Here is a 57,138-nt window from a genome sequence, read left to right as displayed (position 1 = left end):
CAGCGAGGGTCAGGGCTACGGCATGCTGATTGCCGTGATCGCCGACGACCGCAAGAGCTTCGAGCGCATTTGGGACTGGACGAAAGCCAATCTCTACGTGCGTGGCGACAGCCTTGCGGCCTGGCGATGGGATCCGGCGGCGACGCCACACGTCGCCGACACCAACAACGCGACCGACGGCGATCTGCTCATCGGCTGGGCGTTGGCCAAGGCGGCCCATGTCTGGAAAGACAGCGATTATGCCCGCGATGCCAAGCGGATTGCCGAGGAGATCGCCGACAAGACCGTCGTCGACACGGCATTCGGCAAAGCGCTACTGCCGGGCGAGCGAGGGTTTGGCGCCACGGATCAACCGGACGGACCCGTCGTCAACCTCTCGTACTGGGTCTATCCCGCCATCGCCGAACTGGGCGTCGCGTCATCGCGTTTTCCAGCCGACGAGCTGATCAGGACGGGGCTGTCGCTCACGCAGACCGCGCGCTTCGGACCGGCAGCGCTGCCGGCGGACTGGATATCGCTGAAGGGCAGAACGCCGGTGCCGGCAAGCGCCTATCCGGCGCAGTTCGGCCATGACGCGATCCGTATTCCGCTCTATCTCGCCTGGTATTCCCGCGATCATTCAGACCTGCTGACGCCGTTTGCCGACGCCTGGCGCGACATCAACAACGGCGCACCCTCTGTCATCGAACTGGCAAACGCGGCGACCCTGTCGCAGATGCCGGAAGCCGGGTATCGCGCCGTGACGGAACTGGTCGATTGCAGTCTCGGTCGCGAGGCCGCCGCTCCGACGGCCGCGGCCTTCGAAACCACCGATTACTACCCCTCCACACTTCATCTCCTCAGTCTTGTTGCAGTTGCAGAAAGGTATCCAAGATGTCTGCCAGATACACAGTGACAGCACTCCTGCTTTGCAGTTGCGCTATTCTGTTGACCCCATCGCTGAGAACAGTTCCGGTTTCCGCCGCTGATCTCAAAAACAATGCGAACCTGAACGCGATCGTGCCGGCAGGTGGCATGAGCGCTCTCGCCGTCGTGCCGACGCAGAACACGGCAATCACGCCGGCGGTTGACCAGAACGTTGCCGCGGTGCTGCCAAAGGCGGTCAATGCCGCTCCGGTTACCGGGACCGCGCAGCTTCCGGAAGCGAGTTATCGCGACGTCGCACCCGGCGAAAACCCGTTCACCCCTGTGGCGCAGAAAGCCCCCGTCGTCACGACGCCGCCGCCGGCCGCTACCCCCGCAGCCAATCCATTTGCTTCGGCCACGGCCGACACCAAGCAGGCGGCAACGGGCCAGGCTAAGGCGGCCGCCCCTGAGAAGGTGGATGAAACCGCATTGCGCTATTATGCCAAGACGCGTGACCTGAAGCGCCTCGGCGCGGAACTGCGCCGCCTCAAGGCGCTCTATCCGAACTGGGAAGCCTCCGAAGACCTGTTCAACCAGACGACGGCGATCGACGAGCAGCCGCTTTGGGACATCTACGCGACGGGCGACCTTACCCGGCTGCGCGTGGAGATCGCCCGCATCGCCAGCGGCAATCCGGAATGGAAGCCCTCGACGGACCTGATGGAAAAGCTGCAGATGGCAGAATCGCGCAAGCTGATCGACCGCGCCTATGCCCGCGCCAACTGGGCGCAAGTGATTTCCGCCGCTCAACAGCAGCCGCAACTGCTCGTATGCGGCGAGATGAACGCGCTGTGGCAGGTAGGCGAGGCCCTTGCCAAGACCAGAGACATGGCAAAGGCATTCGATCTCTACAAGTACGTGCTCACCAATTGCGACCAGCCGAACGAGCGACTGGCAACCATGCAAAAGGCCAGCGCGCTTCTACCGGCCGCCGGCATCACCTCGCTGCTTGCGCTCGGCCGCACCCTGCCGGATGGCACTGCGGAATTCGCCAGCTTCAGCTATGATGCGATACGCAAGCAGATGGGCGCGATCAGCGAAGGCGATCCTATGGCCCGCCCGCCTTCCGGCGCGGATCTAGAATCCTTCGCCAACTATGTCGAAAGCGCGCAGTCGGCCGCCGACGCAAGCCTGTTCGGGTGGTACTATTACAGCCAGAAGCAATGGCAGCCGGCGTTGGCCTGGTTCACCTCGGGCACGCAGTATGGCAACGACCTGAAAAGCGTGGAAGGCGTTATCCTGTCGCTGCGCAATCTCGGCAAGATGGACGAGGCCTTTGCGCTTGCCGGCCGCTTTGCCGACAAGTCCGACGATATTCGCAATGAATATATCGAAATCGTCGCCGGCGCGCTGACCGACGAACAGGCGACGCTGAAGATCAGCGATACCGACCTGACCACGCTCAAGACCTACGTCTACGCTGCAAAGTCGGCGTTGGGCGCACAGGCCCTGGGCTGGAAGCTGTTCCGAGACAAGGGCCCGGCGGAAGCGCGCCCGCTGTTTGCCCAATCCGTTGAATGGGAAGCGACGGAAGGCGGCGTGATCGGCATGGCGGTCGTCGCCAGCCGAAGCAAGAACAAGGTCGAGCTCGCGGCGCTGAAGCAGCAGTATGCCGGGCAATTCGCCGGCCTGAAGGACTTTGCAATCACTCCAGCACTCAAGAAAGGCAAGCGTGTCGTTCAGCCTATAACGGTCGCGGCAAAGCCCGTGACAACACGGTTCAACCGAATCCCTTCAACGAAATGGATATATTCGCGAGAATATGCCCGTTAATGAACCGTGCTATAGGGTAGAATATATGGGAGGCGGCATAGTTCGAACTAAGTCGTCGAGCTCGGGTGCGAGGATCATCTCGCATCCGAGCTTAAAAACCTCCGTCTTCAATTTGATGGGAGCTGGACGCACGACCGGTAAAGCAGTTGACACCAAGGCATTGAAAATACGTGATAACGTCCTGTATCCCATATAGGACCAGCCAAATGAACGACGTAACTGAAGTCCAAAAGATGCCGCCCTTTCCGTCAAGAGGTTTGCTGATCGCTTCTGCGAACATATTGAAATTCGTCGGACACTCCGGCTTTGAAGCATTGCGATTAGAATGGGATCTGCAAGATTCCGACGCCGGAGCGGGAAATAGTTTGATGGCTAGGGCCACGTCGCTCGCAAGCTATGCCCTTAAAAATCCGGAGCTCCGAACGCCCAATGGCAATTACATTCAGTCCGAAATTGTCGCGAAAGCAGGCGAGATCTACCGCAACGGTTGGATGACGAATATCAGCGAAAAAGAGCGATCCGCTTTTAAGATGGCCTCCTCAAATGCGGGTTCGATGAACGACGTGTCAGAGTCTGGCGTCATTGCTGTGCCGGCAGGGGATTTGTTGTCAACTACCCCGGCAATTTCCCCCGCGGTATCGCCTCAAAGCAGCCCCTTGAAACGCAAAATCTTCATTGTGCACGGGCACGATGAGGGGGCTCGGGAAACTGTCGCGCGCTTTCTAGAAAAGCTGGAATTCGAAGTGATTAAGCGATTAAACCAGCTGGCAGGATGCGCAAAGCGGAGTGAATTCCCTGGTCGTAGTAACCGCCGGAGAGTCTACATCACCCCCCACGCCCGAAACCTCCCCCTGCCGGTCATCTCGCGCAGCCCGAGCTCCATCACGATCCGCCGCGCCGCCTGCTGCGTGACGCCTAGCGTCTCGGCCACCATACCAGCCGAGACCAATGGCTTCGCCATCACCAACTCGACCAGCTCCGGCAGTTTCGAAGACGTTCGTCTCCCCGACACCTTCCGCTCCATCATCTTGCACGCCAGCGCCAGCCGGTCGTGCTCCTTCAGCCCGATCTCGGCGCCCGCCAAAAATCCCTGGGCGATCGCCAGCAGCCGTGTGTCGCGATTGCGATGCCGCCGCCGATCGACCGGTACGATTTTCAGGCCGACATTGACCGCCACCAGGTGGCCGCCGGTTGAGATACCAGCCTGGCGCAGCAGCGCCGCGGCCAACAGCCGGCCGAGCCACGGCGCGTGCTGCGACACGGATAGCTCGTTCCAGGCATCAAGGGCGACGATCGCCGCCAGCACCGGCGGCAGGTCGCGCGCCTGCCGCACGACGTCGCGCCATTCGTCAAGCCGCGCATCCTCGTCCCAGTCGAGATCGTAGACCAGCGCCTTGCTGTCCGCGCCGCGGTGGCTTGCCACGTGGCTCGGGCGCTTTGCCTCCTCAATCGCCGCACTTGAGCGAGCGAGGATCGCGTCAATGTCGGCGAAGACGCTGGCGTCCGCGTCGGACGCGCTCGCATCAACGTCGTCACGCTCCCCCTCCCCTCCCCCGGGCAGTTCGCCGTCAATCTCATCACTCCCACGCCGGCCATCGTCTCCCAATGATGGTCCGGGCCACGCCCGGCGGAGGGTGCGCAGGCCGTCGGGGCTGAGAGCCCAGGCCGGCGGCTGGCTGGCGATGCGGCGGCGGCTGCGCAAGACGTCGCGGGCGATGGTGAGTTCGTGGGTCGGGGCGCGGACGTCGACGCCGGCGTCGTGGAGGACGAGGTCCTCGAGATGCACGAGTTCGCCGTCGAGCCACAGCGAGGCGCAGGCGTCGGCAAAATTCTGTCGCTCGAGGAGGCCGCCGCCGATGGTGGAGCAGGCGATACGCTCGTCGAGCCGGCACAACGCGGCTGTCGCCTCGGTGACGGGCTTCAGCAGGCTCTGGATGGGCAGATTGGCGAGATGGTAACGCATTGAATTCATGGTAAATCATTCGTTAAACGAATGCTAGATCATAATTCCTGTTCGTCACTGCGTATAATTGGGAGTTGGGTTTTTAACTAACGATAATGATCGGTTATCGATGTCCGTTCCACCGCTTAATCAATCAAGGCCGCGCAGCAAGGCCCTACAACGCACCGATTCTCGACTTCCAGAATCGCTCTTCATGCACCTATGGTCAACCCTTTGGGTATTTTCACGACCCCTCAACCCTAACGTTCCCCGCGCCGCACCATCGACTTCGCGATCTCGACAATATCGTCTCGCGACGCCGTCGGATCCTCCTTCGACCAGGCAATGCCAAGCCCGATCTTGAAGTCGATCCCCCTCACCTTCTTGAGCACGAAGCTGCGGTTCGGGATGTCGGTCGTCCACTCCGGTGCAAAGCCGATGCCAAGACCGGCGGAGACGAGAGAGACCAGCGAATAGGTGTCGTCGCAGCTGTAGGCGACGTTCTTCGTCAGATCGTATTCCTCGAACTTCCCGTTGAAATACCGTTCGGTGTAGGAGAGGTTCTGCCGATTGAAGGCAATGATCTTCTGATCGCGGAGGTCCTCGATCGAGATCTCGTTCAGTGAAGCCAGAGGATTGCTCTCGGCGACCGCCAGAAGATAGCGTTCATGGGCAACGGAGAAGAAGCGCAGCGATCCGATGTTCTCGACCGGCCTGATGAAGCCGAGGTTCAATTGTCCGGTCTCCAGCCCGCGTATAATGTCTCCGGTGTTGCCTGAAGCAATGTGAATGCGGACATCCGGAAACTTTCGGGCGATCTTGCCAAGAAACAGGGGCAACATGCCCATGGTGGCTGGATAGACGGTACCGATCTTGATCTGGCGGATGCGACTGCCGCCTGCGGCCCGTGTCAGCTCGGTCGTCAGTTCCATCTCGCTAAGGATGCGGACAGCACGATCGTAGAAGGTCTCCCCTGCCCTCGTCAGCTCGACCCGCCGTGTGGAGCGGATGAACAGAGGACAGCCGAGCTCCCTCTCCAACGCCATGACATGATTGCTGAGCGCTGGCTGGGCGATGTTCATCTTGATCGCGGCACGACCGAAGTGGAGCTCCTCGGCAACGGCTCGGAAAAGGGATAGTTGGCGGAGTTCCATCCAAACACCACATATCGTGCTTACTATAAAGCACGAATTGTACATGGACCCGTGCCGCCTGTCATGAACAAATTGTGGTATGGCTGACTTTGCAACGAATCTTCGTAAACGAGCTGAACAACTTGGTTTCTCAAACGCTGAAGTCGCCAGGCGTGCTGGGCTCAGCGAACGGCGATACGGCAATTATGTGAGCGGTGCGCGGGAACCCGACCTGAACACGCTAGTGCGCATTGCGCAAACGCTGGGTACTTCAATTGATAGTCTGCTTGGTCTAGACGACGTTAGCCTTAACAAGACATCAGAAGAGGTTTTCCAAGAGCGCATACAAGCGGCACTTCGAGCACTCAGGGAAGAGCAGCTCGCGTCGCTGGTCGTGATGATTGAAGCTTTGGCCACAGACCGGACACGTCAATCATCTTAGGTTTTCGTCTAACGCAGCGATCGTCGATCGAAGTCGGTAGATACCTCTGTCCCGCCGAATTCGGTCGATCTCCCGTGCCTAGATGTTTCCGCACCAATGATTGGTGCTCTCAGCGCGGTTGGCGTTTAGGTCCAAGTCATATGCGCGAAGCTGGCTTCCAGCGATCAATTTTTTCCGCCATAAAGCGCCGCCAGAAGGAAACGCCGGCCCAAGACGGTGAACCATCCGCCCACGCATAAGAATCGCGCTGTGTGAACCGCAGTTGCGACTATAATACACGCTTGTAAAGGTAGTGTTTCTAATACAATTTAAATCTGTACAATCTACTGCAAGCTCGAAGATCGGGACCATCATCGATGGCGCAAGAAACAGCAGACAATCGCAAGACCCCTACCCGTCTCGTAGGTTACGCACGTCTCTCGTCCGCCGGTGATCAAGCTAAAGATCGGCAGGCCGAGGACCTCCGGGCGGCCGGTTGTGACCGCATCTATCAGGAGCACGGATCCGACGCGTCCCAAGCGAGACCGGTTTTGGTCCGCCTACTTGCAGATCTGAACGCTGGAGATGTTTTGGTGGTCACTCGCTTGGATCGAGTCGCGCGCTCTGCTAATGACCTCCTGGCGCTACTTGAAAAACTCAGAGATCGAAATATCGGCTTCCGCTCTCTCGGTGACCCCGTTGACACGACTGGGCCGTTGTGGGCCTTCTCCATCGAGTTTCTTCGCGCGATCGTAGACCTTGAAAAGGCGCAAAGCGCCGAGCGCGCGAGAGAAAGTATCAAGGCAGCAAAAGCTCAAGGACGACTTCCTGGCAACCCCGGCCTTCGGGAAAGGCACCCGGAAGCGATTGAAGCTGCGTCCAAGGCACGCGAGAAGCTTTACATCGATGGTCTCAAAGCTTCGTCGGAAACCTGGCTTCCAGTCGTTAGGCAACTGCGCCCAAAGCACAGCTGGGATAACGTCGTCGACGTTCTCAACCGACGCGGCCAAGATTGGACGGTAGAGCGCCTTCGTCGAGCGGTAAACCGTCTGGTGCGCGAGCAGCTTGCAGGAAAAGAACTCCTTGACCGCTCCCCTCGCCGCGCTCCCGAAGACCATCTCATGAAGAAGGTAGCGGCGATCACGATCGCTGATCCGAGCTTGTCGCTTCGCGACATTGCGAGTGAGCTTGAGAAGATGGGAGAGCGACCTGCTCGTGGCGGGAAGAAATTCCAGCCCTCATCTGTCCGAGATCTGCTAGACCAAGCCCATAGATTTGGTCTCATCCGCCGTTAGGATAAGGGTTTCCGCAACCTGTGCCTACCTCATTCGTCCGACAGCACGGTTAAACGAGGGTCTCTACTCTCGATCCTCGCTCGTGTTTTTGAGCGCTGGATCGTCCACAAGCGAAGCGAAGAACTAACCGCCTTTTAGACCTGGTTGAGATAATCCATCTTCGAGCTCCCTCGGCCGACATCTTGTGAAGTTCGTCACCCCAGGGCGCCTACGCAGGGCCGACAGCTTTTTGGAAATGGTCATTACCGGCAGTTGGCGACCCCACCCGAGTACTGTCACCCAATGCTGACAGAGAACTCTTCTACGCGCTGCCCCTGACAAGCGACCGTACCGATCGGACTCCAGCGCTACCGACCGAGCCGAGACGTCAGGCCGAAATGCGCACAGCTTGGGTTGGGACAAACCCAGGTCGCCAGGTCCTGCCGGGTGAGAAGCGAAAGCCTCGCAACGCTGTCGAGCCGTTCTTCGAATGATCCCCGCCGGAACTCCTACGAGTGTGGATACCAATCGCCACACGCAGCAAACGCCGACCAATGAGCGCCACTGGCGAGCCTCGCCCTCCAAGGGTCATAGCATGGCTTAGGGCACACTGCTCCCGATCAAGCACTGATCGGCACCAAGGCATCGCGACTCGGCACTCGTGTCCAGCACCAAGCTTTCAAACCATGCTCACAATCAAACGCTGCAGATTGCAAGACGTGGATACCGTCCAGTTTTACTGCGGGGACACGGCACCGATCGCCCTCTTCTATGCTGTCGCGTTCACAACGAAAGCGGGCGGTTTCGCGTGTAGCTTCATTCGTTGCATTGTCGAAGGACATAAGTTTCGGTTGGCGTAGTCCATCATCAGAACTACTCGCACGTTCAGCGGATATCATCGCCGCCCAAGGCGAAGCCCATACGCCACCTAAGGGGCTTCCTACAAACACCCCGCTTTGCCCAAGGAAAGTGCCGCACGCACCATCGCCAACGTCAGCAGTGAGGCGCACCTCATCACCCTTCGGCACCGCTATTTATCGACCTAGGATCTCTCGCCGGTCACTTCGCACCAAGCCAAATACTCAGCGAGCGCTTTATCATCTGGCCGCATTCCCTCGGCCAAGCGCACCGGATGTCGTTCAGCCAGACTCCGAAGTCATCGTTCATGGGATGGTCCCACTTCACGCGAACTCACCTTTCGCATCCTTGATCGCTTGCCTTGCGATGATGTTTACGGCCTCCCTGCATCGCCTCGAAGCCAGTCTGATGCTACACCAGAACGGCAGAGACTTGGGAGGGGCAACCCCAGAGACCAGCGGCTTGGTGCGCAATGATCATCTGTGCAGGAGTAGAAAGCAGCGTCAGGGGCCATGCAAAACTGGGGCCGGCGGCGTCAAACAGAACGGGGCCCGAGAGATAGCAGCGGGCGACAGGTTCTCCACGGTCTTTGCGGAGAAGTGAGCAACACCTGACACCCGCTAAGTTTCCCCGTACCGGTCCAGCCGTTTGCAGCTGTCCCATGCACTTGCAGTAACGATCGAGTAGCCGAAAGCGTCTGCCGGATAACGGCAAGCAAACGAGGGAGCGATCGTGCAGGAGGTGTTTGTTGATCGGCGGGCGCCGCTCAATACAGCGACACTTCCCTGCATTATGTAGAGTTAAACTGGCCAAAATCGGTGTGGGCCGCGGCCCACGGTCCTAACCAATTGAATTTTCGATGAATTCTCAAATGGCGAAATGACGGAAAATCACAAAATATCTCCATGGGCCGCGGCCCACGATCTCAACTTATTGAAATGACGTCATTTTCTGAAATCGCTCGAAAATTGACGACGCCGCGTCCTGTGCTACAGCCGCGCCGCCGCCATTGAAGTCCGTGGAAAGCACCCAACCGAACAAGTATCTCCCGTTCTCCCACCGAACACCTAGGGCGTCAGCGTTCGCGTCACATGCGTGCCCCAACAAGCGAGCGGTGAGGGGAGGGGACGCCGAGCTGGGCACAGAGCAAACAGCGACAAGCGTCTTTTATATGAAATCGCTGACGTCGCTAAGTCCAGCAACGATCGGACAAATTACTATCGCCAGCCACCACCGAAAACATTCGTCGCTGCGGCACGTCGCGCGCGACCTGCGCGCTTAAGCATCGCGCGGAAGGCCGTATCTTGCCAGAAGAACGATCCGTGACCGGGAATGCGATAACAGGGTGTTTGGCTGAGGTCAGTCGATCTCACAGCCTTCCACTCATACTGAAAGTGTCGCATGAACGTCGACGTCGTCATCAAAAACCCGGGAATGATCTTTTTATTGAATCCCACGGCGGAGGCTAACGGGAGATGATCATGGAAGCAGGGCGGACGAGAAGCACAATCATCTGGGCTGCGGCCGGACTTATTGGACTGGGGCACGCCCCGCTCTTGGCGAACTGCTTGTCGATTGTTCAAAACGACAACTGGCCAGCTATTGCACGCGCGATCTCCAATGTCCGTCTCTGCGAACAGCTGCCGGTTGGACCTAACAAGACAAGGGGCTTCGATGTAGCCTCTGCTGAGGTCTGTCCGCAGTCGGGCGGGCTGACAACCGTGCGGGCGGAGGCCTATCTGACATGCGAGGCTGACGACAATTCGCTGTTCCAGGTCGATGCCGTGGAGGGGAGAGTAAGCGTTGACGTTACCTTTGAGCCGTCAACTTGCAGGATCACCGACGCTCACCTCAATATCGATGATGGTCTCGGAGGCCTCCTATCTGGTCTAACCGATACCGACGCCCTCGCGCGTAGCTGGGCGCAGTCACAGGCCACGCGGTTATGCCGATTGCAGTGAGTGGAGGGGACGAGAGGCGAGGGGCGCTCTCGGAACCCCAACATGCTCGAATGCCATTTCTGCTAGACTGTGAAAGTGTCTAAGCTCGCTCTTGTCCAAGATACCGGGGAAACGCCTCAGTTCGCCCCTCGATGACGAACGGCATTTGGAATTAGCGGGACGAAGTGTAGACTGACCATGTTGCGACACACAACGCCGGGCCTCGTATCGCGGCCCCGCCACCCAGCACCTGATAGGACGTTTTCAAGAGTTTGGAACGAGCATTGATGTTCCATGAGCGCAAGCCACTCATTCCATTCGGCACTTCCCAACTGGCTAAGCTGCCTCTTGCTCAACCAAACCGTCCTATTGCGATTGAAAATCCTGCCCGAGGTAAACTCGATGTGTCTATCCCAAGCGCGCCGCAGATGAATCATAAGAAACACCGCGCGGCATCTTCCCACCGAAGTCGCAGCTACTGCCTGGGCCGCTTGATTGAGGATCGCTGGTTATCTTCATTCCTTTAAGCTACCAACGTCACTGCCATTTGAAGTTTTCGCAACGATCATCCAGCAATGGCGGCTCCTCTTTACGATTCTCGCCTCAATATCGGCAAAGTATTGCAATTGCTCGCACGGCAAGCGAGCCAGGAAAAGAGCGTTAAAAGTCCTGGAAGCTTTGAGAAGCAGACCGGTCTTACGACTCCGATCCTGAACAGCCGTATCATCACAGGGACTATGTCGCCTTCATGCGAAGGTCACTTTATGCGATCCCTTCTCACTGGTCGGGGGCCCCAAGTCGAGTGAAAGGACTAGCGAAACGTCGGCCTCACCACGGGAATCCGTTTCTCGCTTCACCTGAAGTACCTCAATCGTCATCGGGCTTATCGATGAATGCCTCGGCCCGAAATATGGCCCTCCCGCCGCGAAAACGACCGATCTCACCAATATCTGCTCGAGGTTGAATCCGATTGAGCGCAAAACGCAGCTCTCCCTGGAACTGGGTCCCAAAGCAAAGCCTCGTACCCGATGCGAGACAGGCGTGTTTCGGCCAACGTTTGCCACCCAGCATATACAAGGGCCACACGCGCCATCCCGAGAACTTCTTCGAGATCGTTATGTCGTTTTGCGGTGATGCCAGGCAAAGCTGCCTCGGAGGCCGTCCCGCCGAAGGCAATAATCAAAACCATTGCGACGGTTGTGCCAACACAATTCGCGGGATCAGTCATGCAAATGGTCGCGAGGAAAGCGATGGCAGCCAGAGCACCCACGACATTGGCTCCGCAAACACAATTCCTTTTCTCCGGACTTTTCTCATTTTTTCAAAGGCTTAGCGACACTAGCTTAGTACGACGGAACTCTGACTTTGAAGAACTCGGCCTGGCAGTTGGCCGCAGGTTTTGCCGCTCATGTGACATGATGATCCCGCGTGGACGACCTGGGGCGCGACCAATGAAACTCCGACGCTCGTATCCCCGCTCGACAGCGACCGCCAAAAAGTCTGATGAGTGTCACCAGGCTCTTCCAAGGGCGCATTTCGAACCATATGCGGCACGCGGAGCTCCTCCCTTGCGAAAGAATACCCTAGCCTGCGCCGCCTTGATCTCTTTCATCCTCGGTAATGTTTGCCGCCAATGACCGCTTCCCATTCCTGCTTACCGCAATGACAACAGCTATCAGAGGCTTCAACCGCCTTGGTCTTTCCGAAGGGATTCTTCCTACAAGACCGCGCAGCGCCTCCACACGTACCGTGGAGTAAAGCACTATGCGTCCCACTCGAACGTGAACCAGATAAATCCCAGGGCCTGCCGGGCTATCAATCTCCGCGACCATGTGTCTTGCTGTCGTAAAGCCTCTTCGCTCGAACTCAAACCCTCCGCTCGGGATCGGCATTCGCCTTCAAGAGAGCCATGAGCATTGGACCAAGAGAAAACGCACCTCTCTGTGCTCGGCCGGTCAAATCTCTCAGGTATCCACCAGGCGAATTGATCATGTTGGCTCGCTCGAACATGCAAGCGACTGACACCGCTGCGTTTTCTTGCCCCATGACATCACAAGCTTGTTGATATGCCGAAGGCGTGATCCCCAACATCGATCGGACGACCACGCCGGCGGACATGAAGTCACGCCACGACGTGATGCTCCCGCCAGGCCCGTAGTCGACAATCTGCGGGCATGCTCTCAACACCGTACCCAGCGCGAAAACCTTGAGAGGTTCACGTGATTGTTTCTTCGCCCGAGTATCTTCCGCCGATTTCGCTTCCAGCTCCTTTTCATAGCTTTGTTCAAATTCATTAGGAGATTCGGGATTCGAATTATGTATGTGCCGCTCAATATGAGCATCATTGGTGCCCGAAAAAACCGATTTATCAAGCTTTTCCAATCGATTGAGGACCTCTGTCCGCAAGGCGAGCATTTCATCCAGGGCGCTGGTAACGTCTTTGAGCGATGCAACGCGCGGCAGACGTCCAACGATGGCTGCATAGGCTGCTTCCATGGCACGCCAATCACCGCCCTCGACATCTTCCTCGATGGCGGCGGTAATCAGCTTTCGAACATCGCGTCTGCAGATCGTGAGGTCTTCTTTCGCTTTACGCAATGTGGTGCGTGCCGCGATCACCTCCTGGGCCATGGCGGCAAGTTCTTCCGCTCGTGCAAGAAGGGGTGCGAGATCAAAGCCAAAGGCGCGTTCAACGTCGCCGGCACCGTCCTTGCGTGCATACCGCTTGCCGTTGGCACTGTCCTTGCGCACGATCAAACCCGCCTCGACCAAGAGGGCAAGGTGACGTCGCAACGTCGAACCGGGCATGCCATTGGCTCTAAGGGAGAGCTGGAGGTTGGAAGGATAGACAACCAACTGGCCATCCTGGCGCAGTTCATTTTCAGGATAAAAGCTCAACAGAGCGTCGAGCACCGCGAGGCTGTTCGATTGAAGGCCCAGCTGCTCCATGGCGGCAGAGGCGTCCCGCTTAACTTTCCACTTGTCACAGGTCTTACCCGCCTTCAGCTCGGCAACCGATTGTTGCCGCCTGATCAAGGCAAGCGTCATCGGCCGCCGCCCAAACGGCGTCGCCACACTTTCCGTATGCATCGTCCTTCACCTTTCTTCAGGCAAAAGCAATTCGCTCATCAAAACGATGCCAAAGACTCTTGACGATGAATCCCGGAAATGCGATTCTACTGGTGCTTAGACAGATAGGGGCTTCCAGGACGGCGACGTTTTGGGGGCTCTTTTCTTTTGCGGGTTACGCTTCCTTTTTTGGCTGCTGTTTTGTGCGGTATTCGGCGTAGATCGAGGGCAACTGCTCCAATACGAAGGCGGCAAAGTCAGGCATTGCCTTCCTGTCAATTGTCAGTTCCACCTTGGTCTTGTTCTGTTTGACTTGAGCAAGCCGTTGCCCGTCAGGCCCTGAAAGCACGTCTGGAGCACCGCGTGTGATTCGACGCGGCTTCAGATGGGCAATCACGCTTTTGAAGCGATCCGGCGACGACAGGCTCGTGAGCGTTTGTGCATAGCGTGTTGCATCTTCCGGTGAAGACGCTTTCTCAAGGAGCTCGGTCAATTCGATCCAGCTGCGGCGCCCGACGCCGGGTGCCCGACCAATAGCGTCGATCAGATCCGCTGGCAGCGCATCGACGATGTTGAACATCCGCGTCAGATCGCTCTTATCGACAGACATCGCCGCCGTGATCACGTCACGGGCGAATCGTTCCTTGAGACGCGCCGCGAAGCGGGCTTTCTCGATGAACGTCAGGTCCTCACGCTCGTTGTTTTCCTGGCCCTGAGCAATGACCAGCTGTTCGTCGCTCAGTTCTCGAACGATCGCCTTGACCTGAAGGCCGAGCTCAGTGAGTGCCCGCAAACGTCGGTGGCCGAAAGCGACCTGATAGCGACCCGATTGTTCAGGATGAGGGCGAACGAGGATTGGAACCTGTTGGCCTTGCTCTCGTATGGATGCGACGAGACCATCAAGGTCCCCCTCCATTCGATCCTGCACGAAGGAAGGTTCGATGGTGGAAGCGTCGAGCTCGATGACAACCTGGCCTTCAGCCAGCTTCCGCTCGATTTCGTTCGCACGGCGACTGCGATCGTTGAGGTCGCCGAGCGACTTGCTGATCGCGGCCAGTGGCTTTGATCTCTGCGCGTCGAGGTGTGGTCGCGACGGCGGCGGCGGAGCAGCTTGCTGCCCGTCCTTGGCTTCATTGTGAAGCATCGGGAGGAGGTTTTTCCGGCTCATGATCTACCCCATGTCGCTCTGATCAATGATTCGATCTCGGCGTTGACGTTGTTCATCGATTCCAGTGCCCGGTCGTACGTGGATCGGGTGAACTGGGCGCGTTCCACCTCGAATAGTGTCTGGTTGGTGATGCCTGCATCGGATACGGCCGTGCTCTTCAGCATCGGATTGACCAACACGTTTTCGCCGAACATCGAGCGAAGGAAGGCAACCATCTGGTTCTGCGGGCCGTCGGTCGGCTCGAACCGGGTAATCAGATAACGCATCCAGTTGTTGCGATCCTCGGCGCCAGCTTCGGCGATTTCATCCAAGAGCGCGCTTGTCATGGCGAGGAATTGATTCATGGACATGACGTCGAGCATCTGCGGATGGATGGTGATCAGTACCGACGTCGCGGCCGTGAGTGCCGACAGCGTAAGAAAGCCCAACTGCGGAGGGCAGTCGATCACAACGACGTCATAGGCGTCCTCGACGTCCTTGATTGCAGCCTGTAGACGGGCAAAAAACAGGATATCGTCGGGTTTGCGTTGCAGCAAGGCCTTCGGAGTATCGTGTTCGAACTCCATCAGTTCCAGATTGCCTGGGATGACATGAAGATCAGGAATATAGGTTCCGCGAATGATTTCCTGGATAGGGCGGCGTTCCTCGTCGTAGCGGATCGCGCCATAGACGGTTTCGTTTTCACCGACGTCGAGCTCCGGCTGATTGCCGAACAGGGCTGACAAACTGGCCTGCGGGTCGAGATCTATCGCAAGAACGCGGTAACCGCGTAGTGCCAGATACTGAGCGAGATGGGCCGCGGTCGTTGTCTTTCCCGAGCCTCCCTTGAAATTCATTACCGAGATGACCTGCAGGTCCTCACCTTCGCGGCGATGCGGCAGGTAACGGCCGTTCGAACGGGCCGGCTTGTCGAGATGGGCGCGCATGGCGGCGATGTCCTGTACCGAGTACATGCGCCTGCCACCGGCGAGCGCCGGACTGAAGTCGCGCTCCGAGCCGCCGGACGCTTTCTTTTCCAATTCGACCGCACTTGTGCGAAGGTAACCTTCGGCCACTCCGAGCAGCTTTGCTGCTTCGGACGGAGAAAACGACCGGATGGTCTTGCGCGCATGCGGCGTGAAGATATTCGACTGGTGCTCTTGAAGCTTGGCCGAAAGAGACGCCGAATGACTCGCGATCTTCGATCGGAGTGGTGAAGAGCGGCTGTCGCCATTGTTTGGGGTCTTGGTCATCATTTCGTCCATCAGGGCACGTATGCGGAAAACGCCCGAAAAACGTGAAAAATACGCATCTGAGGAGTGCATCGATTCTCTGACCCTTGCAAGCCTTTTAAAGTTAACGAAATCTTGCTCCACCCATGGATTGCACAGCTTTCCATAGCGAGTAGCAACATTTCCTCGAGAATTCAGTCCTTTATCGCGATCTCGGCGCTTTCCGTGCACACACTGCGAAGTCACCGTCGAGAGACCGAAGCAGCTCCATTCTGCAAAGCGGCTACAAAATAATGGGCCAGCCAAACTCCTGCTTCGTGCGAATCGTCTGCTCGCCGCATTGGCAAACAAGCTCGGCGGCGTGATTTATGTCTATGGCCGATGTCTCGACGCGCTCAATCCCCCGCGAGCCGCGGGATCGGCGACTTGCCCGCTCAACTGATGCCCATCAATCTCCGCACGATGTGTTCCTCGCCTTGCGGATCGGGCTTTTTCTGTCTGCTTCAGATCGAACAGGCCACCCTGAATATTCTCCGGCCGGATGGCGGAGACCACATACATTCACATGACATCCCAGGCTCGCCGCCGCCTACCCACAGATCTGCGAGTAGACGCTCGCGGCGTTGGCGAGCTACCAACCAGTCACCGCCAATCCAGAACGACCTCATTGCGGTGGATGGTGGACAGCCCGCAACTAGAAACCTGCGACGGGATTACCTCCATGACCGACAGCAGCCGTCATTCAATGTTACGCCTGATCAGCAAGCTCGAACATGCCCTCGGCCCGGACCTTTGTCGTGTGATCGACGAGCCCGACGTCATCGAGGTCATGCTGAACCCCGACGGCAAGCTATTCATCGAGCGTCAGGACGGGTCGATCAATACACTCGGCGACATGGTGGTTTCGGCGGCCGAAACGGTGATTGGCTGCGTGGCGCATGTCCTCGGCGTGGAGATCGGTACGAGTAGGCCAATCATCTCCGGCGAATTGCCAATCGGAGGCCATCGTTTCGAGGGATTGCTGCCTCCCGTCGTTACGGCACCGATTTTCTCGATCCGAAGACGAGCATCGCGTCTGGTTACCCTCGATGAGTACGTAAGATCGCGCAACATCACCCCGTGGCAAGCGGATATTATCCGCGAGGCGGTCGCGCGGAGAGCGAACATCGTCGTCGCGGGCGGTACCGGATCGGGAAAGACAACGCTTGCAAACGCCATACTCGCCGAGACGGTCGCCTGCTCACCCAAAGATCGCCTGATCATTCTCGAAGACACCGCCGAGATCCGCTGCGCGGGCGACAACGTCGTTAGCCTGCATACCAGTGAGACCGTGGACATGTCGCGGCTCCTGAAGAGCACGATGCGGCTTCGTCCCGACCGCATCATCGTTGGCGAAGTGCGCGATGGCGCGGCGCTGACCCTTCTGAAAGCCTGGAACACCGGCCATCCAGGCGGCATCGCCACCGTGCACGCAAACTCGGCCCGCATGGCGCTGCGGCGCCTTGAGCAACTGGCCGCGGAAGCAAGCCCGCAACCGATGCAGGCGGTCATCGGTGACGCGGTTGATCTCATCATCGCCATCCAGCGAACACCGACAGGGCGACGGGTCAGCGAAATTCTGAGCGTCGCCGGTTTCAGCGATGGGCACTATCACATCGAGGCTCGCGAAAATGAGACCCGTCATGCTGCTTAGATCAAGGCTTTGTATCCTCGCGGCAGTTTTGTTTGTGGCATCGCCCGCTTTCGCAAGCTCAGGCGGGTCGCTTCCTTGGGAAGGGCCGCTGGAGCAAATCCAACAGTCCATCACCGGACCAGTCGCCGGCTATATCGCGCTCGCCGCGGTCGCGATCGCCGGCGGTATGCTGATCTTCGGCGGAGAGCTCAACGATTTCGCGCGGCGATTGGTGTATGTGGTGCTGGTCGCGGGGATCCTGCTTGGCGCGACGACGATCGTCGGTCTCTTCGGCTCGACCGGTGCTTCGATCGGCGGCTCTTTCGTCGCCGACCAGACCGCGGTCCCAAGCACAAATCGCGTCGGGGGAGGGGAGGGGCGTCATGGCTGACACTGGCGCCGGGCTTCATCGTAACCGGATCCATCGCGCCTTGTCCCGGCCGAACCTCTTGATGGGAGCGGACCGAGAGCTTGTGCTTCTGACCGGGCTCGCGGCGGTCATCCTCATCTTCGTTGTTCTGACCCTCTATTCGGCCATGTTCGGCGTCGCGATCTGGATCGTGGTGGTTGGCGCGCTCCGCATAATGGCGAAATCCGATCCCATGATGCGCAAAGTTTACGCCCGCCACATGCGCTATCGGGCGCATTACCTTCCGACCTCGGCGCCCTGGCGCCGTTACTGAGGACCTCGCGATGGTCGCTTTACGTACATTTCGATCGACAGGTCCATCATTCGCGGATCTCGTTCCCTATGCCGGCCTTGTCGACAACGGCGTCCTTCTGCTGAAGGACGGAAGCCTGATGGCAGGCTGGTATTTTGCCGGTCCGGATTCTGAAAGCGCCAGTGCTTTCGAGCGCAACGAGCTTTCCCGTCAGATCAACGCGATCCTCTCGCGCCTCGGTACAGGCTGGATGATCCAGGTCGAGGCCGTGCGTGTGCCAACGACGGAATACCCGTCCGCGGAGCGCAGCTATTTCCCCGATACTGTCACGTCGCTGATCGATGACGAACGTCGGCGGCATTTTGGACAAGAACGCGGGCATTTCGAAAGCAGGCACGCACTCATCCTGACGTATCGGCCGCCAGAACGACGCCGGTCGGGCCTGACTCGCTATATCTACTCAGATACCGAAAGCCGCTCCGCGAAATATGCCGATACCGCTCTCGATGCGTTTCGGCGCTCAATCCGTGAGATTGAGCAATATCTCGGCAATGTTCTCTCGGTGCAGCGCATGCAGACGCGAGAGGTTCCCGAACGCGAAGGTAGTCGCGTCGCGCGCTACGACGAGCTCTTCCAGTTCATTCGATTTGCCATCACCGGCGAGAACCATCCCGTGCGCCTGCCAGAAATTCCCATGTACCTGGACTGGCTGGCGACGGCAGAGCTCGAACACGGACTGACGCCACGGGTCGAAGGTCGATTTCTCGGCGTGATCGCGATCGACGGGCTTCCCGCCGAGAGTTGGCCGGGGATCTTGAACAGCCTCAACCTCATGCCGCTGACGTATCGTTGGTCGTCGCGTTTCATCTTCCTCGACGCGGAGGAAGCCAAGCAGCGGCTCGAGCGGACCCGCAAGAAGTGGCAGCAGAAGGTGCGGCCATTTTTCGACCAGCTGTTCCAGACGCAATCCCGATCGATCGATCAGGATGCGATGGCGATGGTTGCCGAGACGGAGGATGCGATTGCCGAAGCCTCATCGCAATTGGTGGCTTACGGCTACTACACTCCTGTCATCATCCTCTTCGACGAAAGCCGGTCGGCGCTGCAAGAGAAGGCGGAGGCGGTCCGTCGCCTCATCCAAGCGGAAGGTTTCGGAGCCCGCATCGAGACGTTGAACGCGACCGATGCGTTTCTCGGCAGCCTGCCGGGCAACTGGTACTGCAACATCCGCGAACCGCTGATCAACACGCGCAATCTGGCGGATCTCGTTCCGCTGAACTCCGTTTGGTCCGGACAGCCGTCCGCGCCATGCCCGTTCTATCCACCCGATGCACCGCCGCTCATGCAGGTGGCATCCGGCTCGACGCCCTTTCGACTGAACCTGCACGTCGACGATGTTGGTCACACCTTGATTTTCGGTCCAACCGGGTCCGGCAAATCGACGCTTCTCGCGCTGATCGCCGCGCAATTCTGCCGATACGAGAAGGCGCAAGTCTTTGCCTTCGACAAGGGCAATTCAATGCTGCCGCTGACGCTCGGCGTTGGCGGTGACCACTATGAGATCGGTGGCGAAAGCGGGGAGGGGGCCAGTCTTTCCTTCTGCCCGTTGTCAGAGCTTTCGACCGACGCGGATCAGGCCTGGGCCTCCGAGTGGATCGAGACCCTCGTTTTGCTTCAAGGCGTGACGATCGCGCCAGACCACCGTAATGCGATCTCGAGGCAGATTGGATTGATGGCCTCGGCGCCTGGCCGCTCGCTGTCGGATTTCGTCAGTGGCGTCCAGATGCGCGAGATCAAGGATGCCCTCCATCATTACACGGTCGATGGCCCGATGGGCCAACTCCTCGATGCGGAAGAGGATGGCCTGACGCTCGGGCGCTTCCAGTGCTTCGAAATCGAGCAGCTGATGAGTATGGGCGAGCGCAATCTCGTTCCCGTCCTGACCTACCTTTTTCGACGGATCGAGAGGCGGCTCGACGGCTCGCCGAGCCTCATCGTTCTGGACGAGGCATGGCTGATGCTTGGCCATCCCGTGTTTCGCGACAAGATCAGGGAATGGCTCAAGGTGCTACGCAAGGCGAACTGCGCCGTCATCCTCGCGACGCAGTCCATCTCCGACGCTGAGCGCTCGGGCATCATCGACGTACTGAAGGAATCTTGCCCAACCAAGATCTGCCTTCCGAATGGCGCCGCCCGGGAAACCGGCACCCGCGAATTCTACGAGCGGATCGGCTTCAACGAGCGGCAGATTGAGATCGTCGCGAACGCCATCCCGAAACGCGAATACTACGTGACGTCGCCCGACGGCCGCAGGCTCTTCGACATGTCGCTGGGTCCGGTCACGCTTTCCTTTGTCGGCGCTTCTGGCAAGGCCGATCTGGCCCGCATCAGGGCGCTCTCATCGACCCACGGCCACGAATGGTCGGGTCAGTGGCTCATCGAAAGGGGGATCAACCGCAATGAGTGAAGCAATCCAGCTTTTGAAACTCGGTAAGTCGTTGATGACCGGGTTGGTCGCCGCCGGGCTGACCGCGACCCCCACTCTCTCCTACGCAGGAGGCGCGGTCACCGGCGCGACCGAGATGACGCAGATGCTCAACAATGGTGAGCTCATCCATCTTGTCGGTCAGTCGACCGAGCAGATCAACAATCAGATCAAGCAAATCACGCAGCTTGCCGAGCAGATCCAGAACCAGCTCAATATCTACCAGAACATGCTGCAGAATACGGCCCAGCTTCCGAACCACATTTGGGGCCAGGTCGAAGGCGATCTGAACCAGCTGCGCGATGTCGTCAATGAGGGCCAGGGCATCGCGTTCTCCATGGGTAATGCAGACGATCTTCTGAAGCAACGGTTCAAAAGCTACTCGGATTTGAAGACGAACCTGCCGAACGCCGAGAGCTTTTCGTCTACCTATCAGACGTGGTCGAATACGAACCGCGACACGATTTCCAGCACGCTCAAGGCTGCAAGCCTCACCGCCGATCAGTTCGACAGTGAGGAGGATACGATGGGTCAGCTGCGATCAATGTCGCAATCGGCGGACGGCCAGATGAAGGCACTCCAGGTCGGCCACCAGATTGCCGCTCAGCAGGTTGCCCAAATGCAGAAACTCCGCGGCATTGTCTCTCAGCAGACTACGATGATGGGGACCTGGCTGCAGAGCGAACAGACGGACAAGGACCTCGCACAGGCGCGTCGGGAGAAGTTCTTCAATGCCGACGTCCAATCCGTTCCCTCCGGACAGAAAATGGAGCCTCGCTGGTGACCCGCCCCGTATTGATCCCCTTCGTATTCAACGCGATCGCGGTAATTGCCGCGATCACCACAGTCGTTTTGATGCGGGGAGAGTGCGCCGCAAGTCCGCCGGTGAGTGACGAACGGCAAGCGCCCCATGAGACGTCATTCGCCTTGGGAGGAGACGCCGTCACCAATCGAAAAGGGTCGGGAAATTTGACCGAGATGGTGAAGCGCGGTGGCGGAAGCACAATCCTGGCTACCGGTATCGCCTTCATCGCTCTGGCGGCGCCGGCCTTCGCTCAACACGGTCAAGTCCTGACGGAGTTGGAAAACCAGGTCTCGACGGCCGCCAAGGGGTGGGAAACCACCGTCATGGATGCGGCGAAATCGCTGTTCTGGATCCTCGCGGGCATCGAGGTCGGGATTGCAGCCGTGTGGCTTGCGATCCAGGCAGCATCGCTGGAAGGTTGGTTTGCGGAGCTCGTCCGTCGCATCATGTTCATCGGCTTCTTCGCCTTTGCACTCACACAGGGTCCCACCTTCGCCAAGGCGGTCGTCGATAGCCTTTTCCAGATCGGCGCCGGTGGCGGTTCTGCATCTCCGGCCGAAGTCTTCGACGCAGGCATTCGGGTTGCCTCTCAGATATCCGAACAGGCGAAGTTCGGCGTCTTTGAGGACAATGCCCTGGCAATCGCCGCCGTGCTTGCCATGGGCATCGTCGTCATCTGCTTCTCACTGGTGGCGGCAATCTTCGTCTCTGTCATGGTCGAGATGTATGTTGGCTTGCTGGCAGGCATGATCATGCTCGGGCTTGGCGGCTCGTCCTTCACGAAAGACTTTGCGATCCGCTATCTCGTCTACGCTTTTGGAGTGGGGATGAAGCTGATGGCCTTGGTCATGATCGCCAAGATCGGATCCAACGTCTTGCTTGGCCTCGCCCAGGCGCCTACTGCCGAAAGCGACCAATTCATCACCACGCTCGCAATCGCCGGCATCTCCGTCGTCGTCTTCATCATCGCGATGTATGTCCCGAACATCATCAAGGGCGTCGTGCAGGGGGCTTCGATCTCCGGCGGCATGGAGACAATCCGCCACGGCGGACAGACAGCCTCCTTCGCAGCGGGTGGCGCGTTTCTCGGCGCCGGTGCGGTTGGCGCAGGCTTTGCGGCCGCGCAGGCAGCGCGCGCCGGCGGATCCTCGGCCGCTGGCTCGGTGCTCAAAGGCATGGGCGCGAGTTTTAGCTCTGGCGCCATGGCTGCCGGATCCGCTGCCAAGGAAAAGGCGATCGGATCGCCGGGTGCCTATGCTGGCTCGCTTCTTGGCTTGGCCAACGCGAAACTCGATCAGGCAAGGGGCAATCCCACCGCTCCGCCACCTCCGCCGGAAAGACCAGACAAACCATAGTTCACGGACAGGATTACACACATGGCAGGGCATCCCGCACCTGAGAACCCGTATCTTGCCGCAAGGCAAGAATGGTCAGAACGTTACGGCTCCTACGTCAAGGCGGCTTCAGCCTGGCGGGCCGTTGGCATCTTGAGCTTGGGAATGGCCGTTATCGGCTTTGGCTACGCGCTTTATCTCAGCACCCAGGTCAAGCTTGTTCCTTATATCGTCGAGGTCGACAAGCTCGGGAACACGGTTTCCGGCGGCTTCCCGCAGCAGATCGAATATGCCGATACGCGGGTCGTTCGCGCGACCCTTGGGAACTTCGTGACCAGCTTCCGTTCGATCACGCCGGATGCGGTGGTCCAGAAGCAATATATCGACCGCACCTATGCCCTGCTTAGAACCAGTGACGCTTCGACGCAAAAGGTCAACGCCTGGTTTCGCGGCAACTCGCCGTTTGAAAAGGCGGTCAACGCGACGGTGGCGATCGAGGTGAACAACATCGTCGCGCTATCGAACCAGACCTATCAGATCGACTGGACCGAGTACGAGCGCGATCGGAAAGGCAAGGAGGTCGCAACCCGGCGCTTCCGAGGGATCGCCACCGTCTCTATCACCTCACCACAAGACGAAGCAACAATCCGGCTCAATCCGATCGGCGTCTATGTGACCGATTTCGACTGGACCGCGCAACTTTGAAGGCAGGATCTGCAATGAGGATCAAACATAAACGCGTCGCGCTTGCCTGCATGCTGGTGCTTGCCGTATCGCCCGAGGTCTCATCCACCGCGATCGCGCAAAGCTTGACGGGCAACGAGGCAAAGGGGACGAACCTCTCCGGCAAATGGCGAGGCCAGTCCGGATTGGTGACACGAGGGCCTGATGGTAAGGTGATTTTCCTCTTCGGTGAGACGCAGCCGTCTGTCGTCTGCTCACCCCTTCAGGTCTGCGATATTGAGCTGCAGGGCGGCGAAATCGTCCGCGACGTGCTGGTCGGCGATACCGTTCGGTGGAAAGTCGAACCGGCAACGTCTGGCGCCGCCGGTGGTCAGGCCATCCACCTGATTGTCAAGCCTGCAGAGCCGGGGCTTGTCACGTCCATGGTGGTGACCACTTCGCGCCGAACCTACCATATCCAGCTGAAGTCACATCCCATGCAATACATGGCCCGTGTCGGGTTCGAATATCCCGAGGATGCCGCCACGAAACTATCCGACATCAACGCCCGCCTCCAGGCCATGACTGGACCGGAGGGCGGTGTCGCCCCCGAACAGCTGGCCTTCTCCTATGCCCTGAGCGGAAGCGCTCCATGGCGCCCCAAGCGGGTCTATTCCGATGGGCAGAAGACCTACATTCAGTTTCCCCGCGCAATCTCAGGTCAGGACGCGCCGGTGCTGTTCGTCGTCTCGGGTGGCCAGAACCGTATCGTCAATTACCGGATGAAGAACGACATGATGATCGTCGACTACAATATCGACAAGGCGATCCTGATATCAGGGGTCGGCTGGAAACAGCAGAAGATCACGATCCGGCGGAGAGGGTGAACCATGTGGCTCCATCGCCTCATTCCGATTGTAATCGCGCTCGGCCTAACTGGATGCCAGACGGCTAGCGACGGGCTCTCCACAACTGTTGCACCCGCTGAAATCACCGGGCCTGCCGCTGGCGCTATCGCCGGCGACATGGCGGGTCGGTTCGCCGAGCAAGCCGGATCGACGACCACTCCCATCAAACTGCACAAGGACACGTCTGAATACTCCGTCGCGCTCGAGGCTGCTTTGGAGGGTTGGGGCTTTGCCATCGTCACCGATGACAAAAATTCAAGCGCGAAAGATGCAACCAAGCCGGTAGAGCTTGCCTACTCGATTGCTTCGGTAGACGGGCAGGTGCTCGCGCGTCTGTCGACGGACACCATGTCGCTCGGCCGGGCCTATTCAGTCAGTAATGGTGTTGCGACGCCGGCAAGCCCCCTTTCCCTCATGAAGCGAAACTGACAGGCGGAGACGATCATGGTCCAATCGCTGCAACTGGGAACGTCAAATCAATCGGCTGGCGACAAAGGGATGAAGCGCCTCAACCGCGTGCCCGTGTTCATTGGCATCGCGATCCTGGTTCTGTTCCTAGCCGTTCTCGTTTACGGCCTTTCCTCGCGTGGGCTGAGGTTTGGTCAGCGCGATCCAAACGATGGCGGATCCGGCACGCCGGCTTCGACCTTCGCCGATCAGCTTAAGCGGGGTGTCAAAGATGGCATTATCGGTGACCGGGAGGAACAGCAGCCAGTGTTTCAGCCAACCCCTGTTCCGCAGCAGCAGGAAGCCGCTCATCCAGTAGAGGTCGAACCGAAGGCCGAGCCGCGGCAGCCCGGTAGGTCCCGCATGGAATCGGACGAGGAGTGGAATGCAAGGATGCTTCGCGAACAGCGGGAACAGATCTTCCGCGAACAGCAGCGTCAGCGCATGGCAAGCCTGCAGGCGAGGGGGGCGGCCCTCGACTCGCCGCTGAAGGTCGACATCTCAGATGTCTCGGCACAATCGCCGGTCGCTCAATCTGCTGGAGCACGTCAATCGAACACCGCGTCGAGCGGCGCGCAAGATCTCTATGCCGCAGCGTTGAGAGCGGGCGCGGCGGGTCAGGTCGATCAGAACGGACAAACGTCCAAGGAAGATTTCTTCAACGCTGATATCAAGGATCTCGGCTATTTGCCCAATCAGGTCGTACCACAGCAATCACCCTACGAGCTCAAACGTGGATCGGTGATACCTGCCACGCTAATCACGGGCATCAATTCCGACTTGCCAGGCCGCATTACAGCCCAGATCAGCCAGAACGTTTATGACAGCGCGACTGGCCACTACACACTCGTGCCTCAAGGCACGAAGCTTCTTGGCCGATACGACAGCAAGGTGTCATTCGGGCAGAACCGCGTTCTCGTCGTCTGGACCGACATCATCTTCCCGAATGGTTCGACGCTTCAGATCGGCGGCATGGCCGGGACCGACGCTGAAGGCTATGGCGGTTTCAACGACAAGGTCGATAACCACTATGTCAGGACCTTCGGTTCGGCCGCGCTGGTCGCGCTGATCGGGACGGGGATCGACATGTCGATCCCCGAGAGCTCGACCCTTTCCACGCGGGACACGGCCTCGGACGCGGCGCGTCGGAACTTTGCCGAAACGTTTGGACTTGTCGCCGAGCAGACAACCTCGAAAAATCTGAACGTCCAGCCGACCATCAAGATCAGGCCCGGTTACCGGTTCAATGTGCTCGTCGATCAGGACATTATTTTCCCAGGCAATTATCGGGGTTAGGGGCGACACCGGTGGAGCGCATGGCACCAACGGCTGATGGTCGAAAGCCCGAGCGAAAGACTTTTGACGTTCGCGAAAGTGAGTCAAAACTCGTTGGTTGGCATTCCCATCCACCCTGCGGCAATCTCCATTCCGTCACTGCGTCGGCAGTGAGCGCGGTCGCGGAAGGCCTTCGCTGACGTCCGCAGCGCGGTGCGCCGTCAATCAAGCTTGGCGCGATCGCAAGCGACTCAAGCATCGCCGCAGGGCAATAAGCACAGGAGACGACGTTCGGCACTCCACGACATGGCGATCGCACGGGTGATGTCGTCAATACCAACGAAATCGTCCTGCGTCCGACCGCTGAGGAATTCTGATCGATCAGATCGGCGCTCTCGCGCCTCTCAAAGTGCGCTGGTGACCGCGTGCCGCGTACCTACGACGACACCCCCGGACCTAAGTCCGACATGCGGAACAAATACCGCGCGATCGCCTTTTCCATGCACCAAATGAGAGAAGGAGAATGGAAATGAAACGCATTATTCTTGCGGCAGCAATGAGCTGCGTCGCTGCTTCGGCCTACGCCGATGGCGCGGTCACCGGAGCCGTTGGCGGCGCCGCCACGGGTGCCATCGTTGGTGGTCCCGTTGGGGCCGGTGTCGGCGCGATCGTCGGTGGCGTTGCTGGAGCCGCGATTGATCCTCCGCCGGCCGAAGTCGTTACCTACGTACAGCAGGCGCCGGTGCCGGAACAGCCGGTGGTGGTTCAGGAGCGGGTCAAGGTCGGCGTGGCGCTGCCCTCTGATGTTGTCGTGACGCCGGTTCCCGAAAATCCGAAGTATGGTTACGTCATCATGGGTCAGGAGCGCGTCATCGTCGAACCGCGGACCCGCAAAGTAGTCCAGGTCATTCAGTAGTGGCATTCGGCGCGGAGGCATTGCCTCTAGCCGAATGATCGCGGGCGCCGGCTCACCCCGGCGCCTGTTGCCTTTTGAAGGACCACCGTCCAATGCCTCTGCATTCCGGTGTGCTTGTTGTTGATTGCTCTCATTGGGGAGAGATTGGCCGCCAGGCGTAGGAGCACCCCTCACGGTCGCCGGCAGCGCTTGGGCGACGACTATCTTTTCCTTGACCCGAGCGGGCGGTCGATGCTCGGGCTCAACATAAGTGATGACCTTGCTCGGCGCCGGATCATCGCCGGTCCAGCGACCGACACCACCAACGGCCCCATGATGGCCGCCGCTCACCGTGGGACCTGAGCCTGGGTAACGTCCGATTTTAGAGCCGATTGCCTGGCCGTTAACCGTATCTCCGTCGGAAAGCGGTCGGACCAAGGTCCGGGATCGGGAACAGCGGGCCTTTCGTGTCCGTTTCATCCATAGCCAACGACAAGGAGTTTCGCCATGAGCAAGAGCCCAGGGACGTCCACCATTCCCTTCACGGTGAATGTATCGGTCATTGCCCTCGTCGTATTCCTCTGCGGTGTTCTCTATTTTTTCGGCCAAGCGATGTCGGGCGGCACTCCAGAGATCAGTAAAAGCGTCGCGGGCGCCCAGGTCATCGACTCCAGGGACGTTGCAAACTGATGGTGGGCGATTGACGTGTCAGTTGTCGCGGGTTCCTGAGTTTTCGCGAGTAATTCCAATTTTCGTCGATGTCCGTCCGCCGACTAGCACCTACATCTGGTTTCCTATCGGGACAGCCGCTCTCGCGGAAACCGAGAGAGGGTCGACCCACAGATGTGCGACTGGAAGCGAGTATCGAAGGCCATCACTCTGTCCCTGTTCAACAAGGGAGAGTGACGACATGGAAGTCATAGATATTCGCGTGCCGCGGACATCCGCCGAAGAGGCACTGCTTGACGAAATGCACCGGTTGCGGGCGAAGGTTTTCCAAGGGCGACTTGGCTGGGATGTCGAGTGTCAGCATGGCCGCGAGTTCGATCAGTTCGACGACTGCGGGCCGACCTATATCCTTGTCCTTGATGACCGGGCAGGGGTGGTTGGATCGGTTCGCCTGCTTCCGACGAGTGGTCCGAACATGTTGATGGGGGTGTTTCGGCAATTGCTGGAGGACGGGCACCTCGCCACCAGTCCGACGACGATCGAAAGCTCGCGCTTCTGCGTGGACACGACCACGCAATCTAGCCAGCGTGGAGCAACGCACGAGGCCACATTTTGCCTGCTTGCCGGGATTATCGAGTGGTGTCTCCAAAACGGTTGGACAGACCTTGTGACGGCCACCGATCTTCGCATGGAGCGTCTGCTGAGGCAGCGCGGTTGGCCGATCACAAGACTGGGAAAACCCCGCTTGATAAACGAGACAAATAGCATAGCCGGTCGCCTTGTGATCAATACCGATACGTTCGACCTGTTGCGACCGGTGTCTTATCGTTCACGGCTTTCACCAACCAGCCGCCAAGCCGCCTAGCCTAGACCGATGGTTCGCCCACGTTGCGGCGAACCATCAAGACGTGCGAGAACACTGCGTATGATCAGATCAGACGCATTGCTATTGCGACGCAGAGTGCCTCCTGCAGGTTCCTGACTCCCAGTTTTGCCCTGACGTTATCGAGGTCAAACCTGACAGTGTGGAATGAGTACCCCGTTATCGCGGAGATTTCATGCATTGGCATTCCAGTCGACGCCCATCGCGCACAAAGTGCTTCGCGATCCGTAAGGCCGGGTTTGCGCATCATTGTTGGGTTCGAGGAATTCCTAAAGCGCTGGTGCAGGAAGGCCACCGCCGTCGCGGCCAGGGCAATGTCGGAGGCCACGACATCATGTGGCGGTCCTTTCGACGACGTCGCGAATGTCAGCATGGCGACCTGGCCGTATCCCGTTGTGATCGGGATTGTCAGACCGTTTCGAATCCCAAAGTCGGATGCCTGGTCCCAAAAACCCCGCTGATCGGCGTTGGCGAGTTTGCGCTCGGCGTCGACAGACCATCTAAAAATCCGCATCAAGCGCTTTCCCATCGTGATGATGGGATCAACGATCATGTAGGAGCGATCGAAATAGAGCGACTGCCACTCGGCCGCGTAGTTCGAGATCGCGAAATTTTGCGCGGTTGCCGCGCGCAGGCTGAGATAGGCAAAACTGTCATACCCATTGCGCTTGGCGACACGCCCAATGGCCTTTTGAAGCGCGGGTTCGGACCCGATCGAGAAGGCACAGTCGATGACACCTGCAAGTAAGGCCCTTGAACTCATCCATCTCTCCCAAGTTAGGACGCTGTGACCGGACACCGTCGAGCGAGCTGGAAAAATATCGCCAGCCGGCACGTTCGACCGTGCCATTGATAGCTTCTCCGGCTAAATATATCCATTTTGATATGAATATCGTCGGCTAGCTTGAGCTTCAACACGTGCGCGAAGCCGCAACAAAACTTAACAAATCCAGGGCGAGGCGTTGCGTTAGTCCGATGTGACGTCGACGACCAGTATGTATCCTCCAAGTCGGACCGTCTTGAGCAGTGTCGGACTGTTACTTCGCGGTTCGAGCTTTTGCCTCAGCCGGCTGACATGCACGTCGATCGTGCGTGTGACCGGCCCCGCGAGCCCGGTGTGTGTGAGCGAAAGCAGCTCCTCCCGCGTCATGACGCGTCCAGGGTTTCGACAGAAGGTCAACATCAGCTCGAACTCCGTCGAGGTGAGATCGATGGTTGTTCCCTTCAGGTCCCTCAGGACCCGCTCTCGAGGATGAAGGATGAACTCGCCAAAACGAATGACCGTGGGGTCGGCTCGATGACCGAGAGCATAGGCGGCGCGCCGCAAAAGCGCCCTGATCCGCGCCTGACATTGCGACATGGCGAGAGAGGCGGAAAAACAGTCGTCGACCCCGATATCGAATGCCATCTCGATCATATCTTCCCGGTTCCCCGGAAGAATGATGATCAATGGAATGTCGCTCGTCGCGCGAACTTGCCCGCACAGTCGGATACCAGCCTCGGCGTCGCCTGACGCAACGATGATCACCAGATCAACGCGAGTCGAGATCAGCAGGCGTCTGAGCTTGAGGATCGAGGACACGTGAAAAGCATCGAGCGACATGGCTCGAATGGCTGAGACCAGATTGTCATCTGGTGCTGAGTGTTCCAAGGATAGCATGGCGACACCGGCCTGCGGGCCGGCGCTTGAGGAGGCGTCATCCAATGTGGCTTCCAGTCGGTGCATACGCCGGTCCCGGCGACCGGCGCTGTACCTATAGTTGCACTCGCGGCGGCTGGCGCCAACTCTCAGATTTGATGGTAATGGTGCGTACTCCCGGGTTATCCGTGACGCGCGCCGCCCTCGCGTTCCTCGAGCGCCAGTATCTTGGCCTGCCGGCTCCCAGGGCAGCCTAACCTCGACAGGCGGCATTCGGCACATGAAGAGGGTTTGGACCTTCCATTCTCGGTGCCCCGGACATCGTGCGGGAAGAGGCGTTCGGTCGGGTCTGGGCTTTTGCACATCGTTGATCTCTCCGTGATCTGGTCCGCGAACGATCGTGCACTGAGCGGTGTTCAAACACCAATCAAGATAGGCGTGTATTCATCCAGGCGCGCTATCAGTCTGACGGCCACTCATTCGAGTTGCCAAGGATGAAAAAAGAGGGGATCAGACGCGCCCCACCGCTCATTATCTGGGCACCGCCTTCCCACCACGCCTGGACGCGATTGGTCCGGCAACGACGGAAAAGTTAATCGCGGAACCTTCTTGATTGTCGCTGGTTGGCGAAATGGACGCCGGTGCTATCCGGACGTCCAGCCGACAACCGGCGTCGGGAAAAAGCCTCCGTACCTCCCACGGAGGCTTTTTCGCGGGAGCGGGAGCCCCAGCCGATGGGAAAAGCAAGCGATTAGATCCCGGATCCCGACCAATGCACCGCATTCAAGAGCGGGGCAACACGCGGGAAGGGCCTCTTCAATCCAACATACCTTCGTGACACCGATACAATTCTTAATCCCCCGGTTGCAAAGAGCGATTGAACCCCGTTCGACCTCGTGAGATCTTTGGCCATCTGAACAACATTTGAGCAAATACCACCATGCGACCGATAATAATTATCGGATCGCGGGAGCCTGGCGTATTTTCAGCGGTCGTCCAGGTCCTCGAGCGATCGGGTTTGAACACGGTCTTTCGTCGAACCGCGCGAGAAACCGTGGCCGCCGTGAGGCGGCTTGATGTCGACGGCGTGCTGATTGACGCCCGCCTACCTGCCTCGCTTACGGCCTGCCGGGAAATTCGTGACAGCCGGACCTCAAGTCGCCTTCAGTTGGTTGTCGTGGTTGCTCGGCTGGGTGGTAGCCAGCGTCGAACCTATCGAGACGCTGGTGCCAACCGCGTGTTCACCGCGTCCAGCGCCGCACGCCAGATCGCGTTTGCCTTGGCGCCGCAACGAAGACAGGTGCGACTTTCACATGGCGGAATCTCGCTCGATCCAGCTCTTTGGCGGGTTTGGCATGACGGCGCGATGGTTGAGCTTCCTCGCATCGAGTTCATGATCCTGGACATCTTCCTGCGTCATCCGGGGCGCGTGTTCTCTAGGCGCGAAATCATTGCCAGATGCTGGCCAAGCAATGTCTTCGTGGACCCACGAACCGTCAATGTTCACATCGCCACGTTGCGCAGGCTGCTCGGACCGGGGTTTCATGGCAATCCGATCCGCTCGGTGCGTGGTCTCGGTTACGGGCTGGCCGGTACCCCAGATGGAGGTGAAGCATCATGATCAAGCAAAGGCTGGACACGATGATCGTCAACGGACGTATCGTCACGGGCGACGGTGTAACCGAGATTGAGACTGGAAACGTTCTGATCGCCGGCCAAGCGATCGTGGACGTTATCGCGGGCGTCATCGATTATCCCACTAGCGCGCGGGTCATCGACGCCACTGGTTGCACGATCCTGCCGGGTATCATCAACGGCCATGCTCATGGATGCACGTTGGGACCCACCATGCCTAGTGGATCAAGCCCTTTCGCGCCAAGTGATATCGAATACCATCTCAACCGACATCTCCTCTCGGGCACGACCACGCTTCTCAATGTGTGCGGGCTTCCACTGACCGATGAGATCGCGACGGCGCCAATTGATCATCCCCTGGAGGTGGCGGTCTCGACAGCTCATACTCCCGCCAATCTCGCGGCCGCGATCGCCATCGATGGCGCGGGCCTGGGTGAACGCCACCACAAGATGACGATTGAAGCCATGATCAAGGCCGGTGCGAAGGCCTTGGGCGAGGCGGGCGGTGGCCAGACGCTCGGCGGTGGCGCCCAGGATTACCGGTTCATTCCCGACGCTATTCACGAAGCGACGGCCATACGCATTCATCCAAATCTTGCACGCGCGCTAAAAGAGGCGGTTGTTGGCCGCAAACTCGACCAAACCGTCACCGATCTCAAGGCCTTGGATGATCTATTGCTTGGTTCGATGCTTCACCCCGTGATCGATGCTTCAGCGCTCGCTGCACTCATCCGCGCCACAGTCATGCCGCCTGTGTCGGCTTCATTGCGGGGTCTCGCGGAGATCGCCGAAGCCTCCAGTCGACTTGGGTTGCCAGCGATATTCCACAATGCGACGCCGACGGCGGAAACGCTGATAGGCCTGGCTGTCACTCATCCCAGGGCGCGAATGATCGCGGCTCACAGCAATCATCCGTCATTCGAGCCTGACGAATGTGTGTCCACGGCGAGAAGCCTTCGCTCAATTGGGGTAACAATCGATGTGTCGACGCTTGATTGCGTCTCCACGCGCTGGCGCAATCAGCCGACGAATCTCGATGCTCTCGTTTCGGAAGGACTTGTCGATACCTTGTCGACCGATTTTGCCGGTGGCGACTGGGATCCTATTCTTGATGCGGTGAATCGAATGGTGCGGCTCGGCCATTCGAGCCTTGCGCGTGCCGTCGCCCTGGCCACCGGGAACGTTTCCCGCGCCCTTCCAGAACTTGCCTCCGATAGAGGATTGATTGTGCCTGGACGGCTCGCCGATATCGCGATCGTTGAAGGGCACAATCTCTCAAGGGTAAGACATGTGATCAAGAAAGGCAGAATTGTCGTTCGCAACGGCGTCATCCTCGGCCGCCATGAACGGCGACAGCAGCCTCAATCGATCTGAACATGCGATGGTAGGCTAGCCTGAAACTTTCGTCGAGTATTCCGTCAACGACCTGAGCCGAATTCCACCTTCGATGGTTCTCTTCCTCGAGTTACCGTCAGGATACCGCGCCCTCCGTGGATCCGCTTGGGAGGGCGCGCACCCTTGAGCCTGACTTAGTCCCTTAAGGGCTCGCCCAGGGTATGCATCAGTCTATTCGCCCAGCCGAAGATCGCCGACGACAGGACCAGGTCCAGGGATTCAAGCTCGGACAGGCCGACGTCGGCCAGATCCTGCGCATCGGCTTGCGTCGCCTTTGGCGGCGTCGTCGACAGATGCGCCGAGAAGTCGAAGATCGCCTGCAGGTGCTCGTCGAGTTCGGCGTCGAGTTCGTCGGCGAAGATGGTGTCGATGACGTCGGTGCGCTTGGTGTAATTTATGAAGCGCGACGCGTGGACGGCGGCGCAGTAGACGCAGCGGTTGACGACGGATGCGGCGGTGGCGCCCAGTTCGCGCTCGCCGAGCGAAAGCCCGTCCTTGCCGTACATGATCAGATTGAACAAGGGCGAGCGAACGGCAAGCGATTCAGGATCGTGCGCGAGCGTCAACACATAGGTCGATATGCCCTTGTTCGAAGGCGTGACCTGCATGGCCTCGCGCTGCTCCTCGGTCGCGGTCTCAAGATCAACAGGAACGACATAAGGCTGCCAGCGAGGAACCGTTGTGGTGAAGCTGTGGACCGTCTCGCTCATTTTCTTGCTCCAATCAGTGTCAGGCCCGCGATGACGCGCACTTGATAATTCACGAAGGCGGCAAGCTCCGACAGGCGGACGATGTCGGCGTCGGTAATGCCCGCGCTTCGCAATGCTTCGATATGGCCGCGCGTGGCCTCGCGCGGTGCCACGGTCAGGCGGTCGGCGTGGCGGACGATCTCGGCGGTACGGGGATCGCCGACATTGGTGCCGGGCTGCGCGAGCAATACGGTTTCGTTTTCCGCGGCGCGTTTCACCAGTTCATCATAGTGGTCGGCAAGCGCTTCGTTGCCGTTGTGCCGCGCCATGCGCGCGGCAAGTGCCGCACGCAAGCCATGCGACAGTCCGCCGGGATCACGTGGCAGAAGGACGGCATCGTGCGCGGCCTCGCTGAGACGCAGGATCTCCGCGCGCTTCTCCATTGCCTCGGCGAGCGCCGAGCCAGGTTTTACGTCGGCAAGCGTTTCTATGAGTGTCAAAAGAGGCTCCTTTGCAATCCGCTGGAGAGCGCCAGTTAGATCGGGCTGCCAGTCATGTCAAATTAGCATGAGCCCCTTGATGTCATGCAAAATAATTATCTATTCTCGGGTGCATTTATAGAAAACTCATGCTTTTAATGCATGACAGATAGTGGTTGATGTTAAGTATGCATAGCAACTCAATTGACATTCGCCAGCTTGAAGCCTTTGCGGCCGTGATGTCCGCGGGCTCCGTGACCGGAGCGGCGCGTCTGCTCGGGCGGTCGCAGCCAGCCGTCAGCCGGCTGATCCAGGATCTGGAGGCCGAGCTCGGCTACGCGCTGCTGCATCGAAGCAGCGGGCGCATCCAGCCGACGGCGCGCGGCCTGCGCTTTCACGCCGAGGTCGAACGTCATCTTGCCAGCCTCATCCATATACGCGAGCGCGCCGAGGCTATCGGCCGTGACGAGCCGGCGACGCTGACCGTGGCGGCAACGCCGTCGCTTGCGGCAGGCATCCTTCCACAGGCGCTGGCCGCCCTGCCCGCCGACCTCATCCCCCGTCATTTGCACGTCCAGTCGCTCGCGGCCGAAAATGTGGTTCAGGCCGTGATCGCTCGCTCGGCCGATCTCGGCATATCGAGCCTTCCGCTCGAGCATCCCGGCCTCGAGATACACTGGATCGCTGAAGCGCCATGTGTCGTTGCCATCGGCGCCGACGATCCGCTTGCGAGCGGCGACATCGTTCGCCTGTCTGATATCGCCGATCGTCGGCTGATCACGCTTGCCAACCCATACCGCCTGCGCCACCGCGTCGACGAAGCGCTTGAGCGCGCCGGCGTCGCGCCCGAGCGGATCATCGACGTCAATGCGTCGCTGACGGCGCTGTCGCTTGTGCGCGCCGGATTGGGCGTCGCCATCGTGGAGCCGGCAACTGTCTGCGGCATGCCGCTGGATGGCGTCGTCATGCGCCGGCTCGATCAGCACATTCCGTTCCTGTTCGGTGCGATCTCCGCCGCGGCGCTGCCGCTGACGCCGACGGTCTCCGCCGTTATCGATGCCGCGCGGGTGCAGTCGCTTGCAATGCCCGGCTGCCGTCTTTTGGAGGCGAACGGCACCGACGCGCTGGCCGACAGTGTCTACGGCCAAACTATTATTTCAGAGGGAACGCCCGTATGAGCGACCTTTCCGCACATCCCGACAATATCACAGCTTTAGAGGAGCGCCTGCGTCAGGATCTCTCATGGCTCGAATTGCCGGCGAAATCCTGGGTTCCCACGCGCGACGTCAATGGTCGGCCAGTCGTCGATGTCGTCGTCATCGGCGGCGGGATGGCAGGGCTTGTCGCCTCCGGCATGTTGAAGCGCCTCGGTGTCGCCAATCACGTCGTGCTCGACAAGGCGGCGGCGGGGCAGGAAGGGCCGTGGGTCACCTTTGCACGCATGCGAACCCTGCGTTCGCCAAAGCAGCTTACCGGGCCGGCGATGGGCCTGCCGGCGCTCACATTTCGGGCCTATTACGAAGCGCGCTTCGGCCGCGAGGCATGGGTCGCGCTCGATCGCGCGCCGCGCGAGATCTGGATGGACTATCTGATCTGGTACAGGAAAGTGCTCGAGCTGCCGGTGCGCAACGGCGTCTCTGTCGACAGCATCCTCCCGCGTGAAGACGGTATGCTCGATATCACGTGCCTTGAGGGCAGCGCCAAGGAGACGATCGTTGCCCGCCATGTCGTGCTGGCAACGGGGCGCGATGGGCTCGGCGGTCCGTTCGTGCCGGACATCGCCAAGAGTATCGATCGCAAGTTTTGGGCGCATACGGCTGACGAAGTCGACTTCGGCGCACTGCGCGGCAAGCGCGTGGGCGTGATCGGGGCCGGTGCCTCGGCCATGGACAACGCGGCAAGCGCGCTGGAGGCGGGGGCCGCCCGTCTCGACATGTTCGTGCGCCGCAGCAAGCTTCCCGCCATCAACAAGTTCACCGGTATCGGCAGCCAGGGCGTGGTTCATGGCTTTGCCGGGCTGCCGGACGAATGGAAGTGGCGTTTCCTGAACTATGCCATGAGCGAGCAGACGCCGCCGCCTCGCCCGAGCGTGCTGCGCGTCAGCGCCTTCGAGCAGGCGCATCTTCATCTCGAAAGCCCGATCAGCGCCCTGCGTCAGGAAGGTGACCATATCGTCGTCACGACGCCGCGCGGCAGCTATCCCATCGATTTCCTGATCTTCGGAACCGGTTTCAAGATCGACCTGACCAACCGGCCGGAACTGGCAAGCTTCGAACCGCATATCCGGCTGTGGCGCGATCGCTTCCCGACGCCGGCGGGCATGGCGAATGGTGAGCTCGAGGGCTCGCCGGATCTCGGTGGCGCGTTCGAGTTTCTCGAAAAACGGCCGGGTTCCTGCCCGACGCTGTCTAAAATCCACTGCTTCAATTTCCCGGCGACGCTAAGCCACGGCAAGGTTACCGGCGACATTCCGGCGATCAGCGAAGGTGCCGACCGTCTGGCGCGCGGCATCGTTCGGTCGCTCTTCGTCGAGGACCGCGAAGCGCATTTCGCCAACCTGCAAGCCTTCGACACGCCGGAACTCCTCGGCGACGAATGGGCCGACGACGGTGCCGAAGCGCATTCCGAACCATCTTTCCAGAGGAACTGAGACCCGCAATGCTCGAGATCAAGAACCTGAAGCTGTCCTACGGGACCACCCAGATCCTGAACGGCGTCGATCTCTCCGTGAAAAGAGGCGACGTGGTGTCGATTATCGGCCCAAGCGGCACCGGCAAGACGACGCTGCTGAAGTGCATCAATCACCTGGCGAAGCCGGCATCCGGAACCATCGCCTTCGATGACATCAAGATGGATTTCGCGCGTCCCGACAAGGCCGCCGTCCAGGCGATCCGCCTGCGCACGGCGATGGTGTTCCAGCAGTTCAACGTTTTCAAGAACATGACTGTTATCCAGAACGTCATGGATCCGCTGGTCGTCGTCCAGGGCAAGTCGAAGGACGAGGCCCGTGCGATCGCGCTGCAGGAGCTTGAGCGGGTCGGGCTGTCGAACAAGCTCGACAACTATCCGTCCCAGCTTTCCGGCGGCCAGTTGCAGAGAACGGGCATTGCCAGAGCACTCGCGGTCAAGCCCGATGTCATGCTGTTCGACGAGCCGACCTCCTCGCTCGATCCCGAACTCGTCAACGAGGTCCTGAAGGTGATCAAGGACGTCACATCGTCCGGCATCACCTCGCTGCTCGTCACCCACGAGATGCATTTCGCCAAGAACATCTCGAACCGCATCGTTTTCATGGACGGGGGTGTCGTCGCGGCCGATGGTAGCCCCTCCGAAATCTTCGATACGCCTTCCAACCCGCGCCTCGCACAGTTCCTCAATTCCGAACGTACGATCCAGTAAAGAAAGGATGCCTGAAATGACTTCCATGAGTTCAATCTCTCGCCGTGGTCTCGGTCTCGCCGTCGCAGGCGTCGCGATCGCATTCGCAACCGCTTCGTTCGCCGAAGACGTCCGCACCATCAAGATCGCCACATCGGCCGAATCCAAGCCGCTGTCCTGGGGCGCTATCGGCGTCGAGCCGCAGGGCTACGAGCCCGACGTGCTGAAGGCGATCAACGCCAAGCTGCCGCAGTACAAGTTCGTGATGGAAGGCGCTGCCGACATCGCCCAGGAAACCGGCCTTGCGACCGGCAAGTACGACATCGCCACGGGCGGCTACTACCGCGCTCCGGCGCGCGAAAAGCAGTTCCTCATTCCGGAAGCGCCGATCGGCGCCAGCCTGATCAAAATCTACAGCCGCAAGGACAGCGGCATCAAGGAAATGAAGGATCTCGTCGGCAAGAAGATCGTGCCGGTGACCGCCGGCGGCGGCATCTACAAGTTCGCGACCGCATGGCAGGAAAAGAACCCCGACTACAAGATCGAGGTCACCGCTTCGAGCGCCGGCATTCCCTACCCCGACCGCCTGAAGGAAGTCGAGAACGGCAAGTATGACGCGCTCGTTCTGCCGTCGAACCTCGGCGAGCAGACCGTCATCGACGAGCAGAAGCTCAAAGTGCAGGCGAGCGAGCCTGTCGCGATCAACCAGACCTTCGTGCTCATCCACCGCTCCGAGGAAAACAAGGCGCTGTCCGATGGCATCGACAAGGCCTTGAAGGAACTCAAGGCTGACGGCACGCTGGCCAAGCTCTCGCGGAAGTGGTTCGGCGAAGACATCACCACGTACATGAAGTAACGCCGGGCTTTTGAAGCCGGCGACCGGGCCCCAGACTGAAAGAAGGAGTGTTCCGAAGTGGACCTTTCCATAATGATCCCCGAGCTGCTCTCGGCATTGCCGCTGACGCTTGCGATCACGTTCACGGCCATGGTCGCCGGCTTCGTGCTGGCTTTGATCACAACAGCGTTACGGGTGCGCAGGATTCCGGTGATCAGCCAGCTGGCGGATCTTTACGTATCCTACGCCCGCAGCGTTCCCGTTGTTCTTCAGCTGTTCGTCGCCTTCTATGGCCTTCCGGTGCTTGTTGGTGTCTTTGGCATCGAAGACTTCGTCTCGCCGACGATTGCGGCCATGCTCGGCCTCAGCCTCTATCACGGCGGTTACCTCTCGGAGGTCATGCGTCCCGCCTATCTCGCGGTCGAGCGCGGACAGCACGATGCGGCCGACAGCCTCGGCTATACGCTCCGGCGGAAGCTGCTACGCGTCGTCGCGCCCCAGGCCCTCCATATCGCCCTTCCCGGCTATGGAAACGCGATCATCTACCTGATCCATAACGTGGCGCTGGTCATGTATATCGGCGCGGCGGACGTGATGGCGACGGCCCATCTGGTGATGGAACGCGACTACAACCAATACCAGTTCGAGACCTATCTCGTGCTCGCGGTGCTCTATTCGGTGCTGTGCCTCGTTGCGTGGGCGATCGTGCGCTTCTTCGAGCGCCGCTCGGGGAAATATGCTTCGAACGACAAGACCGTCAGCGCGCCGCTGATGGCCAGCGTCTGATCAGGGAAGGAAACTATCATGTTCGACAGCGAAGTTCTTCTTCCCGATCTCCACGAAATCCTGGGCGCGGTGCCGCTCACGCTGGCGATGGCGCTCGCAATCTTCGTGCTTTCGACGATCGTTGGCAGCCTGTTTGCCATGGTTGAGTACCGGAAGATCCCGGTGCTTCGCCAGCTCGTCGTTGCCTATAAGGTCGCCTTCAAGGGCGTGCCGATGGTGATCGTCATCTTCCTCGCCTATTACGGCCTTCCATCGACCCTGCACGCCCTCGCCGCACTTGCGGGCATCGACTACAACGGCCACTCGACGCCGAACTGGGTAACGCTGATCGTGGCGCTGACGGCGTGCGTCGCGGCCTTCCAGGCGGAGGTCGTCAAGGGGGCGTTGAACTCGTTCGATACCGGCCAGGCGGACGCCGCCTATTCGCTGGGCTACAAGAGGAGCCAGCTCTTCCGTCGTGTGATGCTGCCGCAGGTCATCGTCGCGGCGATCCCCGATCTCGCCAATTCCTTCATGGTGATCATGAAGGCCCTGTCGCTCGGCTTCGCCATTGAGGTCGTCGATATCTTCGCTCAGTCGCAGCTAACCGCCGCTTTGAACTTCTACTACCTCGAAGCCTTCCTGGTCGCCGTCGTGATCTACATGGTGATCGCCTACGCCGTTACACAGATCGCCGACAGAACTGAGCGGGCATTGAGGGTACGTACGTAGTGGTAGGAAAGCTTTCGAGCCATCGATTGACGGTCGGTCTCGGCTGGCGGTGCCCTCCGCGATCAGCCAGTCGATGACATCTCGCGAGCCTTCTACGGCCCCCTATCTTCGTCAAAAGAAAGTTAGCCCGATCGTCGAGTGATCGGCTGCGACGAAGGCATGGCAATCCCGGCCACGTGGACAAAAAACAGGTTATCTCGCCGAAGAACGAGAGCGCTGGTGTCAGGCTTAGTTCCGATCCAACATGTCTCGCAATAAAGCGTTGTCTCGCAATAGCTTCTGGCGGAGTAGCAATTTGAGCTCATGATTTTCGGCCAGCAGCCGGTCAACATCAGTCTGATCGACAGGGACAACAGCGGGCACAGATTCGACCGTTCGAGCCGGACGTCGCCGAGGCTTGATTTTGCGGGGCCGTGCCGCCTGCTGGGTCGCCTCTTCGCCGGCGTCGACGACCTGCACGGGCAGAGCGACGTCGATCTGGTTGGCAACCCCTGCACTTGAAACTTCAGGTCCAACCTCGTTTTGTTCGTGATTGTCATCGACGGGGAGAGGAGGCGCCACCGTCTCTTCCAGGGCTACCTCTACCGGGGGATCCACTGGCGTTGGGACCGGGCTCCTATCAAGTGCGATTTCAGCCTCGGCCTCACGGACCAGCGCCTTCAGGTCAATGTCACCCCATATTGAGGTTGGTTTGAGGGACGATCGACGATTTGACGACCTGACCTCGACGGTGAACTGGCGTGTTGGTCTTCTCAACGCAGGATGCTCCGTTTCAGCAATCGATTGGTGCGGATGCCGCATTCCCTCCAGCTCGATGAACGCCAAAGCCCATCACCGCGATTATGGATCGCTGACATGAAAGTCGCGGCGACGATGAAGTTTATTCACGACACTTGGAAAGAGTGCCTTACCGCATCCTGTCTGGCGCTTCAATCCCGAGCGACGGCTGTCCGCTGGAAGTGAAGTCCCGCACCTCAATCGTGATGTAGGTTATCGGATAAGTTCAGGCGCCGACGACGGCAAGGCAGGTCACCGCCAATGTCGACCAAATTCAGTATCGTCGCTGGGATCACCGCGAGGGCTGGTATCACGGCCACTGCGGTTATCGCGACCATCGCCGGGGCTACCGCCGTCATTCCGATGGCTGGTGGTACCCGCTCGCGGCTTTTGGCGCCGGGGCTCTGATCAGTGGCGCCGTCAATAATGCCAACCGCCCCGCGCGGGTCAGTTCTCGTCACTACGAATGGTGCGCGTCGCGCTATAAGACTTATCGAGCCAGCGACAACACGTATGTCCCTCGCGCGGGCGTCCGCGCGGTTTGCCAATCCCCATACTCGTGACTCAACGGGGCAACCCGGCGCCGGAGTGGCGCTGGGTCGCCCCACCTCGCAATAAGGCAAGTTGTGCCTTGGCGGGATCGGCGAGTTTATTCCCGAGTAGACTTCGATTCGCTCACGGCGGACGTAATTTCCGCGCGATCGTCGTAAACCGAGGCTGATATGTCGTCACAAGTGTTGTTGAGCGTCCTCGTCGAGAGAGATCGACTTTAGCGCACTGAGCAGCGGTGAGATTTCTCCTGATGCAAGCGCAAGCACGGCGTCGATGATTTCTCCTTGTTGTTGGGCGGCAAGAACGTCTCGCGTTAGGACACGAATTTTCCTTTCGACATCTGGCCAAAGCATGGGACAGCGCGGATCGCCAAAAGGAGTTCCAAGTGCGGATGTCACGCGAGTTGTGCTGGTCACGACACTGACGATTGCCAATGTCTCAGACGGGAAGAGAGCGTCGATATCGTCACGTACGAATATTTTCACTCTCTTCGCGACAGCTTCGATGTCGGGGCGACCGAGACAATCAGTACGCGGAGGGAGCAGCGCCTTGGGCCCATCGACGATTGCCACCGCAAGGCAATAGGGAAGGCTGTACTGCACCTCGATCAGATTGTCAGGATTGGTTCGATTGCCAAGTTTTGTTGCCCAGGCGAAGGTCGCGACTTCAATAGAGCGAACGTCATCAACGAGGATATTGTTCTGCTCGATCAGGTCGCAAAGCCTGTCGAGTGCTGGATGAATGTAGCGACAACAGGCATACGGTTTCAAATACAGGCCGTTCACTTCCCATCGACTTCCCAGATCGAACAGGATCCTCTCACCGTCGTAGAAGCTCGGATGATCGAGGAAATCCTCAGGGCCAGTATGCCCGTTAGAGGCCAGTTCCAGCGCCATCAATCCCGTGACACTGCTCCATGCTATGCCTTCCTTTACATCGTTTCCAGTAAGCGACGAGTAGCCGGAGCTACCATTGGCCTGCTGATTGGGTGCGAGCACGCCCGCGATCGACAGAGCCCGCGCAATCACTTCTGGCCGATGTCCCAAGAATGCAGCCGCCGTTGCAGCGGACGCGAGACTCGCCCATCGGCCTGATTGTCGCGTGGTAATCCCGATGGGGTTTTGTGCCGCCGCAATTCTTACGCCGACGTCGTAGCCTGCGACGATCGCAGCCAAGAACCGATCGGCTGGGCGATCATGCAACTGTGCAAGCGCGAGAGCTGTCGCGACGACCGCCGCGCCCGGATGACCGCGCGCGGCTCGGTGGCCATCATCGACATCAAGCGCACAACACGCGGCGACATTACAGTGTACGGCTCCCGACACGCTCGAGCCCGTGCCGCAAAACCAGATTGGCGCGTCGCCCAATCCAAAGATTGGTAAAACGGAACGGCGCGCGGCACGGGGCCCGGCGCAGATCGCGCCGGCCGCTCCTGCCCCCACGGCGTCGAGCACGAGACGAAGTACGGTGTCGCTTGTGCCTGACGGTGGTCCTCGCCGGGCGACGTCCGCTATGTGTTTGCCAAGCAATTGGGATATGAACATCGCTGGCTACCTTCGATCCGATGCTGTGAGCCGGCGATATTTCTCGTAGGTAGCCTGTGCCGCGTAGAGATCCAGCATTGGTAGTCCGACACATGTGACACAAATAGGTCCCTCGTGCCGAGCGGCTGTCGCTCCTGTTGTCGTCAGGTCTTGAAGCCCCAGGAGCGGCCCCACTTCCGCCAGTGAGAGACCACGCCGGGAAAAATGCAGTGCAATGCTTTGCGAGTTCCGATGCGATACAGTACGAAGGTCGTCGCAGACGACCAAGCCCGTCCGCAACACCCGCCGCAGGTAGCTCTCGGGAACCTCGTCCCCGCCAAGATGCAGGCTGACGGCGTCACGGGCCAACTCGTCCCTATCAAAAATCGGGGCACGAGCGTTTGTCGCGGTGATAATGAAATCACTTTCAGCCAGTGATTTTTTCTCGGCTGGCTGAAGGCTCAGGCTATTTGGAAAATCGATCGCATCGATAAACTGCGATGCCCGGTCAATCGATCGGCCCTGAATTGAGAATTTGCCGATGCGGTCGGCATATCGGAAGCTGAGACATTCCACCACGGCGCGGGCCGTGGGGCCTGTTCCGAAAAGCAGAACCGACAACGGTTTGTCTCGGCGGCAAAAAGCATCCAGCACCATGGTGGCATAGGTGCCCGTGCGGCGAGCAGAGATACCGGTTCCATCCATCACCGTAAGCACCCGTAACGTCTTCTTTTCCAAGAGAACGATCGTCGAGGTGGAGCGCGGTAGGCCCAGCTGCCGGTTGAAAGCATTGGCGCCAATAATTTTCACTCCTCCATAGCGCTCGTTGACACTGTAGAGGCATGAAAGCTTCCAACCCAGTCTTTCATCCGCGAACTCCTCCTTGCGGTGTGCAACGGCGCCATCGCGCCAGAAGTCTTCCTCCGGGAGGGACAAAACCGCCTTTGATCCGAACGCTTTGCCGGAGCGAATATCCGCCCAAGCATTGTCCATCGCCGCGAGCATCTCACCGGTCTCCAACTCGGCGCCAGCATCACGCAGTGCGGCCGCGGAGAGGAATTGTGAGTGCGTGTTTGGAGCATGGGTTTCTTGCATCTCCAGTACCTCCTTGGTTGTACAAGAAGGTTAGGAGGAGCCGGGATAAGGGAGGAGTAAATCTTGATGAAGTTTTCCGGCGAACGGAAAGTATTGTCAGCTGGAGTGCCGAACCTGCATCCGCGGCGTGTTCATGTCGACCCGATGGCTTGCCATGGGAATTAGCTCCTTCACATCTTCAAGTCGCTTTCGGTCAAGCTTGACATGAAGGACGCATGGCTTTTGGCCCGCATTTGCAATGACCTCGCCCCAAGGGTCAACAACCAGCGATGTGCCAAATGTTTCTCGAGGTTCGCCATTCAAGGCGGGGTAACTGCCACATTGACCGCATGCGACAAAGAAGGCCTGATACTCGATCGCCCTCGCGCGGCACAAGACCTCCCAATGGGCTTCCCCCGTCTGTCGTGTGAACGCGGCGGGGAGAATGAAGATGTCGACGGCCTCTTGCGCTAGCCGGTCGAAGAGGCGTGAGAAGCGCAAATCGTAGCAGATCGCGCACCCGATCTTCCACCCCTTCAGCTCATAGACAAGGAGATCATCTCCCGCCGTGACGACCGTGGATTCGGCATACCGCGCTCCATTTGGTGTGGTGATATCGAAGAGATGGATCTTGCGATACGCTCCGACACGGCTTCCTTTAGCATCGAAAATGACAGTCGTGTTAAATACCTTGCCGCTTTGCGAGCATCGCTCCATGAGGCTGCCAGCATGAACAAAGACGCGGTGTCGTCGCGCGAAATCTCGGACGCATTCGTACGCCTGACCTCCCGGCACGAAATCGGCCGCGGCGCGCTTATCGTCGGAAGATCCTCCCATCCAATCAAAATGCTCGGGAAGAACGATGAGATCGGGACTGCCGGCGACCGCTTCAGTCATCATGCGTTCGACCTCAGCCAGGTTGCGGCGAAGATCAGGCTGAGAGCTCATCTGAATCAATGCGATTTTCACGTGCAGGTTCCTTGAAATCAAATATTGAATGACCAGCGGCCAGATGGTCGCGGATCAGCGTGGAGCGTTTCTGGCGAGCGAGTGCGTTCTCGGCAATCGATCGCATGGCCTGACGCTCAGTTGCGAAGACACCGCAGCAGTCGGCGAGGATGGCGTAACCTGGTAGGATCGCGCTTCGGCCACAAGCTATCGGGACGTTGAGCGATCCGCCGATGTTGAACCGCCGGTTGGTGGTTTTGGAAGACGTGCCTCTGCACCATACCGGCAGACCAGTAGCAATGATCTCCTGCGGGTCGGTGCACGGCCCATCTATTATGATTCCCGCCGCTCCCTTGGCCTTGACTGCAGTGGCCACACCTCCACCAACGCATGCGATATCGTCGCCGTCGACGCGGGAAATAACCAATACATCGCCTGGCAAAAGTTGGTCGACGGCGCGATAGATGATGGCACCGTCGCGGCCAGGCGCCGCGACGGTCACCGCCACCCCGGCGACACGAGCCGAGAATAGCGGAACGATACCGGCTCCAACGAACCCGAGATGTTCGGTGTGGCCGATCGTGGCCGTCTCGACCAGAGACAAGAGCTCAACTAACTCTGATGACAGGGGTGGATGGCGCTCAAAGAGCCGATAAAGTCCAGCCATGGCCGAGAACCTCTCTTGTCCGGCTTAGATCGGGCGTTCGCCGGATGTCGTCGTGCGGTGCATGACGCGGACGAAAGAAGGATCGAATGAATCGCGTCGGTGCATGGTGCAGCGGTTGTCCCACATCATGATGTCTCCTTCGTCCCAGCTCTGAACGAAAACGTGGCTACCGTTCGTTGTGTGATCCCACAGCTCCGCGAGTATGGCATTGCTTTCATGAATGCTCATACCGACAATCCATGCGCCATCCGATGTGCCACCAAGGTAAAGGGCTTTTCGTCCCGTTTCGCCGTGTGTTCGTACCAGAGGGTGGACAATACCGCTCCATTCTCGAAAGTCCCGGCTGCTTGGCTCCTCTTTCCCGAGTCTGATCTTCCCGGTCTTGTCATAAACGTTCTGGAAGAAGATCTGCCGGCCATCGATGGCTGCCTTTAGCGCGGCCGGTAGCGTCTCATATGCAATGTAGGTGGAAAGGAAGTAGGTATCTCCGCCCGAAGGCGGAATTTTTATGGCGCGCAAGATGGCGCCTGCTGGCGGCTTCTCATAGAACCAGGTATCCGTGTGCCAGGTCGCTTCGCTGTTGCCCATCGCGCCGCTTGGTTTTCCGTCCTTCATTGCGTTGCTGATCACCAGAATTTCTGGGTGGGACGGGTGACCACCCTCCTGCAGCTGCTTTGGATGAATAACAAATTCACCGAAGTGTCGCGAGAACCTCACCTGCTGGTCGTCTGTAATGCGTGTATGCTTGAAACGAATGACCCCATACTGGAGCCAGTATTTGCGGATCTCGTTGATATCGCGCTCATCATAGCGAGCGAAGTCGAAACCCACGATGTCCGCGCAGACATTGCTGTCATGCTGGACCGCGGTTATCTTTTCTCTTGTCAACATTCTCGTATCTCCTGCGGATGAGCCTCCTTTTGAGGCTGTCCTGATCTTATTTGGGAGCTTGACGCGTGCTCCAATAAAGAAGCAGTTGCATTGATAAGCGATGGTTATCGACCGATTGCTACTCCTTCAGGAGCGTGACAGCCGAGGGATCGATCCCAAGCCTTATCGGCTCGCCCGTCGCCGGCAGAAAGCCTGCTTCCGCCGATCGGACCGCCGCGCAAAGAGAAAGGCCCGAGCCGATCTGAATTGACAACTCCAGGGACGCCCCGAGATTCGTCACGCGATCAAGTCGACCTTCCAGAACGTTGAGGTGTTCTTGGGCCACGAATGGCGTGTCCCCCAACACGAGCACATCCTCAAGGCGGATGACGCCATAGTGCGGTGTTGCATGAGAGGGCGCGACAGCCACCCTCAGTGTAATCTGGCTGCCGGTGACCGCCACCTCGCAACCTCCCGGTCGCTTCACCATCCGTTCAACACCGATGATGTTCGATCGGCCGATAAAGTCCGCCACGAAGGTTGAAACTGGATGTCGATAGAGTGCATCCGGCTTCCCCTGCTGGGCGATGACCCCGTTCGACATGACCACGATGCGGTCTGACATCGCCATCGCTTCTTCCTGATCATGGGTAACATATACAAAGGTCATGTTGAGCTCACGTTGTATGTCCTTCAGCTCGCCACGCATGGATTCCCGCAGTTTCAGGTCGAGGTTTGACAGTGGTTCGTCCAGGAGAAGAACGGATGGCCTGGGTGCCAAGGCGCGGGCGAGGGCGACACGCTGCTGTTGTCCACCGGAAAGTTCCTTCGGGTAACGATCAGCCAGTTTTTCGAGATGTACGCCACGCAGGCTCTTTTCCACGATTGAAGCGATCTCGATCTTGGGGGTTCGCTTCATCTTGAGGCCGAATGCGACATTCTCAGCCACGGTCATATGAGGAAAGAGCGCGTAGTTCTGGAAGACAAGCCCGATATTTCGCGCCTCTGGTGGCACATTTACCTGACTTCGACCTCGTATTTTGATGTCTCCGCGGCTTGGCCGGTTGAAGCCGGCAATCATGTTGAGCGTCGTGGTCTTGCCACAACCGGACGGTCCGAGAACGCTCACGAACTCGCCTTTCGGGATCTGCAGGTCGATGTCCTTGACGACCGAAATCGCGCCAAACGCCTTGCTTACGCAAACCAGTTCGATATCAAGTTCGCTCATTTGCTACCTCCATGAAGCTGGGCGGAGAAGCCGCCAAATTTTTCGAATGCGAGGATGACGACGAGGATGAATATCATCGACGCCACATTGACCGCCGCCAGGACCGGATCGAGGCTGTATTCGAGATAATTGATCACGGTTATGGGGAGCGTCGTGTCTCCGGGACGTACGAGAAACACGGACAATGGAATGTTGTTGAAGGAAATAACGAACGCGAACGTCATGCCGGACAGAACACCCGGCTTAATCGCCGGAAGCAGAATATGCCAGACCCGCTGCCAGCGACTAGCACCTAGGACTTGACCCGCCCGATCAAGGTTGCCGTCGAAATTCGCGATCGCGGTGGCGGCCATTCTAATCACGAAAGGAAGCGCGAGCACGCAATGGGCTGCGATCAAGGAGGGCGTTCCAAGCAGGGGCTGCAGGCCAAGGATGGAGAGAAACAGAACGATCGCGACCCCTTTGACAATTTGTGGAACTGAAAGCGGGGACAAAAGCGCGGCCATGACCGCGCTGCCGCCTGGGATACGTTCGAAAGCCACGATGTAAGCGGCGAGCGTACCAATGATGCCGCTTATCAGCGACACCGCTATCGCGATTTTCACGCTGAGCGCGAACGGCGCCAGCCATCGCTGCGAGACGAGGTCCTGATACCAGCGAAGCGTCCACGCCGATGGACTGAAGGTGACGTCGGCCGTTGGGCTTAGCGATGCGGCCACGACCACCAGCAGCGGAAGCGTGATAAATGTCAGAACAATCACGAGGGCAGACCAAAAGAGAATGGAAATCAGCCGGTTCATTTCAACCTCCGTGTCTTTCACCGCGCTTGTCGCGCAGACGTGTCTCGACGTTCAAGCCAGCGTAGGAGACAACGAGCATGAGAACGAGCAGTGCGTTCGCCATGACCGCGGCGAATGACCAATCCACGTAAAAGAGCACTTGTTCGGATATCATGGTCGCGAGGACCTTGAAGCCTGCTCCTCCGAGAAGCGCGGGGGTCGCATAGGCGCTCGCCGCCATCGTGAACGACAACAGGAGCGCGCTGACAATTCCGGGCACTGACAATGGCACGAGGATCATTGTGATGACCGAGAGCCGGTTTGCGCCGAGCATCTGAGCTGCTCGTTCGAGATTTTGATCTATGCCTTGAATGCTTGTCGTGAGCGACAGAATCGCAAAAGGAAGGACCACATGCGTGAGGCCCACCACCACCGCGAAAAGGTTCTTCGATAAGCGCAACGGCTGATCAATAAGACCCCAGTGCAGAAGGATGTCATTGATGAAGCCGCGATCTTCCAGAATAATGAGCCATCCATAGGTTCGCAGCACGACCCCTGCGAGTTCCGGAGCAAGCGCGAGCGCTAGAACAACGATGCGAAATCTGCTTTTCGTACGTGCGAGATAATAGGCTAGTGGAAATGCCAGCGCGGTCGCGGCCACCGCCACGAGACATGACATTATCGCGGTTCGCCAAAAGCCCTTCAGCGTCAAGCCGTCATTTAGGAACCGTTCATAAGCTTGGAGGCCCAGGGCGCCCGAGGACGGATCGTGGAAGCTTGTCCCGATCATCATCCCCATGGGCATTGCAAAGAAGAATACGAGCATGAGGCCGGCGGGCGACAGCCCGAAAGCCGGTAAGAAACTGTGGCGCGAGCCGCGTCGCCGGTCGGGGAGATCAAGTGCGAGTATGGTCATGTTCCTTCCTCACTCCTGATGCGCGACAACGTCGCGCTCCCATTGCTCTCCCCACTCTCGCAGGCGTGCGGCAATAACGGAGAGATCCGGCAAGAGCAGACTTTCAAGGTCCGCTTCCGTCGTGATCTGTCGGGCTCTCACTTCATCTGGAACGTCGATATCTGTCCGTGCGCTGCCAACCTTGTAAGCACGCACCCACGCTTCCTGACTGGTCTTGTCCAGAAAGAAATCGATGAACTTCCTCGCAGATGCCTTGTGTTCCGCCGAGATCGGAATGTTGAGCGTCGCGATCAGTGGAATGGTCCCTTCAAGCGGTCGAACGTAGTCGACCGGGAAGCCACTCTCCACCAACAGTTGGGCGCGACCGTTCCAGAACGGCATGGCCCAGACCGTTCCGTCCTTGATATAGCTTTCCAAGATTGCCGAGCTCTGCTCAAATCCGATAGACTGCCTTGCAACCTCGGACATCGCCTTGAAGCCTGGGTTAAGATTCCCCGTTAAATCGCCGCCGTTCATGGTCGCGAAAATCTCGACCAGATACAGCGCCATGATATTCTGGAATGTCGGCAGCACGATCCTGCCTTTTAGTTCTGGCGATGCAAGCGCGGACCACGACCGGGGCGGTGACGCCATCTTATCGGTCCGGTACAGGAGCGACATGTACTGAAGCTCGTGGACAGCGCCGCAAGGGCCCGCCGAGCCGGCAAGTTTGGGTGCCACGTGGCGAAGGTTAGGGATGGCTACAGGATCAAGTCGTTCCAGCACGCCATCGTGACAGCCTTGCAACGATTGAGAGGCGGTCATCACAACGACATCAAAACCCGGGCGGCCCCTGGTTGCCTTGATCTTGGCATAGTCCTGCGACGCCGCGCCGACAGCGTCGTAGACGACATCTATGCCCGTTTGCCGCTCGAATGGTTCAATTATCTCGCGCCGGATGATGTCTTCGTATGGGCCCCCATAGCTGTTGACGACAAGGGTCTCGGCGTGAAGTGCCGGAGCCAGGCAGAGGCTCGATACCGCGACCAACATGGCGGCATGAATCTTTCTCATGGTTGTTCTCGCTGTTGACGTTGTTCCCGGAGGAAAGGTCGTCATCTGCGTGGCGCCGGTCCAATAGCGTATTACGACGATTCATTCGCTGGCCCTATAAGTGCAGGCCAAGTCAACGAGCGCCGCCTTTAGTGGAGGCGGATCTTCGCGGACACGGCAAGGGGCAATCATGTTGTTACTTGTCTTGAGGGCGTCCGCGAATAGTAGCGCGGCGCGCCGCTGCTCGTGACGCCAAGAACATGTTTCGCCAAACGTGTTTAAGCTGGGCGCGCACCTGATCCGCGCCGAGCCAATGTCACCAGCGCGCATCACGCTCCACCTCTACTCGCAGATCTGCGACTTGCCGCGCCGTACTCCCTTGCGCCTTATATCGGCGGGCTAGTTTCTGATGGCCCTTTTCAACAGCTGCCGGCGCGAAGTCCGGAGCACCAAGGATTGAAAGGAACGAAGAATGGCAACGATTGGGACTTTTGCTGCTACCGAGAGCGGCTACACCGGCTCTATTCGTACGCTGGCAATGAACATCAAGGCACGCATTGACCGAGTTGAAAGCCCCTCCGAGAAAGGACCTCAGTACAGGATTTACTCAGGCGCCGTTGAGTTTGGAGCCGCATGGAAAAAGACCTCCGACCAAGGCCGTGACTACCTGTCGATCAAGCTCGACGATCCTAGTTTCGCCGCTCCAATCTACGCAACGCTCGCCGACGTAGAGGGAGAGGACGATCTCAAGCTTATCTGGTCCCGTCCAAACCGAGATTGAGATAGCATAACGGCCAGCTTCCCCGGGGCGTTGCGATCTGCGCTTCGGGGTCGACGAATTTCAAGGAGACGCCGTGTGGGAGACATCGGAAGGAGCCAATGTGCGATACCCGCGAAGATGCTTGTGTTTGAGCAGATCGAGAGAAAGCCGCACGGCATCCTGTTCGTGTTCAAACTGATGGTTCATGGCCTGTCCTCCACGCAGCTAACTTGACGGGGCACTTGAAACGTTCTCGATTTGATGGATTTTCCCGCCCACCTTCGTGCTCTTCGTTCGCCAAGACCGTCGCGGGGTGGACGACAATGTTGACACTCTGCTTTGTACGGTACAAACAAGGCTGTTAATTATCTAGGAGACGTTCATGGCCGACGAAATTTCCGAAAATCCGACAAGCGCAGAGCCGGCGGTGTCGCAGGAACAACCTAAGAAAACGCGTGCGCGCCGTCGAAGCAAGGAAGAGATGGCCGCCGCACTCGCCGAGAAGAATTCCAAACGTGCATCGAAAACCAAGTCGGTGTCCCTGGGGTCCTCCGTGAGCGTCGTGGCGAAACCGACACAAAAGGTTGCAACCAAGGCAGCTTCGCTCAAGGTCACGAAAGGCAAGAAAAACCTCGAACCTTCCACTCCTGTCGGAGCCGCCGGTCTCGCTGATCTGATTGCGCTCGAATCTGAAAATCAGAGGCTTCGCAAGTCGTTGGCGCAGAAGCTCCGTGCCGAAAACGCAGACCTTCGTAAGAAGCTCGGCCTGGATTAGAACTAGGCTTCCTTTACTGGGCGGCTCGGTCCTTGATCCGGCGCCGACTGTTGAACGTGACCGGGCCAGCGTCATCCGCTTGCGACGAAAGCTCCATACCGGCCAATCATTGAGCCGACCGAAGCGTTCTAACTGGAGATAGCCAAGCGCCACTTATCGGGAGGCGGTTGGCCATGCCTTCACCGAGGTTTGTTCCGAGGATTAGCTTGTTATCGAATGGGTGTAGTCACGCGCGATATCGACCTTGCAAGCCGTCGGTCGCGCAACGTCCGGGCGGCACTGCTCCTTGCACTCTCGCGACGGGCTCCCGTGCCAATGGCGATTGGCGTGCGAGTAGACGGCACACGTGAATCAGCTTAGGTCTTGGGGGTGATTGGGACGTTCGCTTCTAGGGGAATTCGGGAGGTGACATGTTTGGTTTCTTTAAGCGGAAGAAGCACGCTTCGTTTTCACCTGAGGTTCAACTTCTTTGGGCCGAAATCGAGAAATTTCGTGTCCGGTATCGAGGAAATGGGAGGCCCAATGAGAGGGCTTTCGATGATGCCGCCGAGGAAATTTTTGCAACACTGATTGCTCAAGACAGTCTAGCAGCGGTTTTAGTCATCAAGCGGGGATGGTCCGTGGCGGATGCCGCGCATATGATGATCGCAGAACATGTGTCTGCCGAGATCCTGTCTGGGAAACTGCACAATTCCCGAGGCATACTTGGCGAGAAAGGCAACGCATATCTGAAGCTCTTCAAAGTATGTACGGAAAGAATGATCGGCACGGGTCGTATACCCGCCCAGGAAGGCTATGCCGGGATGCGCGAGTTCGAGCAGGAGATTGCGACCATCGGCTAGTCTCTCTCGGCCGTCGATACTATTCGACATTTCCAAAGAAATCGCGTTGCACTTCAAATGGCTTAATCTGACAAGCGAGCAGATGAGCGGACTCTTACGCGTGGCGGGTGACAGTCTCTCGTTGCAAAGTAGCTTGAAAGTGCTTCCCACGTTAAAATCAAGAATATGCGTGCTATCTTGGGAGCGCCATGATCCGCCATCAAACCTCGCAAAGCAGAACGAGTAGCAAGCCGCCGGTCAAACTTAAGATCGGCTTTTTGCTGGCTAGAAACTTTACGTTGAATGCCTTTTCCCTTTTCGTTGACACTTTACGTCTCGGAAGTGACCAAGGAGACAATTCCGGGCGGATTGCATGTGATTGGTCCGTGATGAGTTCGACGAGCCATTTCATTGCCTCAAGCTCTGGCGTTCAGGTCGTTCCAACGTCGCTTTTGAAGCCAGCTAATGATTTCACCTATCTGGTGGTCGTGGGAGGCCGTCTCAACGAAGAAGAGGTGTTGGATCCTGAAACCCTTCGATATCTAAAAAAGGCATCCGAAGACAACGTGCCTATTATTGGCCTGTGCACCGGTAGCTTTGTTCTGGCTTCGGCGGGTTTGTTGAAGGGCAAGCGGGCATGTGTCAGCTGGCTGCATCACAAGGAATTTCGCGACAGGTTCCCTGAAATCTCGGTCTCATCACACGAACTGTTCGTGGAGGACGGAGACATAATTACCTGCGCGGGGGGAAGCAGCGCGGCAGATCTCGCCGCGTTCCTGTTGAACAGGCATATTGGTGAATATGCGGAAAGAAATGCATTGGAGATACTTCAGATCAGCAGACGTCGAGATGCCAGGGAGATGCAAACTCGCAACCCGCTTGGACAGGCCGCCGATGACAAGCGGGTCGAACTGGCGCTCTTGATCATGGAGCAGCATGTGGAGGATCTGCTTGAGATCGAGGACATTGCCACGCATGTCGGTTTGTCCCGACGGCAGCTTGAACGCACATTCAGAGCAAGATTGGGGGTTTCTCCCTCCGCGGCTTATCTAACGATGCGCCTCGATAGTGCCAATCGGCTCGTTCGTACCACCGCCGTGAGCTTAGCGGAAATTGCCCTGATGACAGGTTTCGAGAATTCCTCGCACTTCATCCGCAGATTTCGAGAACGTTTCGGCGATCCTCCAGCGACGGTCAGAAAGATGCTCAAACTCGAAGTTCAAGCTATCCAGCAGCCGCTGACCACGTTGGCCAATTTGGAAGGTGATAATTCATAGCCATACCGCGATCGCATCTAGCGAGTCAGCCCGATCGGCATCATATCGGGTGGCCGATAGGTCAAGGTAAGTGCGCGCCTGCTTTCGAAATGCCGAAGCCCATCTGCAACACGGCACTATCGGGATGGCCGTTGCGTTCCGCGACCGATACTACGTCGTCGGCAATGTCTAAGACAAATCACATCAATCCACGTCTGATGGCCAAAGCCACCAGCTGCGTGTTATTGCAAAGGTCGTATCGGGCTCTCAACGCCTCCAATGTCTTTCGGACGGTGTTGTATTTTAGGTTTTCGACGTCGGCTACGTCTTGCACTGTTTTGCCGAGTTCAAGCCAACGTGCGAAAATCACCTCCTTCGGAGTGAGATGAAAGGGCTCCTCGACCGATGGTGTCACTTGCAGCGCCTGAATGCGAGCATGGACCTGCGCGACAGTGGAAGCCGCCATCACTGCATCGATCTCTCCATCGATGGCCGGCCGCGGCTTACTAGAAGCCAAGGTCAGCATGGCTGTCCCGCGGTTTGGCAGAGCAACTGGAACGGTAATTCCCGATCGGATGTTAAAGTCCGCGGCATTGGCGAAGAACTCCTTCTGCCGCTTGGACATCGATGCCGTATCTGTTTCTGCTGACCATGAGAAAGCGCGTCGAAGCTTCTTTGCCCGCTGAATAACGGGGTCAAGTAGCTTAAAATTGTTATGGAAATAGTGGTGTTGCCAATCGGGATGGTAATTGGATATCGCGAGGGTATGACCGAAACGAAGATCGATATAGGCATATCCGGAGAATTGGAAGCGTTCTGCTAGATCGGAAAGCGCGGATTTTAGCGTGTTCTGATCGCGTGCTATGGCGGTAATATCGAGTAAGGTGTCAAGCCAATGAGCCAAGGTAATATCCCCGTGTTGACCGCCTGCATCGCGCGAGAGTAAATTGAAACATATATCCACATTTCTAGCAAGGCGAGCATTTCTGAGAGGAGGTCGAGCACCGAATTTCGGCGTCATCACTGCAAGTCTTGCGAACCGAAGCCTCCCGCTTCATCAAAGTCTCGCTGAAATGAACGTTTGCAGCGACTTAGCGAAAGGAAACTTAATACGGCGCAGCGCCTGGTTGGCGTTTGCGCTTTCGCCGGAGTCCCTGCAATAAAGTTTAGGAAACTAGCTCAGGAGGGCCTTAACGATGACAGACATCCAGCTGGAGGCGCTCATAGCGCTCATGGAAAAGCGGGCGGAAGACGCCGCCAAGTCTCCAGATGACGCGCGCCGTCATCTGATGGACGCCGGCATTGTGTCTGCCGATGGCAAGCTCGCTCCGGAGTACGCGCGCGACGACGACGCTGAGGAAGCGGCCGCCGCTTGAGTTTCAATTATCCAGCATACGCTGGGCTACCACGGCTGCGACAAGGCTGTCGGTATGGCTGCGCTAACTGGCGCATCACCCGTTCTCCCGAGTGAAAAGGCTTATGACTGGCTCGGATTCGGCATCTATTTTTGGGAAAACGATCCTGAGCGGGCGCTTGAATGGGCGACGCAAAAAGCTGAATCTGGCGCCTACGAAGAGCCTTTCGTGATCGGGGCAATTATCGATCTTGGCAATTGCCTCGACCTCATTACTCGCAAGTACGTCCCTCTCATCCAGACCAGCTATCGTATGCTGAGGAGCCAGATCGAGGCGACTGGCGGAAAAATGCCTGTGAATCCCGATGCCAGAGGCGACAGGAATTCCGACAAACTGGTGCGGAAGCTGGATTGCGCCGTTATCAACTATGTCCACGAGATCGCCAAGGAAGCCACCCTTCCGGCATTTGACACGGTTCGAGGGCTATTCCCCGAAGGTAATGAAATCTACTATAGCGCTCGCTTTCACGAGCGTACCCATACGCAGATCGCTGTTCGCAATGATGCCTGCATCAAGAGGTTCTTCCTTCCGCCGGGAGAAGCGTCAGCACTGACTTTCCCGGCGTCGCCTTAACGGTCATTCATTGGAAACGCTCGCTATCTCTGACCGCCAATCCTCGACAGATCGATCCTGATACTTGCCCCATCGATATCGCTTGTGTTTGGCGGTTCGGACTCACTTACTGCCGGCGCGGGCTCGGCAGGCTCTTCCTCCACGCCCTTCGCCTTGCTGTCCACCTCGGGAACTGCGCCCCCCGGATCCTCGCCTTGAAACACGCCTTGGCCCTCGAACTGACCTGTGTTCCAGGCGTAGACCGCATCGTCGAAAATTTGCGGAAAGACCTCTGCGCTCGTGGGGTTGCCATACCATTTTCTTACGATCCGAAGGATCTTGGCGAACATCGCAGATCCCTTTCGGAGATTCTCACAAGGCTCGACCAGATCGGACGCGATCTCGGAGCTATCTTTCACGCCCACACCGGCCGGAAGCTGCGTCACGCCGACACGGACCACCGCCTGGCCGACATACTGCCGGACTATACCCATCGCCTCGTCGGGGGTTTTGGGCTTGGGAATGAGGATGAGGCGGCCACCCGATTTGACGGTGACGGCGAGTGGGTCGCCGGAGCCGACCGCAGACACGAACTGCTCAACGATAGCTGGCTTGAGCGTCGGATCGGCGCACTCCTTGATAAAGGCCGGGTCCATGATTTGGGCTCCAGGATCAGATGTTGAAGGACATGACGAGAGGTTTATCGAACAGCCGTGCCCAGGCTTCTGTGCTGGCGCGCTGAATGGCAGTGATGGAGGTTCCTTTGGTCCACCAGTCGTTTCCAACGGCTATGACGAGATCCGGGTCATGAAGCATGGACTGTAAGACGGGCCAAATAATCAACTGCTCATAGCAGATGAGCGGAGCGACGCGCTTGCCGCTGACGGACACGACGGGATTTGCAAAAAAGTGTGCCCTTGCTCCGCCGGGTCTTCCGATCACTGGCAACCAAGGTTGCCACATCGAGCCCGGCACGGGCATGCGTTCCCGATAAAGGATCTCGCTTTCGGTGGCCGACACGCGAACAAGCACGTTGTCATATCCTTCAGCATCGACGACGGCCGCGCCGGCGATAAGGTTCAGATCTGTGCCGGTAAGCTGCTGCTGCCAAAGGTTTTCGACCGACGGCGTCCAGAACCCGAGAGCGCTTTCAGGCAAGAGCATGGTGGCGACGTCAGAGCTGGCTCGGGAAATTTGGACAGGACGGATAAGTGGAATTTCTGCCTGACTTCGGCTTAGATGCCGGGAACAGG

54 protein-coding genes and 1 pseudogene (1 of these 55 only partly in view) are annotated in these 57,138 nt (G+C 58.5%); 32 read left to right on the top strand and 23 right to left on the bottom strand.

Annotated elements, in window-relative coordinates:
- Both ACCD05_RS22565 and ACCD05_RS22560 read left to right on the top strand, forming a co-directional pair.
- Positions 1-895 carry the 3' portion of a glycosyl hydrolase family 8 gene (locus ACCD05_RS22565; RefSeq protein WP_413395452.1) on the top strand. The gene continues 197 nt to the left of window position 1, outside the view, so the window shows 895 of its 1,092 coding nt (coding positions 198-1,092); the start codon falls outside the window, past its left edge; the stop codon is at positions 893-895.
- Positions 874-2,679, top strand: a complete 1,806-nt coding sequence (locus ACCD05_RS22560) for a hypothetical protein (RefSeq protein ID WP_413395450.1) — start codon at positions 874-876, stop codon at positions 2,677-2,679. Before ACCD05_RS22565 ends, ACCD05_RS22560 begins: the two co-directional genes overlap by 22 nt.
- Positions 2,680-3,499: 820 nt before the next feature.
- Here the strand turns inward: ACCD05_RS22560 and ACCD05_RS22555 are convergent.
- Positions 3,500-4,651, bottom strand: coding sequence for an RHE_PE00001 family protein (locus ACCD05_RS22555; RefSeq protein ID WP_413395448.1), 1,152 nt, complete (start codon positions 4,649-4,651; stop codon positions 3,500-3,502).
- Positions 4,652-4,881: 230 nt separating this feature from the next.
- Positions 4,882-5,775 carry a LysR family transcriptional regulator gene (locus ACCD05_RS22550; RefSeq protein WP_413395446.1) on the bottom strand — a complete coding sequence of 298 codons (894 nt, stop codon included), beginning with the start codon at positions 5,773-5,775 and terminating at the stop codon, positions 4,882-4,884.
- Positions 5,776-5,854: 79 nt separating this feature from the next.
- Here ACCD05_RS22550 and ACCD05_RS22545 point away from each other — a divergent pair, with 79 nt between their 5' ends.
- Together ACCD05_RS22545 and ACCD05_RS22540 are read left to right on the top strand one after the other, a co-directional pair.
- A complete protein-coding gene (locus tag ACCD05_RS22545; protein WP_112982076.1) occupies positions 5,855-6,196 on the top strand; it encodes a helix-turn-helix domain-containing protein in 342 nt (113 codons plus the stop codon).
- 356 nt (positions 6,197-6,552) lie between these two features.
- Positions 6,553-7,470 carry a recombinase family protein gene (locus ACCD05_RS22540; protein WP_112982075.1) on the top strand — a complete coding sequence of 306 codons (918 nt, stop codon included), beginning with the start codon at positions 6,553-6,555 and terminating at the stop codon, positions 7,468-7,470.
- A gap of 4,643 nt (positions 7,471-12,113) precedes the next feature.
- Here ACCD05_RS22540 and repC read toward each other — a convergent pair.
- The 3 genes from repC to repA form a co-directional block, all read right to left on the bottom strand.
- A complete protein-coding gene (repC, locus tag ACCD05_RS22535; protein WP_413395445.1) occupies positions 12,114-13,337 on the bottom strand; it encodes a plasmid replication protein RepC in 1,224 nt (407 codons plus the stop codon).
- A 154-nt stretch (positions 13,338-13,491) separates the two neighbouring features.
- Positions 13,492-14,484 carry a plasmid partitioning protein RepB gene (gene repB / locus ACCD05_RS22530; protein WP_413395443.1) on the bottom strand — a complete coding sequence of 331 codons (993 nt, stop codon included), beginning with the start codon at positions 14,482-14,484 and terminating at the stop codon, positions 13,492-13,494.
- Entirely contained in the window at positions 14,481-15,716 is a 1,236-nt protein-coding gene (gene repA, locus ACCD05_RS22525; protein ID WP_313760384.1) for a plasmid partitioning protein RepA, read from the bottom strand. Before repA ends, repB begins: the two co-directional genes overlap by 4 nt.
- 700 nt (positions 15,717-16,416) lie before the next feature.
- Between repA and trbB the strand changes: the two genes are divergently transcribed.
- The 13 genes from trbB (at position 16,417) to ACCD05_RS22460 (ending at position 28,375) form a co-directional block, all read left to right on the top strand.
- A complete protein-coding gene (gene trbB / locus ACCD05_RS22520; RefSeq protein WP_111564287.1) occupies positions 16,417-17,388 on the top strand; it encodes a P-type conjugative transfer ATPase TrbB in 972 nt (323 codons plus the stop codon).
- A complete protein-coding gene (locus ACCD05_RS22515) occupies positions 17,378-17,758 on the top strand; it encodes a TrbC/VirB2 family protein (protein ID WP_283193594.1) in 381 nt (126 codons plus the stop codon). Before trbB ends, ACCD05_RS22515 begins: the two co-directional genes overlap by 11 nt.
- Complete coding sequence (locus ACCD05_RS22510) at positions 17,751-18,050, top strand: conjugal transfer protein TrbD (RefSeq protein ID WP_111564285.1); 300 nt, start codon at positions 17,751-17,753, stop codon at positions 18,048-18,050. Before ACCD05_RS22515 ends, ACCD05_RS22510 begins: the two co-directional genes overlap by 8 nt.
- A 10-nt stretch (positions 18,051-18,060) precedes the next feature.
- The gene (locus tag ACCD05_RS22505; protein WP_113176648.1) at positions 18,061-20,496 is read left to right on the top strand and encodes a conjugal transfer protein TrbE; all 2,436 of its coding nucleotides are present in this window, start codon (positions 18,061-18,063) and stop codon (positions 20,494-20,496) included.
- Positions 20,489-21,298 carry a P-type conjugative transfer protein TrbJ gene (gene trbJ / locus ACCD05_RS22500; RefSeq protein WP_113176649.1) on the top strand — a complete coding sequence of 270 codons (810 nt, stop codon included), beginning with the start codon at positions 20,489-20,491 and terminating at the stop codon, positions 21,296-21,298. Before ACCD05_RS22505 ends, trbJ begins: the two co-directional genes overlap by 8 nt.
- Before the next feature lie 194 nt (positions 21,299-21,492).
- Positions 21,493-22,674: a P-type conjugative transfer protein TrbL gene (gene trbL / locus ACCD05_RS22495; RefSeq protein WP_413395509.1), complete on the top strand. Its 1,182-nt coding sequence runs from the start codon at positions 21,493-21,495 to the stop codon at positions 22,672-22,674.
- A 21-nt stretch (positions 22,675-22,695) separates the two neighbouring features.
- Complete coding sequence (locus tag ACCD05_RS22490; RefSeq protein ID WP_112949656.1) at positions 22,696-23,358, top strand: conjugal transfer protein TrbF; 663 nt, start codon at positions 22,696-22,698, stop codon at positions 23,356-23,358.
- Positions 23,359-23,372: 14 nt separating this feature from the next.
- Entirely contained in the window at positions 23,373-24,203 is an 831-nt protein-coding gene (trbG, locus tag ACCD05_RS22485; RefSeq protein WP_113176651.1) for a P-type conjugative transfer protein TrbG, read from the top strand.
- A gap of 3 nt (positions 24,204-24,206) precedes the next feature.
- The gene (gene trbH, locus ACCD05_RS22480) at positions 24,207-24,653 is read left to right on the top strand and encodes a conjugal transfer protein TrbH (RefSeq protein ID WP_112949658.1); all 447 of its coding nucleotides are present in this window, start codon (positions 24,207-24,209) and stop codon (positions 24,651-24,653) included.
- A gap of 15 nt (positions 24,654-24,668) precedes the next feature.
- Positions 24,669-25,967: an IncP-type conjugal transfer protein TrbI gene (gene trbI / locus ACCD05_RS22475; protein ID WP_113176652.1), complete on the top strand. Its 1,299-nt coding sequence runs from the start codon at positions 24,669-24,671 to the stop codon at positions 25,965-25,967.
- 502 nt (positions 25,968-26,469) lie between these two features.
- Positions 26,470-26,862, top strand: coding sequence for a DUF1236 domain-containing protein (locus ACCD05_RS22470; protein WP_409527917.1), 393 nt, complete (start codon positions 26,470-26,472; stop codon positions 26,860-26,862).
- A 486-nt stretch (positions 26,863-27,348) separates the two neighbouring features.
- Positions 27,349-27,531: a hypothetical protein gene (locus tag ACCD05_RS22465; RefSeq protein ID WP_112949661.1), complete on the top strand. Its 183-nt coding sequence runs from the start codon at positions 27,349-27,351 to the stop codon at positions 27,529-27,531.
- A gap of 220 nt (positions 27,532-27,751) precedes the next feature.
- Entirely contained in the window at positions 27,752-28,375 is a 624-nt protein-coding gene (locus ACCD05_RS22460) for an acyl-homoserine-lactone synthase (protein ID WP_112949662.1), read from the top strand.
- A gap of 64 nt (positions 28,376-28,439) precedes the next feature.
- Here the strand turns inward: ACCD05_RS22460 and ACCD05_RS22455 are convergent, their stop codons facing one another.
- Positions 28,440-29,156: an autoinducer binding domain-containing protein gene (locus tag ACCD05_RS22455; protein WP_112949663.1), complete on the bottom strand. Its 717-nt coding sequence runs from the start codon at positions 29,154-29,156 to the stop codon at positions 28,440-28,442.
- 204 nt (positions 29,157-29,360) lie between these two features.
- On the bottom strand, positions 29,361-30,119 hold the full coding sequence (locus ACCD05_RS22450; RefSeq protein WP_413395437.1) for a response regulator transcription factor: 759 nt from the start codon (positions 30,117-30,119) through the stop codon (positions 29,361-29,363).
- Positions 30,120-31,050: 931 nt separating this feature from the next.
- Between ACCD05_RS22450 and ACCD05_RS22445 the strand changes: the two genes are divergently transcribed.
- Both ACCD05_RS22445 and ACCD05_RS22440 read left to right on the top strand, forming a co-directional pair.
- The gene (locus ACCD05_RS22445; RefSeq protein ID WP_162724918.1) at positions 31,051-31,653 is read left to right on the top strand and encodes a winged-helix domain-containing protein; all 603 of its coding nucleotides are present in this window, start codon (positions 31,051-31,053) and stop codon (positions 31,651-31,653) included.
- On the top strand, positions 31,650-33,041 hold the full coding sequence (locus tag ACCD05_RS22440) for an amidohydrolase family protein (RefSeq protein WP_112982064.1): 1,392 nt from the start codon (positions 31,650-31,652) through the stop codon (positions 33,039-33,041). The genes ACCD05_RS22445 and ACCD05_RS22440 overlap by 4 nt, the downstream gene beginning before the upstream one ends.
- Before the next feature lie 155 nt (positions 33,042-33,196).
- Here the strand turns inward: ACCD05_RS22440 and ACCD05_RS22435 are convergent, their stop codons facing one another.
- Together ACCD05_RS22435 and ACCD05_RS22430 are read right to left on the bottom strand one after the other, a co-directional pair.
- On the bottom strand, positions 33,197-33,772 hold the full coding sequence (locus ACCD05_RS22435) for a peroxidase-related enzyme (protein ID WP_112435705.1): 576 nt from the start codon (positions 33,770-33,772) through the stop codon (positions 33,197-33,199).
- Positions 33,769-34,251, bottom strand: coding sequence for a CMD domain-containing protein (locus ACCD05_RS22430; RefSeq protein ID WP_111564269.1), 483 nt, complete (start codon positions 34,249-34,251; stop codon positions 33,769-33,771). Before ACCD05_RS22430 ends, ACCD05_RS22435 begins: the two co-directional genes overlap by 4 nt.
- Positions 34,252-34,418: 167 nt before the next feature.
- Here ACCD05_RS22430 and ACCD05_RS22425 point away from each other — a divergent pair, with 167 nt between their 5' ends.
- Genes ACCD05_RS22425 through ACCD05_RS22400 form a run of 6 tightly spaced genes read left to right on the top strand, consistent with a single transcriptional unit; the run spans position 34,419 to position 39,940 of the window.
- Positions 34,419-35,408 carry a LysR family transcriptional regulator gene (locus ACCD05_RS22425; protein WP_111564268.1) on the top strand — a complete coding sequence of 330 codons (990 nt, stop codon included), beginning with the start codon at positions 34,419-34,421 and terminating at the stop codon, positions 35,406-35,408.
- Positions 35,405-36,880, top strand: coding sequence for a flavin-containing monooxygenase (locus tag ACCD05_RS22420; protein WP_111564267.1), 1,476 nt, complete (start codon positions 35,405-35,407; stop codon positions 36,878-36,880). Before ACCD05_RS22425 ends, ACCD05_RS22420 begins: the two co-directional genes overlap by 4 nt.
- Before the next feature lie 8 nt (positions 36,881-36,888).
- On the top strand, positions 36,889-37,629 hold the full coding sequence (locus ACCD05_RS22415) for an amino acid ABC transporter ATP-binding protein (RefSeq protein ID WP_111564266.1): 741 nt from the start codon (positions 36,889-36,891) through the stop codon (positions 37,627-37,629).
- Between the two features lie 16 nt (positions 37,630-37,645).
- Positions 37,646-38,464, top strand: a complete 819-nt coding sequence (locus tag ACCD05_RS22410; protein WP_111564265.1) for an amino acid ABC transporter substrate-binding protein — start codon at positions 37,646-37,648, stop codon at positions 38,462-38,464.
- Between the two features lie 57 nt (positions 38,465-38,521).
- Complete coding sequence (locus tag ACCD05_RS22405) at positions 38,522-39,229, top strand: amino acid ABC transporter permease (protein WP_111564264.1); 708 nt, start codon at positions 38,522-38,524, stop codon at positions 39,227-39,229.
- A gap of 18 nt (positions 39,230-39,247) precedes the next feature.
- A complete protein-coding gene (locus ACCD05_RS22400) occupies positions 39,248-39,940 on the top strand; it encodes an amino acid ABC transporter permease (protein WP_111564263.1) in 693 nt (230 codons plus the stop codon).
- Between the two features lie 228 nt (positions 39,941-40,168).
- On the opposite strand, the gene ACCD05_RS22395 is transcribed toward ACCD05_RS22400, so the two are convergent.
- Positions 40,169-40,765, bottom strand: coding sequence for a hypothetical protein (locus ACCD05_RS22395; protein ID WP_112991241.1), 597 nt, complete (start codon positions 40,763-40,765; stop codon positions 40,169-40,171).
- Between the two features lie 200 nt (positions 40,766-40,965).
- Between ACCD05_RS22395 and ACCD05_RS22390 the strand changes: the two are divergent.
- Positions 40,966-41,280, top strand: a pseudogene (locus ACCD05_RS22390) (BA14K family protein); the annotation flags it as partial.
- 165 nt (positions 41,281-41,445) lie between these two features.
- Here ACCD05_RS22390 and ACCD05_RS22385 read toward each other — a convergent pair.
- From ACCD05_RS22385 to ACCD05_RS22345, 9 genes are all read right to left on the bottom strand, one after another.
- The gene (locus ACCD05_RS22385) at positions 41,446-42,813 is read right to left on the bottom strand and encodes an MmgE/PrpD family protein (RefSeq protein ID WP_111564261.1); all 1,368 of its coding nucleotides are present in this window, start codon (positions 42,811-42,813) and stop codon (positions 41,446-41,448) included.
- Positions 42,814-42,819: 6 nt separating this feature from the next.
- Entirely contained in the window at positions 42,820-43,887 is a 1,068-nt protein-coding gene (locus ACCD05_RS22380) for an ornithine cyclodeaminase (RefSeq protein WP_111564260.1), read from the bottom strand.
- Between the two features lie 96 nt (positions 43,888-43,983).
- Positions 43,984-44,835 carry a carbon-nitrogen hydrolase family protein gene (locus ACCD05_RS22375; protein WP_111564259.1) on the bottom strand — a complete coding sequence of 284 codons (852 nt, stop codon included), beginning with the start codon at positions 44,833-44,835 and terminating at the stop codon, positions 43,984-43,986.
- Positions 44,798-45,481: an RraA family protein gene (locus tag ACCD05_RS22370; RefSeq protein ID WP_111564258.1), complete on the bottom strand. Its 684-nt coding sequence runs from the start codon at positions 45,479-45,481 to the stop codon at positions 44,798-44,800. Before ACCD05_RS22370 ends, ACCD05_RS22375 begins: the two co-directional genes overlap by 38 nt.
- A gap of 24 nt (positions 45,482-45,505) precedes the next feature.
- A complete protein-coding gene (locus ACCD05_RS22365; protein WP_111564257.1) occupies positions 45,506-46,372 on the bottom strand; it encodes a TauD/TfdA dioxygenase family protein in 867 nt (288 codons plus the stop codon).
- 118 nt (positions 46,373-46,490) lie between these two features.
- Positions 46,491-47,579: an ABC transporter ATP-binding protein gene (locus tag ACCD05_RS22360; protein ID WP_111564256.1), complete on the bottom strand. Its 1,089-nt coding sequence runs from the start codon at positions 47,577-47,579 to the stop codon at positions 46,491-46,493.
- On the bottom strand, positions 47,576-48,379 hold the full coding sequence (locus ACCD05_RS22355) for an ABC transporter permease (RefSeq protein WP_111564255.1): 804 nt from the start codon (positions 48,377-48,379) through the stop codon (positions 47,576-47,578). Before ACCD05_RS22355 ends, ACCD05_RS22360 begins: the two co-directional genes overlap by 4 nt.
- Before the next feature lies 1 nt (position 48,380).
- Positions 48,381-49,274 carry an ABC transporter permease gene (locus tag ACCD05_RS22350; RefSeq protein WP_413395430.1) on the bottom strand — a complete coding sequence of 298 codons (894 nt, stop codon included), beginning with the start codon at positions 49,272-49,274 and terminating at the stop codon, positions 48,381-48,383.
- A 9-nt stretch (positions 49,275-49,283) separates the two neighbouring features.
- Positions 49,284-50,327, bottom strand: coding sequence for an ABC transporter substrate-binding protein (locus tag ACCD05_RS22345; RefSeq protein ID WP_111564254.1), 1,044 nt, complete (start codon positions 50,325-50,327; stop codon positions 49,284-49,286).
- Between the two features lie 451 nt (positions 50,328-50,778).
- Between ACCD05_RS22345 and ACCD05_RS22340 the strand changes: the two genes are divergently transcribed.
- Positions 50,779-51,087, top strand: a complete 309-nt coding sequence (locus tag ACCD05_RS22340; RefSeq protein WP_111564253.1) for a DUF736 domain-containing protein — start codon at positions 50,779-50,781, stop codon at positions 51,085-51,087.
- A 60-nt stretch (positions 51,088-51,147) separates the two neighbouring features.
- Here the strand turns inward: ACCD05_RS22340 and ACCD05_RS22335 are convergent, their stop codons facing one another.
- On the bottom strand, positions 51,148-51,273 hold the full coding sequence (locus tag ACCD05_RS22335; protein ID WP_413395427.1) for a hypothetical protein: 126 nt from the start codon (positions 51,271-51,273) through the stop codon (positions 51,148-51,150).
- 175 nt (positions 51,274-51,448) lie between these two features.
- On the opposite strand from ACCD05_RS22335, the gene ACCD05_RS22330 reads away from it, so the two are divergent.
- The 3 genes from ACCD05_RS22330 (at position 51,449) to ACCD05_RS22320 (ending at position 53,939) form a co-directional block, all read left to right on the top strand.
- A complete protein-coding gene (locus ACCD05_RS22330) occupies positions 51,449-51,841 on the top strand; it encodes a hypothetical protein (protein WP_413395425.1) in 393 nt (130 codons plus the stop codon).
- Between the two features lie 410 nt (positions 51,842-52,251).
- The gene (locus ACCD05_RS22325; protein ID WP_111564252.1) at positions 52,252-52,683 is read left to right on the top strand and encodes a hypothetical protein; all 432 of its coding nucleotides are present in this window, start codon (positions 52,252-52,254) and stop codon (positions 52,681-52,683) included.
- A gap of 188 nt (positions 52,684-52,871) precedes the next feature.
- A complete protein-coding gene (locus ACCD05_RS22320; protein WP_111564251.1) occupies positions 52,872-53,939 on the top strand; it encodes a GlxA family transcriptional regulator in 1,068 nt (355 codons plus the stop codon).
- Positions 53,940-54,117: 178 nt separating this feature from the next.
- On the opposite strand, the gene traR is transcribed toward ACCD05_RS22320, so the two are convergent.
- Complete coding sequence (gene traR, locus ACCD05_RS22315) at positions 54,118-54,822, bottom strand: autoinducer-binding transcriptional regulator TraR (RefSeq protein WP_112989774.1); 705 nt, start codon at positions 54,820-54,822, stop codon at positions 54,118-54,120.
- 292 nt (positions 54,823-55,114) lie between these two features.
- Between traR and ACCD05_RS22310 the strand changes: the two genes are divergently transcribed.
- Positions 55,115-55,294 carry a hypothetical protein gene (locus tag ACCD05_RS22310; protein ID WP_018010295.1) on the top strand — a complete coding sequence of 60 codons (180 nt, stop codon included), beginning with the start codon at positions 55,115-55,117 and terminating at the stop codon, positions 55,292-55,294.
- Positions 55,295-55,348: 54 nt separating this feature from the next.
- On the top strand, positions 55,349-55,906 hold the full coding sequence (locus tag ACCD05_RS22305) for a hypothetical protein (RefSeq protein WP_111564249.1): 558 nt from the start codon (positions 55,349-55,351) through the stop codon (positions 55,904-55,906).
- Positions 55,907-55,929: 23 nt separating this feature from the next.
- Here the strand turns inward: ACCD05_RS22305 and ACCD05_RS22300 are convergent, their stop codons facing one another.
- Both ACCD05_RS22300 and ACCD05_RS22295 read right to left on the bottom strand, forming a co-directional pair.
- Positions 55,930-56,544: a TraH family protein gene (locus tag ACCD05_RS22300; RefSeq protein WP_111564339.1), complete on the bottom strand. Its 615-nt coding sequence runs from the start codon at positions 56,542-56,544 to the stop codon at positions 55,930-55,932.
- A gap of 13 nt (positions 56,545-56,557) precedes the next feature.
- On the bottom strand, positions 56,558-57,138 hold a 581-nt coding region (locus tag ACCD05_RS22295), incomplete at its 5' end, for a nitrilase-related carbon-nitrogen hydrolase (RefSeq protein ID WP_413395422.1).

Source organism: Rhizobium sp. Rhizsp42, from assembly GCF_047304155.1.
In the GTDB taxonomy this organism is placed as follows: domain Bacteria; phylum Pseudomonadota; class Alphaproteobacteria; order Rhizobiales; family Rhizobiaceae; genus Rhizobium.
This window is presented reverse-complemented; position numbering and strand designations above follow the sequence as displayed.

Excerpts from the sequence above, each read along its gene's own strand:
- ACCD05_RS22545 (WP_112982076.1), top strand. The coding sequence starts at position 5,855 with ATGGCTGACTTTGCAACGAATCTTCGTAAACGAGCTGAACAACTTGGT.
- trbG (WP_113176651.1), top strand. The coding sequence starts at position 23,373 with ATGAGGATCAAACATAAACGCGTCGCGCTTGCCTGCATGCTGGTGCTT.
- ACCD05_RS22310 (WP_018010295.1), top strand. The coding sequence starts at position 55,115 with ATGACAGACATCCAGCTGGAGGCGCTCATAGCGCTCATGGAAAAGCGG.
- ACCD05_RS22510 (WP_111564285.1), top strand. The coding sequence starts at position 17,751 with ATGGCTGACACTGGCGCCGGGCTTCATCGTAACCGGATCCATCGCGCC.
- ACCD05_RS22400 (WP_111564263.1), top strand. The coding sequence starts at position 39,248 with ATGTTCGACAGCGAAGTTCTTCTTCCCGATCTCCACGAAATCCTGGGC.
- ACCD05_RS22410 (WP_111564265.1), top strand. The coding sequence starts at position 37,646 with ATGACTTCCATGAGTTCAATCTCTCGCCGTGGTCTCGGTCTCGCCGTC.
- ACCD05_RS22335 (WP_413395427.1), bottom strand. The coding sequence starts at position 51,273 with ATGAACCATCAGTTTGAACACGAACAGGATGCCGTGCGGCTTTCTCTC.
- repC (WP_413395445.1), bottom strand. The coding sequence starts at position 13,337 with ATGCATACGGAAAGTGTGGCGACGCCGTTTGGGCGGCGGCCGATGACG.
- trbL (WP_413395509.1), top strand. The coding sequence starts at position 21,493 with ATGGTGAAGCGCGGTGGCGGAAGCACAATCCTGGCTACCGGTATCGCC.
- ACCD05_RS22460 (WP_112949662.1), top strand. The coding sequence starts at position 27,752 with ATGGAAGTCATAGATATTCGCGTGCCGCGGACATCCGCCGAAGAGGCA.
- ACCD05_RS22540 (WP_112982075.1), top strand. The coding sequence starts at position 6,553 with ATGGCGCAAGAAACAGCAGACAATCGCAAGACCCCTACCCGTCTCGTA.
- trbB (WP_111564287.1), top strand. The coding sequence starts at position 16,417 with ATGACCGACAGCAGCCGTCATTCAATGTTACGCCTGATCAGCAAGCTC.
- trbJ (WP_113176649.1), top strand. The coding sequence starts at position 20,489 with ATGAGTGAAGCAATCCAGCTTTTGAAACTCGGTAAGTCGTTGATGACC.
- ACCD05_RS22385 (WP_111564261.1), bottom strand. The coding sequence starts at position 42,813 with ATGTTCATATCCCAATTGCTTGGCAAACACATAGCGGACGTCGCCCGG.
- ACCD05_RS22320 (WP_111564251.1), top strand. The coding sequence starts at position 52,872 with ATGATCCGCCATCAAACCTCGCAAAGCAGAACGAGTAGCAAGCCGCCG.
- ACCD05_RS22465 (WP_112949661.1), top strand. The coding sequence starts at position 27,349 with ATGAGCAAGAGCCCAGGGACGTCCACCATTCCCTTCACGGTGAATGTA.
- repA (WP_313760384.1), bottom strand. The coding sequence starts at position 15,716 with ATGACCAAGACCCCAAACAATGGCGACAGCCGCTCTTCACCACTCCGA.
- ACCD05_RS22505 (WP_113176648.1), top strand. The coding sequence starts at position 18,061 with ATGGTCGCTTTACGTACATTTCGATCGACAGGTCCATCATTCGCGGAT.
- ACCD05_RS22515 (WP_283193594.1), top strand. The coding sequence starts at position 17,378 with ATGCTGCTTAGATCAAGGCTTTGTATCCTCGCGGCAGTTTTGTTTGTG.
- ACCD05_RS22440 (WP_112982064.1), top strand. The coding sequence starts at position 31,650 with ATGATCAAGCAAAGGCTGGACACGATGATCGTCAACGGACGTATCGTC.
- ACCD05_RS22435 (WP_112435705.1), bottom strand. The coding sequence starts at position 33,772 with ATGAGCGAGACGGTCCACAGCTTCACCACAACGGTTCCTCGCTGGCAG.
- ACCD05_RS22415 (WP_111564266.1), top strand. The coding sequence starts at position 36,889 with ATGCTCGAGATCAAGAACCTGAAGCTGTCCTACGGGACCACCCAGATC.
- ACCD05_RS22305 (WP_111564249.1), top strand. The coding sequence starts at position 55,349 with ATGGCTGCGCTAACTGGCGCATCACCCGTTCTCCCGAGTGAAAAGGCT.
- ACCD05_RS22490 (WP_112949656.1), top strand. The coding sequence starts at position 22,696 with ATGGCAGGGCATCCCGCACCTGAGAACCCGTATCTTGCCGCAAGGCAA.
- trbH (WP_112949658.1), top strand. The coding sequence starts at position 24,207 with ATGTGGCTCCATCGCCTCATTCCGATTGTAATCGCGCTCGGCCTAACT.
- ACCD05_RS22380 (WP_111564260.1), bottom strand. The coding sequence starts at position 43,887 with ATGCAAGAAACCCATGCTCCAAACACGCACTCACAATTCCTCTCCGCG.
- ACCD05_RS22450 (WP_413395437.1), bottom strand. The coding sequence starts at position 30,119 with ATGCACCGACTGGAAGCCACATTGGATGACGCCTCCTCAAGCGCCGGC.
- ACCD05_RS22555 (WP_413395448.1), bottom strand. The coding sequence starts at position 4,651 with ATGAATTCAATGCGTTACCATCTCGCCAATCTGCCCATCCAGAGCCTG.
- ACCD05_RS22550 (WP_413395446.1), bottom strand. The coding sequence starts at position 5,775 with ATGGAACTCCGCCAACTATCCCTTTTCCGAGCCGTTGCCGAGGAGCTC.
- ACCD05_RS22365 (WP_111564257.1), bottom strand. The coding sequence starts at position 46,372 with ATGTTGACAAGAGAAAAGATAACCGCGGTCCAGCATGACAGCAATGTC.
- ACCD05_RS22370 (WP_111564258.1), bottom strand. The coding sequence starts at position 45,481 with ATGGCTGGACTTTATCGGCTCTTTGAGCGCCATCCACCCCTGTCATCA.
- ACCD05_RS22325 (WP_111564252.1), top strand. The coding sequence starts at position 52,252 with ATGTTTGGTTTCTTTAAGCGGAAGAAGCACGCTTCGTTTTCACCTGAG.
- ACCD05_RS22355 (WP_111564255.1), bottom strand. The coding sequence starts at position 48,379 with ATGAACCGGCTGATTTCCATTCTCTTTTGGTCTGCCCTCGTGATTGTT.
- ACCD05_RS22560 (WP_413395450.1), top strand. The coding sequence starts at position 874 with ATGTCTGCCAGATACACAGTGACAGCACTCCTGCTTTGCAGTTGCGCT.
- ACCD05_RS22350 (WP_413395430.1), bottom strand. The coding sequence starts at position 49,274 with ATGACCATACTCGCACTTGATCTCCCCGACCGGCGACGCGGCTCGCGC.
- ACCD05_RS22455 (WP_112949663.1), bottom strand. The coding sequence starts at position 29,156 with ATGAGTTCAAGGGCCTTACTTGCAGGTGTCATCGACTGTGCCTTCTCG.
- ACCD05_RS22420 (WP_111564267.1), top strand. The coding sequence starts at position 35,405 with ATGAGCGACCTTTCCGCACATCCCGACAATATCACAGCTTTAGAGGAG.
- ACCD05_RS22330 (WP_413395425.1), top strand. The coding sequence starts at position 51,449 with ATGGCCGACGAAATTTCCGAAAATCCGACAAGCGCAGAGCCGGCGGTG.
- ACCD05_RS22345 (WP_111564254.1), bottom strand. The coding sequence starts at position 50,327 with ATGAGAAAGATTCATGCCGCCATGTTGGTCGCGGTATCGAGCCTCTGC.
- ACCD05_RS22425 (WP_111564268.1), top strand. The coding sequence starts at position 34,419 with ATGCATAGCAACTCAATTGACATTCGCCAGCTTGAAGCCTTTGCGGCC.
- ACCD05_RS22470 (WP_409527917.1), top strand. The coding sequence starts at position 26,470 with ATGGAAATGAAACGCATTATTCTTGCGGCAGCAATGAGCTGCGTCGCT.
- ACCD05_RS22340 (WP_111564253.1), top strand. The coding sequence starts at position 50,779 with ATGGCAACGATTGGGACTTTTGCTGCTACCGAGAGCGGCTACACCGGC.
- repB (WP_413395443.1), bottom strand. The coding sequence starts at position 14,484 with ATGAGCCGGAAAAACCTCCTCCCGATGCTTCACAATGAAGCCAAGGAC.
- trbI (WP_113176652.1), top strand. The coding sequence starts at position 24,669 with ATGGTCCAATCGCTGCAACTGGGAACGTCAAATCAATCGGCTGGCGAC.
- ACCD05_RS22360 (WP_111564256.1), bottom strand. The coding sequence starts at position 47,579 with ATGAGCGAACTTGATATCGAACTGGTTTGCGTAAGCAAGGCGTTTGGC.